39 protein-coding genes, 1 rRNA gene and 1 pseudogene are annotated in these 44,904 nt (G+C 69.2%); 15 read left to right on the top strand and 26 right to left on the bottom strand.

Annotation, left to right across the window (positions count from 1 at the left end; translation table 11 throughout):
* The 5 genes and pseudogenes from FL344_RS26190 to FL344_RS26170 all read right to left on the bottom strand — a co-directional run.
* A pseudogene (locus tag FL344_RS26190) lies at window positions 1-142 on the bottom strand (peptide ABC transporter substrate-binding protein); the annotation flags it as partial.
* On the bottom strand, window positions 139-1,158 hold the full coding sequence (locus FL344_RS26185; RefSeq protein WP_141620434.1) for an ABC transporter ATP-binding protein: 1,020 nt from the start codon (window positions 1,156-1,158) through the stop codon (window positions 139-141). The pseudogene FL344_RS26190 and the gene FL344_RS26185, both read right to left, overlap by 4 nt.
* Window positions 1,155-2,171: a general secretion pathway protein GspE gene (locus FL344_RS26180; RefSeq protein ID WP_141620433.1), complete on the bottom strand. Its 1,017-nt coding sequence runs from the start codon at window positions 2,169-2,171 to the stop codon at window positions 1,155-1,157. Before FL344_RS26180 ends, FL344_RS26185 begins: the two co-directional genes overlap by 4 nt.
* A 6-nt stretch (window positions 2,172-2,177) precedes the next feature.
* The gene (locus tag FL344_RS26175) at window positions 2,178-2,933 is read right to left on the bottom strand and encodes a general secretion pathway protein GspE (protein ID WP_141588746.1); all 756 of its coding nucleotides are present in this window, start codon (window positions 2,931-2,933) and stop codon (window positions 2,178-2,180) included.
* Window positions 2,934-2,994: 61 nt separating this feature from the next.
* Entirely contained in the window at window positions 2,995-3,831 is an 837-nt protein-coding gene (locus tag FL344_RS26170) for a DUF4292 domain-containing protein (RefSeq protein WP_140864272.1), read from the bottom strand.
* A gap of 43 nt (window positions 3,832-3,874) precedes the next feature.
* Here FL344_RS26170 and FL344_RS26165 point away from each other — a divergent pair, with 43 nt between their 5' ends.
* Window positions 3,875-4,597 carry a MotA/TolQ/ExbB proton channel family protein gene (locus FL344_RS26165; RefSeq protein ID WP_141588745.1) on the top strand — a complete coding sequence of 241 codons (723 nt, stop codon included), beginning with the start codon at window positions 3,875-3,877 and terminating at the stop codon, window positions 4,595-4,597.
* An 18-nt stretch (window positions 4,598-4,615) separates the two neighbouring features.
* Window positions 4,616-5,068, top strand: a complete 453-nt coding sequence (locus tag FL344_RS26160) for a biopolymer transporter ExbD (protein WP_011554662.1) — start codon at window positions 4,616-4,618, stop codon at window positions 5,066-5,068.
* A gap of 98 nt (window positions 5,069-5,166) precedes the next feature.
* Here the strand turns inward: FL344_RS26160 and FL344_RS26155 are convergent, their stop codons facing one another.
* The 4 genes from FL344_RS26155 to FL344_RS26140 all read right to left on the bottom strand — a co-directional run bounded on the left by FL344_RS26155 (window position 5,167) and on the right by FL344_RS26140 (window position 9,316).
* Entirely contained in the window at window positions 5,167-7,011 is a 1,845-nt protein-coding gene (locus FL344_RS26155) for an acyl-CoA dehydrogenase (protein ID WP_090494308.1), read from the bottom strand.
* Window positions 7,012-7,179: 168 nt separating this feature from the next.
* Window positions 7,180-7,851, bottom strand: coding sequence for a MaoC family dehydratase (locus FL344_RS26150; RefSeq protein WP_141620432.1), 672 nt, complete (start codon window positions 7,849-7,851; stop codon window positions 7,180-7,182).
* A complete protein-coding gene (locus tag FL344_RS26145; RefSeq protein WP_002636736.1) occupies window positions 7,851-8,300 on the bottom strand; it encodes a MaoC family dehydratase N-terminal domain-containing protein in 450 nt (149 codons plus the stop codon). The genes FL344_RS26150 and FL344_RS26145 overlap by 1 nt, the downstream gene beginning before the upstream one ends.
* Before the next feature lie 14 nt (window positions 8,301-8,314).
* Window positions 8,315-9,316 (bottom strand): dihydrodipicolinate reductase, encoded by a 1,002-nt coding sequence (locus FL344_RS26140; RefSeq protein WP_141588743.1) that lies wholly within the window; start codon window positions 9,314-9,316, stop codon window positions 8,315-8,317.
* A 237-nt stretch (window positions 9,317-9,553) separates the two neighbouring features.
* Here FL344_RS26140 and FL344_RS26135 point away from each other — a divergent pair, with 237 nt between their 5' ends.
* On the top strand, window positions 9,554-10,669 hold the full coding sequence (locus FL344_RS26135; RefSeq protein ID WP_141588742.1) for an HD domain-containing phosphohydrolase: 1,116 nt from the start codon (window positions 9,554-9,556) through the stop codon (window positions 10,667-10,669).
* A 9-nt stretch (window positions 10,670-10,678) separates the two neighbouring features.
* Here the strand turns inward: FL344_RS26135 and FL344_RS26130 are convergent, their stop codons facing one another.
* Window positions 10,679-12,847: a peptidylprolyl isomerase gene (locus FL344_RS26130; RefSeq protein WP_141620431.1), complete on the bottom strand. Its 2,169-nt coding sequence runs from the start codon at window positions 12,845-12,847 to the stop codon at window positions 10,679-10,681.
* Between the two features lie 375 nt (window positions 12,848-13,222).
* Between FL344_RS26130 and FL344_RS38660 the strand changes: the two genes are divergently transcribed.
* The 4 genes from FL344_RS38660 to FL344_RS26110 all read left to right on the top strand — a co-directional run bounded on the left by FL344_RS38660 (window position 13,223) and on the right by FL344_RS26110 (window position 19,146).
* On the top strand, window positions 13,223-13,843 hold the full coding sequence (locus FL344_RS38660) for a hypothetical protein (RefSeq protein WP_194858628.1): 621 nt from the start codon (window positions 13,223-13,225) through the stop codon (window positions 13,841-13,843).
* Between the two features lie 67 nt (window positions 13,844-13,910).
* A complete protein-coding gene (locus FL344_RS26120; RefSeq protein WP_141620430.1) occupies window positions 13,911-14,846 on the top strand; it encodes a MoxR family ATPase in 936 nt (311 codons plus the stop codon).
* Window positions 14,843-16,180 (top strand): DUF58 domain-containing protein, encoded by a 1,338-nt coding sequence (locus FL344_RS26115; protein WP_141620429.1) that lies wholly within the window; start codon window positions 14,843-14,845, stop codon window positions 16,178-16,180. The genes FL344_RS26120 and FL344_RS26115 overlap by 4 nt, the downstream gene beginning before the upstream one ends.
* A gap of 200 nt (window positions 16,181-16,380) precedes the next feature.
* On the top strand, window positions 16,381-19,146 hold the full coding sequence (locus FL344_RS26110; protein ID WP_141593633.1) for an SNF2-related protein: 2,766 nt from the start codon (window positions 16,381-16,383) through the stop codon (window positions 19,144-19,146).
* Here FL344_RS26110 and FL344_RS26105 read toward each other — a convergent pair.
* The 5 genes from FL344_RS26105 to aspS all read right to left on the bottom strand — a co-directional run bounded on the left by FL344_RS26105 (window position 19,128) and on the right by aspS (window position 23,884).
* Window positions 19,128-19,496, bottom strand: a complete 369-nt coding sequence (locus FL344_RS26105) for a Smr/MutS family protein (RefSeq protein WP_140864294.1) — start codon at window positions 19,494-19,496, stop codon at window positions 19,128-19,130. The genes FL344_RS26110 and FL344_RS26105 overlap by 19 nt on opposite strands.
* A complete protein-coding gene (locus tag FL344_RS26100) occupies window positions 19,459-19,710 on the bottom strand; it encodes a hypothetical protein (protein WP_141593632.1) in 252 nt (83 codons plus the stop codon). The genes FL344_RS26105 and FL344_RS26100 overlap by 38 nt, the downstream gene beginning before the upstream one ends.
* A 53-nt stretch (window positions 19,711-19,763) precedes the next feature.
* Complete coding sequence (locus FL344_RS26095) at window positions 19,764-20,816, bottom strand: DUF72 domain-containing protein (RefSeq protein ID WP_141620428.1); 1,053 nt, start codon at window positions 20,814-20,816, stop codon at window positions 19,764-19,766.
* A 169-nt stretch (window positions 20,817-20,985) separates the two neighbouring features.
* Window positions 20,986-21,912 carry a diacylglycerol kinase family protein gene (locus FL344_RS26090; RefSeq protein ID WP_141593630.1) on the bottom strand — a complete coding sequence of 309 codons (927 nt, stop codon included), beginning with the start codon at window positions 21,910-21,912 and terminating at the stop codon, window positions 20,986-20,988.
* 151 nt (window positions 21,913-22,063) lie between these two features.
* Window positions 22,064-23,884, bottom strand: a complete 1,821-nt coding sequence (gene aspS / locus FL344_RS26085; RefSeq protein ID WP_090494329.1) for an aspartate--tRNA ligase — start codon at window positions 23,882-23,884, stop codon at window positions 22,064-22,066.
* Window positions 23,885-24,121: 237 nt separating this feature from the next.
* Between aspS and FL344_RS26080 the strand changes: the two genes are divergently transcribed.
* The 3 genes from FL344_RS26080 (at window position 24,122) to FL344_RS26070 (ending at window position 26,599) form a co-directional block, all read left to right on the top strand.
* On the top strand, window positions 24,122-25,411 hold the full coding sequence (locus tag FL344_RS26080) for a hypothetical protein (RefSeq protein WP_141620427.1): 1,290 nt from the start codon (window positions 24,122-24,124) through the stop codon (window positions 25,409-25,411).
* A 17-nt stretch (window positions 25,412-25,428) separates the two neighbouring features.
* Window positions 25,429-26,187 (top strand): hypothetical protein, encoded by a 759-nt coding sequence (locus FL344_RS26075; RefSeq protein ID WP_141620437.1) that lies wholly within the window; start codon window positions 25,429-25,431, stop codon window positions 26,185-26,187.
* Window positions 26,188-26,371: 184 nt separating this feature from the next.
* Window positions 26,372-26,599, top strand: coding sequence for a YHS domain-containing protein (locus FL344_RS26070; RefSeq protein ID WP_141593627.1), 228 nt, complete (start codon window positions 26,372-26,374; stop codon window positions 26,597-26,599).
* A 12-nt stretch (window positions 26,600-26,611) separates the two neighbouring features.
* Here the strand turns inward: FL344_RS26070 and recJ are convergent, their stop codons facing one another.
* On the bottom strand, window positions 26,612-28,324 hold the full coding sequence (recJ, locus tag FL344_RS26065) for a single-stranded-DNA-specific exonuclease RecJ (RefSeq protein WP_141620426.1): 1,713 nt from the start codon (window positions 28,322-28,324) through the stop codon (window positions 26,612-26,614).
* A 226-nt stretch (window positions 28,325-28,550) separates the two neighbouring features.
* Here recJ and FL344_RS26060 point away from each other — a divergent pair, with 226 nt between their 5' ends.
* Window positions 28,551-29,153 carry a hypothetical protein gene (locus FL344_RS26060; protein ID WP_194863257.1) on the top strand — a complete coding sequence of 201 codons (603 nt, stop codon included), beginning with the start codon at window positions 28,551-28,553 and terminating at the stop codon, window positions 29,151-29,153.
* Between the two features lie 111 nt (window positions 29,154-29,264).
* Here the strand turns inward: FL344_RS26060 and secF are convergent, their stop codons facing one another.
* The 6 genes from secF to FL344_RS26030 all read right to left on the bottom strand — a co-directional run bounded on the left by secF (window position 29,265) and on the right by FL344_RS26030 (window position 36,196).
* Complete coding sequence (secF, locus tag FL344_RS26055; protein ID WP_141593624.1) at window positions 29,265-30,443, bottom strand: protein translocase subunit SecF; 1,179 nt, start codon at window positions 30,441-30,443, stop codon at window positions 29,265-29,267.
* Between the two features lie 23 nt (window positions 30,444-30,466).
* Window positions 30,467-32,239 (bottom strand): protein translocase subunit SecD, encoded by a 1,773-nt coding sequence (gene secD, locus FL344_RS26050; RefSeq protein WP_141593623.1) that lies wholly within the window; start codon window positions 32,237-32,239, stop codon window positions 30,467-30,469.
* Complete coding sequence (gene yajC, locus FL344_RS26045; RefSeq protein ID WP_140864314.1) at window positions 32,239-32,595, bottom strand: preprotein translocase subunit YajC; 357 nt, start codon at window positions 32,593-32,595, stop codon at window positions 32,239-32,241. The genes secD and yajC overlap by 1 nt, the downstream gene beginning before the upstream one ends.
* 142 nt (window positions 32,596-32,737) lie before the next feature.
* Window positions 32,738-33,937, bottom strand: a complete 1,200-nt coding sequence (tgt, locus tag FL344_RS26040) for a tRNA guanosine(34) transglycosylase Tgt (protein WP_090494346.1) — start codon at window positions 33,935-33,937, stop codon at window positions 32,738-32,740.
* Between the two features lie 5 nt (window positions 33,938-33,942).
* Window positions 33,943-35,031, bottom strand: coding sequence for a tRNA preQ1(34) S-adenosylmethionine ribosyltransferase-isomerase QueA (gene queA, locus FL344_RS26035; RefSeq protein WP_194863256.1), 1,089 nt, complete (start codon window positions 35,029-35,031; stop codon window positions 33,943-33,945).
* Between the two features lie 61 nt (window positions 35,032-35,092).
* The gene (locus FL344_RS26030; RefSeq protein WP_141620423.1) at window positions 35,093-36,196 is read right to left on the bottom strand and encodes a SpoIID/LytB domain-containing protein; all 1,104 of its coding nucleotides are present in this window, start codon (window positions 36,194-36,196) and stop codon (window positions 35,093-35,095) included.
* Between the two features lie 72 nt (window positions 36,197-36,268).
* Here FL344_RS26030 and FL344_RS26025 point away from each other — a divergent pair, with 72 nt between their 5' ends.
* From FL344_RS26025 to FL344_RS26015, 3 genes are all read left to right on the top strand, one after another.
* On the top strand, window positions 36,269-36,757 hold the full coding sequence (locus tag FL344_RS26025) for a hypothetical protein (protein ID WP_228565379.1): 489 nt from the start codon (window positions 36,269-36,271) through the stop codon (window positions 36,755-36,757).
* Between the two features lie 122 nt (window positions 36,758-36,879).
* Window positions 36,880-37,203 carry a hypothetical protein gene (locus FL344_RS26020; protein WP_228565378.1) on the top strand — a complete coding sequence of 108 codons (324 nt, stop codon included), beginning with the start codon at window positions 36,880-36,882 and terminating at the stop codon, window positions 37,201-37,203.
* 82 nt (window positions 37,204-37,285) lie between these two features.
* On the top strand, window positions 37,286-37,786 hold the full coding sequence (locus tag FL344_RS26015; protein ID WP_141620421.1) for a hypothetical protein: 501 nt from the start codon (window positions 37,286-37,288) through the stop codon (window positions 37,784-37,786).
* Window positions 37,787-37,838: 52 nt separating this feature from the next.
* Here FL344_RS26015 and FL344_RS26010 read toward each other — a convergent pair whose 3' ends face one another.
* The 3 genes from FL344_RS26010 to FL344_RS26000 form a co-directional block, all read right to left on the bottom strand.
* Window positions 37,839-39,083, bottom strand: a complete 1,245-nt coding sequence (locus FL344_RS26010) for a KamA family radical SAM protein (protein WP_090494357.1) — start codon at window positions 39,081-39,083, stop codon at window positions 37,839-37,841.
* Window positions 39,083-40,453 carry a KamA family radical SAM protein gene (locus FL344_RS26005; protein WP_141593618.1) on the bottom strand — a complete coding sequence of 457 codons (1,371 nt, stop codon included), beginning with the start codon at window positions 40,451-40,453 and terminating at the stop codon, window positions 39,083-39,085. Before FL344_RS26005 ends, FL344_RS26010 begins: the two co-directional genes overlap by 1 nt.
* A 97-nt stretch (window positions 40,454-40,550) precedes the next feature.
* Complete coding sequence (locus FL344_RS26000) at window positions 40,551-43,382, bottom strand: serine/threonine-protein kinase (protein ID WP_141620420.1); 2,832 nt, start codon at window positions 43,380-43,382, stop codon at window positions 40,551-40,553.
* 1,006 nt (window positions 43,383-44,388) lie between these two features.
* On the opposite strand from FL344_RS26000, the gene FL344_RS39360 reads away from it, so the two are divergent.
* Window positions 44,389-44,748 carry a DedA family protein gene (locus FL344_RS39360; protein ID WP_228565377.1) on the top strand — a complete coding sequence of 120 codons (360 nt, stop codon included), beginning with the start codon at window positions 44,389-44,391 and terminating at the stop codon, window positions 44,746-44,748.
* Between the two features lie 76 nt (window positions 44,749-44,824).
* Here FL344_RS39360 and rrf read toward each other — a convergent pair.
* A 5S ribosomal RNA gene (rrf, locus tag FL344_RS25990) occupies window positions 44,825-44,904 on the bottom strand; the annotation flags it as partial.

Here is a 44,904-nt window from a genome sequence, read left to right as displayed (position 1 = left end):
CCCCCAGCGTCTCCCCGCGCCTGACGTCGAACCCCACGCCATCCACGGCCTTCACCACGCCACGCACCCGGCCGAGCGCGCCGCCTCGCACCGGGAAGTGCACCTGGAGGTCGCGGACCTGGAGCAGCGGCGTGGAGTTCATGGCGCGGGCACCGGGTTGTGACAGGCCGCCCACTGCCCTTCTCGCGGCGAGGTCAGCGCGGGCTTCACGTGCGCACAGACGTCCAGCGCGCGCTCACAGCGCTCCCGGAACGCACAGCCGGCAGGCAACTGCCGCAACGGTGGCACCCTTCCGGGAATGGCCCGCAGCCGCGCCCGGGAAGTTCGAGCGCCGCCCACGTCACGCCTGGACGGAATCGAGCGCAGCAGGCCCGCGGTGTACGGGTGCGCGGGCTGGGAAAACAGCGCTCGCACCGGGGCGCGCTCCACCACCCGGCCCGCGTACATCACCACCACCGCGTCGCAGCTCTCCGCCACCACGCCCAGGTCGTGCGTAATCAGCAGCACCGCCATGCCCCGCTCGGCCTGAAGCCGCGCGAGCAGGTCCAGAATCTGCGCCTGGATGGTGACGTCCAGCGCGGTGGTGGGCTCGTCCGCGATGAGCAAGGCCGGGTCACACGCCAGCGCCATCGCCATCATCACCCGCTGCCGCATGCCTCCGGAGAGCTGGTGTGGATACGCGTCCACGCGCTCGGCCGGCGCGGGGATGCCCACCTGCCGCAGCATCTCCACGGCCTTGTCCCGGGCCTGCGCGCGCGAAGCGCCCAGGTGCAGCCGGACGCCCTCGGCAATCTGCTCGCCCACGGTGAACACCGGGTTGAGCGACGTCATCGGCTCCTGGAAGAGCATCGCCGCGTGACGGCCGCGCACCCGGCGCAGCTCGGCCTCCGGCAGCGTCAGCAAGTCCCGGCCCTGGAAGCGAACCTCTCCGCCCACCACGCGCACCGGCGGCTCCGGCGCCAGCCGCAGCAGGGACAGCGCCGTGAGGCTCTTGCCACACCCGCTCTCCCCCACCACGCCCAGCGTTCCACTGGGGGGCAGCGCGAAGGACACGTCGTCCACCGCGCGCACCGGCCCTGCCTCCAGCGCCAGCTCCGTGGTCAGCCCTCGGACGTCGAGCAACAGCTCCTGGCCCACGGGCGTCACGGCGGCGGTCACTTCTGGGCCAGCTCCTCCAGGAACTCCCCTTCCTGGATGACGCCCTTGCGGATGAGCAGGCGAATGAGGCTGGCCACCATGCGGGCCGGCTTCACCTTCTCCGTGTCCAGCGAGGCATCCTCGCCGCGGGAGATGCGCTCGATGTCGTCCAGGATGGCCAGGTCCTCGTCGGAGAACTGAGGCGTGGGCGTGAGCGGCACCGACGGACGCGAGCCCTGCGCCGCCCCTCCGAACATCACCACCGGCACGCGCGGCCGGCCCTCCGCTCCGTCTCCCTCCGCGTCGGGAGGCGGAGGCGGCGGGGGCCGCACCGGGGGCGAGGCCTTCCGGCCCAGCAGGTCATCCAGCGCGTCCGCGCCGGCGTCGCCGTCGGTGGCTTCCGGCGGCGGCGGCGGGGGCGAAGCCGAGCCTCGGAGCGAGGGGGGACGCGCAGCGGGGGGCGGAGACGGCGGTACGGACTTGGGCACGGGCTTCGGAGCCTCCGGGAAATCCCATTCGAGCGGCGCGCCAGCGGCCACGGGCGGAGGCGGCGCACCGTCCTCGTCCTCCAGGGCCACGGCTTCCACGATGTCCAGCGGCTCGCCCCGGGCCCGCGCCAGCGCGGCGTCCAGGTCGTCCGAAGCCGCCACGAAGACGCGCATCTGCTTGCGGAGCTGGAAGCGCAGCTCGTCCACGAGCGTCACGTCCGCCGGGTCATCCACCGCGACGAGGATGCGCTCGCTGCGGCCTTCCACTTCCTTCCGGAACGGCACGATGCGGTGCTCGGACTGGAAGTCCAAGGACACCAGACTCACGACGTTCGCCGGAATCTCCTCCGGCAGCTCCACGAAGGGAAGCGCGTGCTGGGCGGACAGGGCCTGTGCGATGTGGGTGGGCGTGCACAGCCCCTGCGCCACCAGCACCTCACCCAGGCGCTGACTGCCGAAGGCGCCCCGACGTCCCAATGCCGCGCGGACCTGCTCCTCCGTCACGACGCCGGCCTCGACGAGCAGCTCACCAATCTTCTTGCGCATGGGGGACTACCGCTTGACCTTCGCGAGGTACTCCTCGCGGCTGAACACGCCCTTCTCGATGAGCAACTCGACCATCGCCTTGAGGGCGGCGACTTCCTTGCGCTGCACTTCTTCCACGCTGCGAAGCAGCTCCGCCGGGCTGCCGGAGGCCGCCGCGGGACGGGCGGCGGGAGCCTCGGGCGCAGGGGCGGGACGGGCCGAGGCCGGACCGGCGCGCGGCGAGGTCGCCACGGCCGCCGGGTCCAGGTCCTTGAGGTTCTTCACCACCGTGCGGCCCTGGGCGTCCACCACCTTGAAGTTGGTGTCGGCGTCCTCCAGCTCGTGGTTCTGCTCGTAGATGCGCGCGAAGGCCCGGGCAATGGAGGTCCGGCCCGCCACGTTGGGGATGATGCGGCACTTGGTGATGGCGCGCAGTTCGTCCAGCATGCGCACGTTGAGCGGATCCGACATCGCCACCACCAGCGACTTGCCGTCATCCCGCACCTGCAGCGGCAGCACGGAGAAGTCCCGCGCCGTCTGGGCCGGAATCTTCGCCTTCACGTGCGGCTGCACCATCTGCACCGCATCCAGGTTCACCGCCGGCATTCCCAGTTGCTTGGACAGGGCGCGCACCAGGATGTCCTCGGAGACGAGGCTCATCCTGACCAGGATTTCGCCCAGCTTGCCGCCCCACTTCGCCTGTTCGGCGAGCGCGGCCTTCAGCTGGCTCTCCTGAAGCACGTTCGCCTTGATCAGCAATTCGCCAAGCTTGATCTGTGCCATGTCGTGGCGCGCACTCTAGACTGTCTCGGCAGCGTGCGCCCCTTCTTCCGCGCCTGCTCGGTCAGGAACCCGGTGCCAGGGGCGCGGACGACCCGGAGGCGGGCGCCCCGGCGGGCAGCTCCCGGCCGGCCTCATCCACCTCCACCACCCGGGCTCCCTCGGGGGGGACCAACTCGTAGAGTGTGAGGTCCGGTCGCGCGTTGAGTTTGATCTGCTGGTAGCGGACCTGGAGCTTCGTCTTCGCCTGCTTCGCCTCCAGCGACACCCGGCCCGGGAAGATGAGCCCGCCCTGCTCCAGGAAATCCTCGAAGCCCAGGTCGTACCCCGGGATGCCCCGCACCTGACTCTTCATGATGCGCAGGTACTTGGTGTGGACGTCGAGCACCTGCGTCGCCGGGCCCCGGTGGAGCGTCAGCACGTAGACGCCCTTCTTGCGGTCCAGCTCCAGCGTCATCCGCTCCGGGGGGATGAGCGGCACCTGCCCGAGCATGATGGGCACCAGCTCCTCGCCCGGCAGCATGACCGGCAGGAAGCGGGACACGTTGGCGGGGCTGGCGGGGCCCTGGTACCAGGTGTTCGTATCCGCCTGATACAGCCCGAAGCGCTGTCCGTCGGACACCAGGGAGGCGAGCGGCCTGTTGAAGAAGTCGAACGTCTCCAGGTGCAACATGGCCGGCCGGGTGACGGCGATGAACATGCTCAGCGTGCCGCTCTGGTCGGGCAGTTCGGCGCGCAGCTTCGCGTCCCCCTCCAGCGTGACGACGTTCTCCTGGTTCTTCACGACGCGCTGATAGACGGTGTCCGCATCCGTGAGCTCGCCTTCAGGGCCGAACTCGATTCGCTTGGGACAGCCAGAACAGAGCACTACCAGGAAGATTGCGACGGCTGCGCGGTTCATATGTCCTAGTCTGGGCCAAGCCGCCCTGCCCGGTCACCCACCAATGAGCCTGAACGACATCCTCCATTACCTCCGCCTGGGTGGCGTCACCCTCGCCATGCTCATCTTCGCCTCGGTCGCGGCGCTGATTGTCGCCGTCGAGCGCATCATCGCGCTCTGGGGCGTGGGCGAGCGTTCACGCGCCTTGGGTGAGACAGTGAACAAACACCTGCTGCGCGGGGACGTCGCCGCGGCCCGCACCGCCGCCGAGCGCTCCGACGCGGTGGCCGCCGACATCTTCCTGGCCGGGTTCGACCGGATGGAGCGCAGCCGCACCGCCGGGGGCGCTGGCATCGAGGCCGCGGTGGAGCGCGAGCGCGCCCAGGTGGCCCTCAAGCTGCGCCGCTACCTGTGGATCCTGGCCACCATCGGCTCGATTACGCCCTTCGTGGGCCTCTTCGGCACCGTGGCCGGCATCATGCGCTCCTTCAAGGACCTGGGCCTGGACGTGGAAGCGGGCGGCACGGGCGGCAGCGTGGCGGTGATGACGGGTATCTCCGAGGCCCTGGTCGCCACCGCGGTGGGCATCCTGGTCGCCGTGCAGGCGATGGTCTTCTACAACTACTTCCAGGCCCGCCTGTCCCGCGTGCTGGTGGAGCTGCGCCTGATTGGCGATGAGTTCGTCGAGCTGCTCAAGGAGCGGGCCGCCGGCCTGCCGCCGTCCGAGCCCATGCCTCCCGAACCGCAGGCCGCCCCCGCCACGCGCACGGACGCCCAGCCCGCCTAGGCCGGAGGAGAACGCACCATGGGCATGGGAAAGACTCCGGGCAGCGACGACGGCTCCGAGGATGGCGTCTTCGCTGAAATCAACATCACCCCGCTCACCGACATCTTCCTGGTGCTGCTCATCATCTTCATGGTGACCAGCTCCGTCATCGTGCAGCAGGGGCCGGGCGGCGGCGCCAAGGCCGGCCTCAAGGTGAACCTGCCCAAGGGCGGCGCCGCGGACGTCACCGCACGCACCACGGACCTGTCGGTGGCGGTGCTCGCGGACGGGCGCTTCATGCTGGCCGGCAACGTCGTCTCCCAGGACGAGCTGCAGCAGGCCTTCGATGACGCCAGGCAGAAGGACGAAGAGACGGTGGTCATCGTCCAGGCCGACGAGGGCGTGCCCCACGGCACCGTGGTGCAGGTGATGGAGCTGGCCAAGAAGGCCGGGCTCGCGCAGCTGGCCATCGGCGTGCGCGAAGGCGAATAGGCAACACCTTCCCGCTGGAAACACCAAGGCCACCCAGGGCAGCGCGCCCGGGTGGCCTTTGATGCTTCAGGCGCCCCGCATTTCAGCGGGGCGCGGACTCAGACGGACGCGAAGGCGGCGTCCGAGATGTCCATGGGCGAGGTGTCCTCCATGGTGAGCATCTTCGCCGCCTGCTCCACGTTGGGCAGCACGTTCCGCGCGTACCAGAGGGCGCTGTACTTCTTGCCCTCGTAGAAGGCGTGGTCCGGGTGGTCCGCGGACACGGAGGCCTTCGCCTTCTCCGCGATGAGCGCCGCGTCCAGCAGCAGCCAGCCCACGGCGACCTCGGACATCATGTTGAGGAAGCGGTTGGCGGACAGCGGAATCAGCGGGAACTTGCTGCCGTCCTGCGACCAGCCGAACACCACCATGGCGCTGGCCATCAGGGCCTCCTGCGCCGCGGCCAGGGACTTCACGGCCTCGCCGTAGACGGCGTGCTCGCGGTGGGCCTCGATGAAGGAGCCCACGTCGCCCATGAACTGCTGGAAGTGCATGCCGCCCGCCTGGCCCATCTTCCGGCCCACCAGGTCCATGGCCTGGATGTGGGTGGTGCCCTCGTAGATGGAGAAGATCTTCGAGTCGCGGGTGTACTGCTCCACCGGGTAGTCCTGGATGTAGCCGGCGCCGCCGTAGATCTGGATGGCCTGCGCGCACAGGCGGAACGCCTGCTCGGAGCTGTAGGCCTTCACCAGCGGGGTGAGCAGCTCCACCTGGCCCTTGTGGTAGGTGGCCGCGTCGTCGTCCTTGCCGGCCAGCTGGCGCGCCTTGTCCAGGTGCATGGCCAGCTTGATGATCAGCGAGCGGATGCCCTCCACGTGCGCCTTGATGTCCAGCAGCATGCGGCGGACGTCCGGGTGCTCGATGATGGCGGCGCGGGGCGCGGTGGGGTCCTTCCACTTGGTGAAGTGGGAGCCCTGCTTGCGGTCCTTCGCGTAGTCCAGCGCGTTGTAGTACGCGGCGGACGCCAGGCCGATGCCCTGGATGCCCACGGCGATGCGCGCGCCGTTCATCATCTTGAACATCTGGCTCATGCCGACGTGCTCGACGGTGCCCACGAGCTCGCCGACACAGTTGTCGTTCTCACCAAAGTTGATGACACAGGTGGCCGAGCCGTTGATGCCCATCTTGTGCTCGATGGAGCCCACGCCCACGTCGTTGGGCTGGCCCGAGCTGCCGTCCGCGTTGATGCGCAGCTTGGGGACGATGAACAGCGACAGGCCCTTGGTGCCCGGCGACGCACCGTCGATGCGCGCGAGCACGAGGTGGATGATGTTCTCCGCCATGTCGTGGTCGCCGCCGGAGATGAAAATCTTCGTCCCGCGGATGTTGTAGGTGCCGTCGCCGTTGCGGCGGGCCGTCGACTTGGCCGCGCCCACGTCCGAGCCGGCGTGCGGCTCGGTGAGGCACATGGTGCCGCCCCACGTGCCGTTGAGCATGCGCTCCACGAACTGTTTCTGCTGCGCGGGCGTGCCGCACTCCGCGACAACTTCCGCCGCGCCGAAGGCCAGGCCGGGGTACATGTTGAACGCCGAGTTGGCGCCCGACAGCAGCTCCTCCACCGTCACCTGGAGCATCATCGGCGAGCCCTGGCCGCCGTGCTCCGGGCTCACGCCCACCGTCTTGAAGCCCTGCTCGTAGAGCTTCTTCCACGCGTCCTTGAAGCCCGTCGGCGTGAAGACGGCGCCGTTCTCCACCCGGCAGCCCTCCCGGTCACCCACCGAGTTGAGGGGCCCGAGCACCTCGCGCGCGAAGCGATACGTCTCCGACAGCACCGCCTTCGCTTCGTCCGGACCCCAGGCATCGAACGGCGCCTGGCCGGCCACCTGGCCGAAGCCGAACTGCTCGAACAGCGTGAAGAAGATCTCTCGAAGGTCGGTCTTGTAGGTGTTGATCCCGGCGGACATGGCCACTCCTGCGTGACGGCTCGCTGCCCGCCCTCAGTGAAAAAGGATGAGGTCAGCGGCGCGTTGAGACGCAGGAAGTGTGGCGGCGACTGATTTTTGAGTCAACCCCGAATGACACCTCGCGTTGAGGGGCGGTCAGAACCGCCCCTCGAGACGCGGTGCGCCTGCCTACTTCTTCGCCTTCTTGGCGGAGGGAAGCGTGGCTGTCTTGGCCGCCGGCTTTTCCCTGGGAACCGTCTTCTTGGAGGTGACACCCTCGCGGCGCTCGTCCGCCTCGTCGCCCTCCTCGCTGGAAGCGGAGGCGCTGGTGGAGGAGGCGGGCGCGGCGGCGTTGGCGCTGCTCAGGCTCTCCCGAGGCACCTCCACCACGATGGGGGACTGGCCGGAGCGCTGCCGGTTCTCGTCCTCCAGCGAATAGAAGAGCTGGATCTGCGAGGAGCCCTTCATCAGCAGTTCGCCCTTCTGGTTCTCCGCCCAGAGGTCGATTTCGACGAAGTAGCGGCCCCCGGAGCCGTGCCGGTCGCTCACGCGGCCCTTGCAGACGACGGTGTCACCCGGCCACACCATCTTGATGAAGCGCACGTTGTAGCGCCGCATCTGCCCGCCCCGGGCCCAGTCACTGATGAGCTGGCCGAGCATGCCCATGACGAGCATGCCGGGCGCGTAGACGCTCGGCATGCCCACGCTCTTGGCGTAGAGCTCGTCCACGTGGACCGGGTTGAAGTCTCCGGACGCCCCGGCGTAGCGCGACAGCTGGACGCGGTCGACGGGCGCCTTGGCCAACGCGGGCAGTTCGTCCCCGACGCGGATGGCTTCGAAGTACAACTTGCGCGCGGGCATCACGGGGTCTCCTTGGCGGCGCGGACCACCAGCGTCCGGCGGGCGCGGAACACGAGGTTGCCTTCCTCGTCACGGCCTTCGTCCTCGATGACCGCGATGTCCATCTTCCCGGACATGCCCGGCCGCTCGAAGACGTCGGAGACGCGCGTGGAGACGTAGATGCGGTCCCCGGCGAAGATGGGCCGCTCGTAGTCGAAGCCCTGCTCCGCGTGGAGCAGGCTCTTGATGCCCACGCCCAGCAGCTCCCGCAGGTCCGCCGCCGAGTGGAAAGACGCGGGGAACGTGGGGGGCGCGATGATGGTGGGGTAGCCCGACGCCCGGGCGTACTCCTCATCGTAGTAGATGGGGTTGTAGTCCCCGATGGCCTCCGCGAAACGACGGATGGCGCCCTTTTCGACCTCGTTCAGCGTCGGCGGCGAGGCGCGACCGATCGCGTTCTTGTCCAGCATTTCCTCTCCTGACTCTAGCGTCCGGCCGGAAGCTCGAGCACCGTGAGGAGCCCAGCTTCGGCGGCCGTCAAGCGTGGCGCGGCATTCACCAGCGCATTCGCGGTGGCCCGGTCGCCCGCCACTCCCCCCGGGATTTCCAACACCAGCTTCGGGTCAGCGTCGATTTCGATACGGTCCTTGGGGTCATCCGCCCCCACCGCGAGGGTCAACTCCAGCCGCACCCGCTCCTGTCCGTCCTCCAACCCCACCACGGACTGGAACATGCCAGCCACCCTTCCCTTCCTGACGGGAAACGCGCCGCCGGAGATGTCCTCCTCGGCGAACACGGGGGCTACTTCTTCTTCGAAGTCGTCGCAATCCAGCCCCAGGCCGAGGGCCGCGAGCGCCGCGGACTCAACAAGGCCAACGTGGCCCAGTTGCTCACTGTCCACCAGCTCGAAGAACTCCTCCTCCGTCAGCCCCGCGCCCACAATCCGCTGCAAGGCCGGGCGGCGCGTCCGCGCATCCACCACGCGGGTGACGGTGGCACGACGGACCGGACCGCACACCTGTCCGGCAACCGCCACCAGCCGATCCAGCACGAAGCCCGGATTGACGCCGGTCCCCACCACGGCAACGCCCGCCTTCTGCGCCGCCTGGTCCAGTTCGTCCGCCAGCTCCGGGTACTTCAGGTACGGGAAGGCCAGCTCCTCACAGGTGCTGGCCACGGGCAGTCCCAGCTTCACCGCCTCCATCACCTGGTCGAACACCTTGGGCAGCCGCGAGCCGGTGGCATGCAGCACCACCACGCCCTTGCGCTTGCCCACGGCCTGCGCCAGCGAGGCGGAGACCTTCACACGAGGGGCGGGACCTCCCAGGACATCACCCAAGGGGCGGCCCACCAGGCCGGATTGCACGTCCACGGCCCCGATGAGCTCCACCTCAGGTGAAGACATCGCAGCCCGGGCAATTTCCTGACCGATGAACCCCAGCCCCATCACCACCACCGGCACGGGCCCTTCCGGGGCTTTTGCCATCGGAGATTGCTCCACGATTCCAAGGGGTTAGCGATACAGTCCAGCGTTGCAGCGCACCATAAATCACACCTTGGCGACCAGGCAAGCGTGACGTGGTTCTGCCTCTCTTCCTGAATGGCAGAACCTCCAAGGATTTCCATGGCTTAGAAGCCCATCACCGGCCTGGGGGGTCTTTTGGGGGCGCGTAGCGGCGTGTATAAAGCTGTACAAGCACGCTGTCCTGGAGGCACCTCGGGCATGGATCGCATCCTCGTCGTGGACGACGACGTCCTCATCCTGGCCGCCCTGTCACGCATCCTCCAGGCAGAGGGGTACGACGTCGTCACCCACAGCGACCCGGCGGTGGCCGCCCGGGAGGTCGGCTTCCAGGTCGTGCTGACGGACTTCATGATGCCGTACCTCAACGGCATCGAACTGCTCGGCGCCCTTCGGGAGAAGAACCCCAAGGCGGTGCGGCTGATGCTGACGGCGGCAGCGGACTTCCGCACCGCCTCCGAAGCAGTCAACCGCGGCGAGGTCTTCCGGCTGCTGGGCAAGCCCTGGTCACTCAGCGACCTGACGAGCAGCGTCCGGCAGGCCTTCGCGCACTACCGCCTGGTGGACGCCAACGAGCGGCTGTCGCGCGAGGTCGCGGAGAAGAACGCGGAGCTGGTGGCCATCAACCGCGACCTGGAGCGGCGGGTGGTGGAGCGAACCGCGGGGCTGCTCGACGGGCTCATCAGCGCCCTGGACTACCGCGATACGGAGACGCAGTGGCACTCGCGCCGCGTGTCGCTCTACTCCCGCCGGCTGGCCCAGGAGGTGGGGATGACGGGCGGAGCGCTGGACGTGGTGGAGCAAGGCGCGCTGCTGCACGACATCGGGAAGATTGGCGTGCGCGACTCCATCCTGCTCAAGCCCGGTCCGCTCACGCCGGAGGAATGGGTGGAGATGCGCAAGCACCCGGAGTTCGGCTACCGGATGCTGGCGAAGATGCCTTACCTGCACGAAGCCGCGCTCATCGTGCTCCAGCACCAGGAGCGCTGGGACGGCAAGGGCTACCCGCAGAACCTGGCGGGCGAGGACATCGTCCTGGGCGCGCGCATCTTCTGCCTCGCGGACACGGTGGATGCGATTACGTCCGACCGGCCCTACCGCAAGGGCCGGCCCATGAGCGTGGCGCGGGATGAAATCCGCCGCTGCGCGGGCACCCAGTTCGACCCGGCGCTGGCGGAGGCCTTCCTCGGCATTCCGGAGACGGAGTGGCAGCGCATCCGCCAGGAAGTCGAGGCCTTGGAAGCAGCGGAGAACGAGCGCTGGAACAGCGACCCGCTCGGTCCTCCCGCGCCCCTGGCCCGTGCCAGCGGCGCCTGAGTCAACGCTTCAGTGCGCCAGCTCCATCGCGCGCACTTCGCGGATGACGTCCCCTTCCAGGAGGGCGTCGACCACGTCCATGCCGGACACCACCTCGCCAAAGGCCGTGTAGCGGCCATCCAGGTGCGGCTGCGGGGCGTGGGTGAAGAAGAACTGGCTGCCGCCGGTGTCCTTCCCGGCCAGGGCCATGCCCAGGGTGCCCCGGCCATAGGGCCGACGCGTCATCTCGCAGCGGAGGGAGTACCCCGGTCCGCCCTCACCGTCCCCTCGCGGGTCTCCACCCTGCGCGACGAAGTCCGGCACCACGCGGTGGAAGGTGACGCCGTTGAAATAGCCCTTGCGCGCCAGCGCGTGGAGGTTGCCCGACGTAAGGGGTGCCTCGTCCACGTCCAGCCGCACGGTGATGTCCCCCTTGTCGGTGCGCAGCACGAGCCCCGCGCGCGCCGGGGCGGCCACGGGCCGGAAGGTGTTCGCGGACAGCTCCACGCGCGCCGAGCGCACCCGCTGCCCCGTCAACTGCGTGAGGGCCTGCGCCGCCACGCGCCGCACGTTGGCGTGCGGGTGCATCAGCCATTCACGCAGTCGGGGCTCGGCGGCCGGGCCCTGCAGCGCCACCAGCGCGCCCGCCACCGGCTCGGCCAGGTCTCCCGGCGTCTGCGGCACACGTGCCGCCAGCGCCTCCACGGCGGGTAGCGCGGCCGCGTCCTTGAGCACACCCGCGGTCGCCGCCGCCGCGCCCGCCACCACGTCATCCTCGCCTTCGATGAGCTCACGCACCGGCGCCGCCGCCTCGGACACGGGCCGCGCGGACACGGCTTCCAGCGCCGTCAGGCGCACGCGCGCCTCGGGGTGACGCAGGTACTTCACCGCGAAGCCCGCCCCTCCCTGCCCCTTCGACTGAGCCACCTCGCGCAGCCCCAACGCCAACCGGCGCGCCTCGGGCACGCGCCCATAGCCGCAGCCCAGGACTTCCTTCAGTGCTCCCTCCTGCCGGTCCACCGCCGCCGCCAGCCGGCAGTCCAGCCAGGCCAGGTCTGCTCGCGCGACATCCGAGGCCGCGCCCCGCTCCGCGTCCGCCAGCGCGAGCCGCAGCGACTCCAGGACGGGACGCCCGAAGGCGGGCAGGCCCTGCTGCGCCAGCGCCAGCAGTGCGTGTCCCTCCGCCGACCGCGCCAATGTCTCCACCGGCGCCTTCGCGCCCTCCGGCGCAGATGCCCCCGCCGCCGCCGGAGGCGCCATGCCCCGGGCCACGCGTTTGGCTCGCGCCGCCAGGGCCTCCAGCGCATCCACCGCGGTGCACGGTCCACTGCAAGCCGCCGCCAGCTTCGCCAGCGAGCGCGCCGCCTCCGCCGCCACACGCGGAACCGTGTCCTCCAAGAGCCGCCCGAGGACCACGGCATCCTCGGGACCACCCACGTCACCAAAGCCCTTCGCGCACGAGGCCCGCACGTCCGCGTCCACATCCCCCAGGCAGCGGCGCAGCGCGAGCAAGGCCTCGGGCCGCTTCACGGTGGCCAGGAAATGAGCCCCTGCCTGACGCGCCTCCACCGGCCGCTCGGCCGCGAGCAGCGCCTCCGCTGACGCCAGGGGCACCTGGGCAACCACCGCCGCGCCGCGGGTGCGTGCGAGGACACCCAACGCCTGCGTGGCCCAGGCCGCCTCCGCCCCATCCGATTCGCGCATCCGCTCGGACAGCCACGCCACGGCTCCGGGTGTCCCCAGCCGGCCCACGGCCTCCACCACCGCCCGCCGCACGTCCGCGTCGCGCTCCGTCCGCCCGGCTTCCAGCAGCGCCTTCTCCAACGCCGCGAGCTCGGCATCCACCAGGGGCTCCCAGGACAGGGCGAGCACGCCCGCGGCGAAGGCCGCCTCGCCACGTACCGCCGCGTCCTCATCCTTCAGCGCCGCGATGACGGTCTCCAGGGTGGCCGGGTCCTGGATTCGCGCCAGCGCTCGCAGGGCCCGAGCACGCACCCGGGCATCCGGTGCGCTGGCCGCCAGCGACACCAGGGCCCCATGTCCCAGCGAGCGCGCGTCCTCCCACGCCTGGATGCGCTCGAGCGTCTGCGCGTCCACGGGAGGCGGCTTCACCGGCGGCACGGAACGGACGCATCCGGACAGCAGCGAGAAAGCGACGACACATGTCGACAGGGCACGGACGGAGTGCGAGCGGCGCATGGCGCGGGCCTAGGTCAATTCCCCGCGAAAATCCAGGGGTTAGGCCGCGAGGGGTTTGACACGCAAGGCCAGCGCTCCGAAGATGATACGTGGATTCTCTCCGCGGGAGCGTTGGTCCTGAACTGCCCTGGCTGCGGCTCGAAGGTAGCCGCCAACACGTCCATCTGTTCCGTCTGCGATTACATCATCGATGGCTCGTTCCTCTCGGGGGAACCGCCGGCCGAAGAGTCTGAGGAGTCCACGGACGCGGCGGAGGACCCCCGCCGAGCCGCCAGGCCGCCTCCCCCGCGGCGCCCACGTCCGGCCGCAGGCAAGTCCGGAAGTCGGCCCGCCGCCGCGCCGCCGCCCGACTCAGACTCCACCAACATCCGGAGCATGGAGGACATCGCCCGCAGTGCGCCGCAGCAGCGTGCGTCGCGCGCAGCGGCGCCTCGGCCCGCGCCTCGCAAGGCGCCCGCTCCCGAGCCCGCGGCCTCGGTGGACCCGTGGGACCGCGCGGACTCGAACGACCGTGGTAGCAGCGCCGTCACCGACCCGGATGAGCTCATCCGTGACGCGAAGGAGCTGTTCGCTCAGCTCCAGGGTGGCGACAAGGTTGCGTTCTGGGGCGCGGCGGTGGTGCTGATGTCGTGCTTCCTTCCGTGGAAGGAGACGGCGGTGGATGGAGACGTGCTCGGCCTGATGAGCCTGGGCTTCGGCGCCTTCATCATGTCCATCCTCCTGCTGACGGCTGTCACGGTGCGCGTCAAGGGCTCGCTCCCGAACGTGAACCCGGTGGTGCCGTGGATGGGCCAGCTCATCGTCAGCATCGTGTGCCTCATCTGGTGCGTCGTGTTCATCAAGGTGTCGTCCGACACGACGATGGTGCCCACGCCCATCGGCAACTCGGAGATGATGAACTCATCGCCCAGCTTCGGCGTCTACGTGGCCATCCTCGGCGCGGTCGCCACACTGGGCGGCACGCTGCTGGGGCTCAAGGGCCAGTCCTCGCACTGAGCCTCCGCGCCTCGAATGAAAAAGCGCTGCCGCCCTCCGCGGCAGCGGGCTAGCGTCACCGGCCACCATGTCCGACGCCTCTCCCCTCCCCCGTCTCACCGCCGCGCTCGACGCGGCCGTCTTCGGACAGCAGCGCGTGCTGGAGGACCTGGTGACGGCCTTCCTCGCGCGCGGCCACGTGCTGCTGGAGGGCGTGCCCGGCGTGGCCAAGACGCTCACCGCGCGCAGCATGGCCGGCGCGCTGGGGCTGCTCTTCACGCGCATCCAGTTCACCCCGGACCTGATGCCGGCGGACATCCTGGGCACCAACGTCTTCCAGCCCCAGGACCACGCCTTCCGCCTCGTGAAGGGCCCCATCTTCACGGAGGTGGTGGTCGCGGACGAAATCAACCGCACCCCGCCCAAGACGCAGGCCGCGCTCCTGGAGGCCATGGAGGAGCGGCAGGTCACCATCGACGGCGTGTCCCACGCGCTGCCGCCCCACTTCTTCGTCGTGGCCACGCAGAACCCCCTGGAGCTGGAGGGCACCTACCCGCTGCCGGAGGCCCAGTTGGACCGCTTCCTCATGCGCGTGCGCGTGGGCTACCCGGAGGCCTCGGCGGAGACGACGATGCTCCGCGCCTTCCACCAGCGCGAAGGCAAGCCGGCCACCACCCGCCAGGTGCTGGATGCGCCCACGCTGCTGGAGCTGCAGGCGCGCGCCGCCCGCGTGTCGTGTGACGACTCCATCATCCAGTACGTGGTGGCCATCGTCCGGGAGACGCGCACCAACCCACGCGTGCGCCTGGGCGCCAGCCCCCGCTCGGCCCAGGCGCTGCTCGCGGCCTCCAAGGCCCGCGCCGCGCTGATGGGCACGGACTTCGTCACCCCGGATGACGTCAAGGCCGTCACCTTCAGCGTCCTCAACCACCGGCTGCTCCTCAAGGCCGAGGCCGAGGTGGAAGGCATCACCGCGGACGACGTGCTGAAGCAGACGCTCGAGCGGGTCCGAGTGCCCCGGTGAGCGCCGGGCGCCCCGTCCCCACCGGCCTCGCCGTGGCCCTGCTGGCGGCGGGACTCCTCCCGGCGGCGCTCGCGGTGGCCAGCCCCGCGTTCGGCTGGCTCGCGCTGGCGACGGACGTGGCCGTGCTGGCCCTCTGCGCCGTGGACTTCCTCCGGGCCCCCCGCGCCCAGAGCGTCTGCGTCTGGCGGCGCGTGGAGCCCGTCCTCTCCTCCGGCACGCGCAACGCCGTGCACGTGGCGATGGAGCGCCAGGACACCGGCACCGCGCCACTGCACGTGGAGGTCCGCGACGAGCCGCCCGAGGACATGGCCAGCAGCGGGCACCGGCAATCCCTCACCCTGCCCGCGGCACGGACCACGCCCCAGGAGCTCACCTACTTCGTCACGCCGCCTTCGCGGGGTGACGCCCGCTTCGGGGACGTGCACCTGCGGCTGCGAGGCCCCCTGGGCCTGTGCGCGCGACAGGTCCGCGTCCCCGCGACGATGGACGTCAAGGTGTACCCGGACCTCACCGCGCTCACCCGCGAAGCGCTGGCGCTGGCCCACGCCTCGGACGCCCCTTCCGCGCGCACACAGCGGCGGCGCGCCTCGGAGGGCCGGGAGTTCGAGTCGCTGCGCGAGTACCGCCCCGGCGACGACTACCGCCACATCGACTGGAAGGCGTCCGCGCGCCACGCCCACACCCTGGTGCGCACGTGGCAGCCAGAGCAGCACCAGCCGGTGCTCTTGCTGCTCGACTGCGGCCGGCACATGGCGGGCCGCATCCAGGAGCGGCGCAAGCTGGACCATGCGGTGGACGCGGCGCTGCGGCTGGCGCGCGTGGGACTGGAGGCCGGTGACGTAGTCGGCGTGCTGGCGTTCGCCAGCGGCGTGCGGGCCTACCTACCGCCACGCAAGGGCCGCGAGCACCTGCGGCTCATCACCGAATCACTCTACCGCACCGAGGCCGCGCTCGAGGAGAGCGACTACGGCCGCGCCTTCGACTTCGCCTTTGCACGCCAGACGCGGCGCGCCCTGGTGGTGCTGTTCACGGACCTGGTGGACCCGGACGCCTCCGCCAGCCTCCTCACGCGCACGCTGGCGCTGCGCCCCCGGCACCTGCCCGTCGTCGCCTCGCTGCTGGACGAGGACGTCCAGGCGGCGGCCCACGGCGTGCCCGCGCAGACGCAGGATGCCTACGCGCGCCAGGCCGCGGCACGGCTGGAGACGGAGTACCGGCGGACGGCCACCACCCTGCGGGACGCGGGCGCGCTGGTGATCCGAGCCCCCGCGCGCGGCTTCGGCGCGGCCGCGCTCAACGCCTACCTGGACGTGAAGGCGCGCGGACTGCTCTAGGCCTCTACGTCAAGTCCAGCGAAAGTTTTGTACGCAGTGTGCAGTCAACGTGTATCGACGCCGCTCGCAAAGAAGCATGCCAATCGCGCGGAGGCCGATTTTTCGGCCTCGGACACGACCCCCTTTACAGATAGGCGCGCGTCAACAAAATGGCCGGTCCTCGCCCGCCGTGACGGTGGGCGACCTCGAAAACACCACGGATGGAGAAGGTCTTGGCGGAGGTCGCGAGGGGATTCAGGGTGGAGGTTGAGGCGGACGCGGCGGCGGCGGCGGTGGCGGCACGGATGGAGTCCGAGTCGGCGGCGGCCCCCACGGCGTTGACGCCCTTCCATGAGCGGCTGCTGGCAGAGGAACTGCTGGCGCGCAGCGGTGACACGCAGCAACGGCTGGCGGGAGCGCTGTCGGAAGCGAAGGTGGACCTCAACCCGCACCAGGTCGAAGGCGCCATGTTCGCGCTCGACTCGCTGTCGCGCGGCGGCTGCATGCTGGGCGACGAGGTGGGCCTGGGGAAGACCATTGAGGCGGGGCTCGTCATCGCCCAGCTGATGGCCGAGGGGAAGTCGCGCATCCTCATCCTGGCGCCCGCCACGCTGCGCGCGCAGTGGAACAGCGAATTGCGGGAGAAGTTCGACCTGGACAGCGTCCTGGTGGACGGTCGCACCGTGCGCGCCACGGGGAACTGCTTCGACCAGCCCTTCCCCGTCATCTGCTCGCACCCCTTCGCGGCGAACAAAGCGCACCTGACGGCGGAGATTCCCTGGGACCTGGTGGTCATCGACGAGGCCCACCGCCTGCGCAACGCGCACCGGGCCAACAACAAGATGGGCCAGGCCCTGAAGGCGTCCCTGGCCGGCAAGCCCAAGCTGCTGCTCACCGCTACCCCGCTCCAGAATGACTTGATGGAGCTGTTCGGGCTGATGTCCCTGCTGGACGAGCAGATCCTCGGGCCCGAGCACGCCTTCCGCAGCCGTTACCGGACGGACGAGGCCGGTGGCATGCCGGAGGCCGCCGCCATCGAGCTGAAGGAGCGGCTGGCCCCCGTGGTGCAGCGCACCCTGCGCCGGCAGGTGCGCGAATACGTCCGCTACACCAACCGCCGCTCCATCGTGGAGGACTTCACCCCCTCCCCTGAGGAGCACGACCTCTACGAGAAGGTCAGCGAGTACCTCCAGCGCTCCGAGGCCGCGGCGATTGAGCCCGGCAAGAAGACGCTGCTGACGCTCTGCTACCGCAAGCTGCTGGCGTCCTCCACCTACGCCATCGCCCCCACCCTGCGCCGGCTGTCGGACAACCTGGAGAAGCGGCTCCAGGCGGCGAAGCTGGGCCAGCAGGCCCTGGCGATGTTCGAGCCCGAGGAGGCCAAGCAGTTCGTCGAGGAGGGCGAGGAGTGGTCGGACGACCCGGCCAAGGCGCCCAACGTCCGCGCGCTGGAGCAGGAGGTCTGGGAGCTGCGCCAGTACGCGGACCTGGCGGACTCCATCAAGGTCAACGCCAAGGGCGAGGCGCTCAAGCGCGGCCTGGACCGGACCTTCGCCGTGATGAAGTCGCACGGCTGGCCGGAGAAGGCGCTCATCTTCACCGAGTCCAAGCGCACGCAGCAGTACCTCTTCAACCTCCTGTCGGAGAGCGGCTACCAGGGGAAGATCTCCCTGCTGTCCGGAGACGCGGGCACGCCCGAGGACCGGCGCGCGCTGGTGGAGGAGTTCCGCCACCGCACGCAGATCCTCATCTGCACCGAAGCCGGCGCCGAGGGCCTCAACCTCCAGTTCTGCAACCTGGTGGTGAACTACGACCTGCCCTGGAACCCGCAGCGCGTGGAGCAGCGCATCGGCCGCTGCCACCGTTACGGCCAGCAGCGGGACGTGCTGGTCATCAACTTCCTCAACCGGATGAACGCGGCGGACGCCCGCCTCTTCGAACTGCTGGAGAAGAAGCTGAACCTCTTCGACGGCGTGTTCGGCGCGTCCGACGAAATCCTGGGCGCGCTGGAGAGCGGCGTCGACTTCGAGCGGCGCGTCCTGGACATCTACCAGTCCTGCCGGAAGCCCGAGGACATCAACATCGCCTTCGACAAGCTCCGCGAGGAGTTGGAAGGCCGCATCAGCAAGCGCATGACGGAGATGCGCTCGGTGGTGCTGGAGCGCTTCGACGGCGACGTGCGGCGCCGGCTGCGCGGACAGAACGAGCAGACGAAGGAGGCCCTGGCCAAGCGTCAGCAGGAGGCCCGTGCCCTCACCGCGTCCGTTCTGGGCAGCCGCAACTCGGGGCGGCTGGAGGTGGCCAAGGCCGCCTATGCCGTCAAGGAGCGCACCCAGGACGCGGTGAGCTACCTGCAACTGGACGCGGCGGGACTGCCGTCACGGCTGGCGCGGCTCGCGGGCAGCGAGGGCTGGTGGTTCGCGTACAAGTTCGAGACGACCGGCCTCAAGCCCGAGGAGAAGCTGGCCCACCTGGTGCTCGTGCGCGACAGGGACGGCTTCCGCGCCCTGCCCATGGCGGACGGCGCGCACTTCGTGAAGCTGGCGGCGAAGCCGGAGCGGCGGCGTCAGCCCGCGCCGGTGTCCGTGCAACTGATGCAGGAGCAGGCGCTGATGGCGGCGAAGGACGAAATCGTCCGGGCCGCGGAGCGGCGCAACGCCCTGGAGCTGGACAAGGCCAAGGAGCGCGCGGACCGCTACGTCGAGGACTGCCTCATGGAGTCGCGTGAGGCCGTGGAAGCCGCGCGGCAGACGTGGACTGAAGCGCGCAAACAGGTGGGGCTGGCCGAGGACATCGCCGACAAGGCCAAGGCCCGCGCGCACTCCGACCGGATGGAGCGCGAGTACCGCCGCAAGCTGTCCTCGCTCCGCAACGAAGAGGAGAAGCGGTACGCCTCCAAGGACCGGCAGTTGGCGGATCTGGCCAACAAGGCGAAGGTGACGGAGAAGCGCGCCCTCATCGCCTCTGCCTACTTCTGGCTGTCGTAGTCCGCTGGGCGCAGGCGCACCCACGTCGCGCCCCAGCCTCCGTCCCCTTCGCCCGCGGAACGGAACGACTCCACCTCCGGCAGCCTGGGGAGCAGCGACTGCACGGTGCGCCGCAGCGCGCCGGTGCCCTTGCCGTGGATGATGCGCACGTCCAGGACGCCCTTCTGCCGGCACGCCCAGAGGTACTCCACCACCAGGTCCTTCACGTCGCGCGGGTGGAAGAGGTGCAGGTCCAGGTTCCCATCAATGGGAATTTCTACCGCTTCGTCCTCGGAAGGCGGCGGCTCCGGCCCTTCGGGCGGGAGCGGCGGCTCATTCGCGTCGAGGACTGGCAGGCGCCTTCGGCTCACGCTCCCACTCCTGCTTCTCCTTCTCCGCCTGCAAGCGGCGCCGCTCGCGGGCGGCCTTGAAGCGCTCGGACAGCGATGAGACTTCGCCCTTCAGCGCGGAGAGGTTCGTGGAGATGCTGCCCGGGTCGCCTTGCTGGCGGCCGGCTGCCTGCTCGCCCTGGGCGCCTGCGCCCCCTGCGGACATCAGCTGGACCACCAGTGCCGCAACCGTCATGACTGTCATGGCCCCACAGGTAAGCAAGACGCGTGCTCAGTGGCAAGTGACACTCAACGGGGGGTGGCCTGACGCTCGGCCTCTTCCCGCCTGCCCAGGACGACGCGCTCGGCCAGTTTGATAGCGGACAGTGGCGCGCTGCCCTCGGCCTTGTTGTTGATGGTGATGAAGGTGGGCTTGTCCCGGCGCAGCGCCGCCAGGCACACCCGGGCCAGGACATCGCGCGTGGGGACGTCCTCGTCCACCAGTTGGTTGAACGGCGCGTAACGGGCGCGCGCCTCTTCGTAGCCGAGGTCCGGCGGGAGCATCCACCGCACCACCAGCGCGCGGGATTCGAAGGCGCGAGTGAGCTTCGCCTGCCGGCCCACGGGCGGCATGTGCGCCCACACCGCCAGCACCGGACTGACGCCCACGTCCGCCAGCGCCTGGGCCAGCCCCTCCGTGAGCAGCTCCTCGTTGCGCAGCTCCACCGCGTACAACGGCCCCTTCGGCAGCGCGGCGAAGAAGGCGTGCAGCCGCTCCACGAAGCGCGCGGGCCCGCCGAGCGCCTGCGGGTCCTGCGGCGGAAACTGGAAGACGAGCGGCCCCGCCTTCTCTCCCAGCCCCTCCACGAAGGGCATGACGACGGCCTCCGTGGCGTAGGCGGCATGGAGGAAGCGCTCGTTGGTTTGTCCCCGCTGCGCGCCGTAGCGCTCGTGCAGCGGGAAGCGCGCCAGGGTGCAGACCTCATGGGCCTTCACCAGGAAGCGGAAGGTGTCCGGCACCTGGGCGGCGTACTCGGCGAAGGCGCTGGAGGCGATGGGGCCGTAGAAGGTCCGGTCGATGCCCACCGTGCGCAGCACCGGGTGGTGCGCGTAGGCGGCCAGTCCCTCCCGCGCGAGCTGTGAGGCGGAGGCCTCATGGTCATAGACGATGCCGGACCAGCCCGGGAACGTCCACGAGGACGTCCCGAGGAACACCCCCTGCGGCAGCTCCCGCCCCAGCGTGGCCAGCGACTCCGGCACGGCCGCGGGCTCCACGGGCTGCGCGCCCTTGCGGCCCTTGGCGGGCGGCTCCACGGCGCCGGTGAAGAGGTCGAGCTGTGCGGGTCCTCGCTCTTGGGGCATGGCGCGTCTCCTGGGCCAATACAGCAGGCACCGCGGGCACGGTGCCGAGCGTCCAGCGCACCTAACGCCGGACGCCACGGGATGCAGGAGGTTGCCTCAGTCCAGCCCCACGTCCCAAGTGCCATGTCGCTCGACAGGCGACCGGGCGACGAATCGGGACGCGTGAGCGCTACAGCACCTTGAGGCGGATGGCCCCGGGCAGCAGCGTCATGGTGCACGGGAGGCGGCCCGGCGTCTCGCCATCCACGTCCAGGAAGACGTCGCCGCCGTCCACGGGCTCGGCGCGCAGGGTGCGGCAGCGCAGGCGCCGGGTGCCCTTCCAGTTCACGTGCGAGCCGTTGTAGACGCCCTTCGACTTGAGGATGAAGTCGCTCAGGCTGTAGTTGGACCAGATGGTGACGTCGAAGAGGCCGTCGTGGGTGACGGCGTCCGGCGCGACGAACATGCCGCTGCCGAAGTAGCGGCCGTTGGCCACGGCCACGGCGGTGACACTCACCACCTCTTCCGGGCCCCCGTCCACCGACAGCCGCACCTGCCGCTCCGAGTACTTCACCAGCCCCTTCAGCGTGCCCCACATGAAGCTCAGGTGGCCACCCAGGGCCTTGCTGCTCTGGTTGACCTCCTGGGCCACCACCGCGCTCACACCGAACGAGGCGATGTTGGCGAAGTAGCGCGTGGCGGGCTGGCCCGCGTGGTCGATGAACTCCAGCTGGCCCACGTCGAACGGCTCCGTCGTGCCGGAGCGCAGCCGCTCCAACGACGAGGCCAGCTCCAGGTCCCACCCGAAGGTGCGCCGGAAGTCGCCACCCGTGCCCCGGGGAATCAGCCCCAGCGCCGCGTTCGGATTCAGCGCCTTGCCGTCCTCGAAGAAGCCGTTGGTGACTTCGTTGAGCGTGCCGTCGCCCCCCACCGCGACGATGCACTCGTACCCGTCCAGGAGCGCCTGGCGGGTGATGCGCGCCGCGTCCATGCCACCCTGGGTGAAGCCGTGGCCGAAGTCGCCCAGCGCCCTGCCGACCTGCGCGGAAATCTCCGCCCAGCGCTTTCCCGTCTGCCCGTTGGCGCTGCGCGGATTGACCACGAGGAACGTCTTCATCTGGCCCTACCCCTCCCTTGGCCCTCCCTGTTTACGCGGTTGCGCACCGGCACTCCACTCCGTGGCCATGTTCAGGGCACGGCGGGCCCGCCGCCACCCCGCGTCAAAAGGGGTGGCGGGACCGCGCGAGCGAGGGCTCGCGTCTGACGGACTAGGCCTTGGGCGCCACAGGCACCGGCCGCACGTGAATCTCACGCAGCTGCCGGTCATCCACGTCGCCGGGGGCGCCCGTCATCAGGTCGGTGCCCGTCTTCGACTTCGGGAACGGAATCACGTCACGCAGGGACTCGGCGCCCGTGAGCAGCATGGCCAGCCGGTCCATGCCCAGCGCGATGCCGCCGTGCGGCGGAGCACCGAACTTCAGCGCGTCCAGCAGGAAGCCGAACTTGGCGCGCGCGTCCTCGTCGCTGATGCCCAGCGCCTTGAACACCTCCGCCTGCACCTTCGGGTCATGCAGACGGATGGAGCCGCCGCCAATCTCGAAGCCGTTGAGCACCACGTCGTAGCGGTGGCACTTCACCCGGCCTGGGTCCGTGAGCAGGTAGGCCACGTCCTCGTCGTGCGGACGCGTGAAGGCGTGGTGCGCCGCCGCCCAGGTGTTCGTCTCGTCGTCGTACTCGAACAGCGGCGGGTTCACGACCCACAGGAACTTCCACTGGCCTCCGCTGCCGTACTCCGGAATCAGGCCCAGCTTCTTGGCCACGTGCACGCGCAGGTTGGCCATCACCGTGTGGACCAGCGCCTCCTTGCCGAACTGGAACAGGAGGAGGTCGCCCGTCTTCGCGCCCACGGCCTGGTTGATGGCCTGCCGCAGCGCGGGGCTGATCGTCTTGGACAGCGGGGACTGCGTCCACTCGCCCCCCTCCGCCACCTTCGCGCGGGCCAGGCCCTTGGCGCCCGCCTGCTTGGCGAACTCCTCCAGCTTGTCGCTCTCCGCGCGGCTCATCGCCTTCTCCGCGGGGACGACCATCGCCTTGACGATGCCCTTGTTCTGCACCGCCTCCCAAATCATCGGGACGCCGCCGCCCTCGCCGTGCTCGCGAATCAGGTCGGTGAGCACCACGTGCTCCAGCCCGAAGCGCAGGTCCGGCTTGTCGTTGCCGTACTTGGCCATGGACTCGTAGAAGTCCATCCGCATGAAGGGCGTGGGGATGTCGATGCCCAGCACCTCGCCCCACAGCTTCTTCAGCAGGCCCTCAATCATCGTGAAGATGTCGTCCTGGGTGACGAAGCTCATCTCCACGTCGATCTGCGTGAACTCCGGCTGCCGGTCCACGCGCAGGTCCTCGTCACGGAAGCACTTGACGATCTGGAAGTACCGGTCGAAGCCCGCCACCATGAACAGCTGCTTGTAGAGCTGCGGGCTCTCCGCCAGCGCGTAGAACTTGCCCGCGTTGAGACGGCTGGGGACCAGGAAGTTGCGCGCGCCGCCCGGCGTGTACTTGCCCATGAAGGGCGTCTCCAGCTCCAGGAACCCGTTGTCCACCATGTACGAGCGCGTCAGCGCGTTCATCTTCGAGCGCGTCATCAGCGAGTGCTGGAGCGGCGCGCGGCGCAGGTCCAGGAAGCGGTGGGCCAGGCGCTTCTCCTCGGACGTGTCGATGCTGTCCTCGACGGGGAACGGCGTCGGCTCCGAACGGTTGAAGATGGTGAGGTCGCTGGCCCGGACCTCGATTTCACCCGTCTTCATCTTCGGGTTCACGTTCTTCCCGCGCGAGACGACCTTGCCGCGCACGCCCACGCAGTACTCCAGCCGGAGGCTGCCGGCGAGCGCGTGCGCCTCCGCGTGGTCCGGCTCGAACACCACCTGCGTGAGGCCATCCCGATCTCGCAGGTCGATGAACACCGCGCCGCCGTGGTCTCGGCGGTTGTGCACCCAGCCGAAGAGGACGACTTCCTCGCCGACGTTGGTCGCGGTGAGCTGACCGCAAGTGTGGGTACGCTTGACCTCGGAGATGAACGGGACTGCCATGGCACCGCCTGCTGGATTCGAAGGGGGGAGAAGGCGAAGCACCATACGGATCGCGGAAACGACGCGTCAAGGAGTCCGAGCGCCCCGGGTACGCCTCAAACCGTCGGAATCAGTGCGGATTCCGGGTTCCAAAGCCGCCCGCGAGCCCCGGGCGCACCGGCCGGCCGGCCGCCGTGCTCGCGAATGTGACGGCCGGGGGGAATACACGTTCCGGGCGGTCCGGAGTAAAACGGCGGCATGCTCCGAACAGTCATCGCCTCGACCGCCGCGCTCGGACTGGCCGCCGGCTGTGCGCCCGATTCGACCGCGCCCGTCAAGGTCAGTGCCCTGGTGCTCTCCAGCAATGGCCAGTACGTCCCCCAGGAGGTGGAGCTGAAGACCATCTCCGACATCGTCGGCCTCAAGGGCACGGTGGCCGACCTCCAGGGAGGCGCGCGCATCGTCATCGACTCCCAGGACCCGGACCTGAACAACGCCACCACGCCGGAAGGCTACGCCAACGCGCTGCTCAAGAACGCCGGCCGTGACGTCAGCGCCAACTACATCTCCCAGGGCGGCGTCCTCTGGCCGGCGGACTTCCACACCTGGAACATGGTGACGGCGTACTACAGCATGGAGCGCGCCTACGATTACTTCCGTGTCGTGGGCAACATCCCCGCTGCGGACTTCAAGGACCCCGTCACCACGTACTACTTCCCGGAGTTCGTGCTCGCGGACGTGGACAAGGACCCGATGAGCGACAACGCCATGTACTTCTCCGTACTGGAGTCGTTCCTGGTGCTGCCCTTCGACAAGCTCCAGCGCGCCCCGCTGGCCATCAACGCCGGCGTCATCGCCCACGAATACGCGCACCGCGTCTTCAACCTGAAGGCCTACAACGGCCAGCAGTTCCCGGAGGCGCTCACGCTGTGGCAGCAAGCCGGCGCCAGCCCGGGCGCCAACATCCTCAAGTCCTTCGACGAGGGGCTCGCGGACTACCACGCGTACGGCGCCACCTGCCAGACGACCCAGGGCGGCAAGGGCTGTGACTCCCGCTTCTTCTCCACGTCCTTCCACGGCAACCTGTACGGACAAGTCACCGAGGACCGGGACCTGGCCCGCGTGGACCGCTGCATGGACGCGTCCCTGCTGAACCAGCTGTACAACCAGAACCTGAGCGCGTTCAGCGGCAACGAGTACCGGGTGGGCACGCTGCTCGCCAGCGCGCTCTACCAGGCCGGCGAGGCCACCGGTCAGCGCGACGTGCTGCTGCGCGCCATCGTCGCCTCGTACAACGACGAGAGCACGACGACGCCCGGCCTCTACCAGCTGGCGCGCGCCACGCTGGCGGACCAGTCCCGCTTCACCCTGGCCGTGGCCGCCAGCGCCATCATCACCCACATCACCGACCTGCGCCTGAAGGAGGCCGTCTGCAACGAGCTGATGGACCACCTCCAGATTCCGCGCGAGCAGCTCGTCGGCAACGACCCCAACATGTGCCCGCCCAGCACCGCGGGTGGCACCACCTGCCCCCGCCTGGACCTGTGAGCATGAGGACTGCTTCCGTGAAGACGTGGCTCTTGCGTTGCGCCCTGAGCAGCCTCGCCCTGTCCGCTCCCGCCCTGGCCCAGGACGAGGACGACCCCTACGCCTACCCGGACGAGGAGCCCGCCAACGACGCCTCCGACTCCTATGACGGCGTCCGCCCCAAGGTGGACGAGGCGGACGACTTCCGCCGCGTCTCCGAGCAGGAGTACGACGATGGCGAGGACGGCTTCAAACCCCTCTCCGGGCTCGACGACCCGAACCTGGGCGTGGCCATGGAGTTCATCACCGGCGCCCTCTTCCTGGACAGCCCGCGCGGCCGGGCCGCGGAGACGCGCCTGGGCCTGGGCGTGCGCGCCACGTGGGAGTACGGCCGCATCCTCGACAACGAGTCGCTTCGCGAGGCCCTCTGGGCCGACGTGCGCTGGACGTTCGGCGGCACCAGCGACGGCACCGACTTCATCCAGGGCAAGACGCACCTCCACTACTTCACCATTGCCCCGGCCTATGAGCTGAAGCTCGGCAAGTCCGACTTCGGCTTCTTCGCCCAGGCGGGTGGCGGCATCGCGTACACGTCGTCGACCATCACCATCGACACGGTGGAGACGAAGGTCAGCGGCAGCAAGCCGCTGCTTCAGTACGGCGTGGGCTTCCGCGGCCGGCCCCGGCTGACCTCCTCCGGTAACTTCCGCCTCGCCTTCCGGCTGGAGGCCATGGGCTACCGCCGGGGCTACCACAACGACTTCTTCCTGGGCGGCAGCCTCGGCACCGCCTTCTGAAGTCGCCTTCACCGGCCGCTCGCCGCGCTGCATCCGGCGGGCGGCCATGAAGTTTTTTCCACCGCCTCCCCTCTTCGCCCGTACCCCCTCCTTGCGACTTCAAGGAGTTGGGACTGGCACGCCGTGTGCTCCTATTTCCACCGGGATGGGAACCTGGGTTCCCCTGGGGGCTGGGAGGCGAGCGATGAAGAACGCGCAGGGACAGGGACAGCACTTGGACCCCGTATGTGGGAAGGCCTTGGACACACCCGAGGGCCGTCCCACCGCCGAGTACAAGAAGCGCCGTTACTTCTTCTGCTCGGAGCGGTGCCGCCACGCCTTCGAAAGGCAGGCGGAGCGCTTCCGCTTCAACGAGCTGGCCCGCGTCGGCGCGCTGATGACGCCGGGCCGCGTCCGCTGGGGCATTGCCTGAGCGCCACGGCCGCTAGGCGGCCACGCGCAGGTCCTTGAGCCGCAGAGACAGCTTGCGCTGGCCTCGGAACGTGTCGAAGCCGGCCTGAAACGCCAGGTCCACCGGGCCATCCACCAGCGTGGCCCGGTCCGCCATGTTGAAGCCGATGGCGTCCAGCTCCGGTGCGTCCGCCAGGGCCAGCTTGAGATGGCCGCTGCCGGTGCCAGACTTGGGCTGCAGCACGCGCGGGCGAGCCACTTGTCGGCGCAGCACCAGCACGGGCTCCGGATTGCCCTGCCCGAAGGGGCCCAGCCGCTGGAGCGACTCAACGGCGTGAGCGTCCAGTTCGTTGGGATTCACCACCGCGTCCACGCGGCACCGGGGGATGAGGTCCTCCGGCGTGAGGCGCTGGTAGGCAATCTTCTCAAAGGCCTCCCGGAAGGCGGGCAGCCGCTCCGCGTCGATGGTGAGCCCCGCGGCGTGCTTGTGGCCGCCGAAGCGCGTCAGCAGCTCCGCGCAGCCACTGAGCGCGTCATGGAGGTGGAAGGCCTCGATGCTGCGCGCCGAGCCCTTCCCCACGCCGTCCTTCACCCCCACCATGACGGTGGGCCGGTAGAAGCGCTCCACCACGCGCGAGGCGACGATGCCGATGACGCCCGGGTGCCAGCCTTCGTCGTACAGCACCAGGCCGCGCGCCTCCTTCAGCGACTCCGCCTGGGCCAGCGCCTGCGTGAGGATGCTGCTCTCGATGCCCTGGCGCTCCGCGTTGGCGCGATCCAACACCGCAGCCAGTGAGCGCGCCGTCTCCGGGGACTCCGAGCACAGCAGTTGAAGTCCCAGCGAGGCGTCATGCAGCCGGCCCGCCGCGTTGATGCGGGGCCCCAGGCGGAAACCCACCTGCCCCGCGGTGACGGAGGCGTCCGGGTCCATGCCCGCCACTTCCTTCAAGGCCCGCACGCCCGGCCGGCGGCCCGCGCTCAGCTCCTGGAGGCCGTGCGTCACCAGGATGCGGTTGGCGCCGGTGAGCGGCACCACGTCCGCCACCGTGGCCAGCGCCACCAGGTCCATCATGGACCGGAGGTTGGGCTCCTTCCGGGTGGCGAAGAAGCCTTCGTCGCGCAGGCGCTTGCGGATGCCCATGCAGAAGTTGAAGGCCACGCCCGCGGCGCACAGCGCCTTCGTCGGGTACTCACAGCCAGGCTGGTGCGGGTTGAGCACCGCCACCGCGGGCGGCAGCGTGGGCGGCACGGTGTGGTGGTCCACCACCAGCACGTCCAGGCCCAGCTCCTTGGCGCGGGTGATTTCCGCCACCGAGGTGATGCCGCAGTCCAACGTCACCAGCACCCGCGTGCCCTCCGCGGCGATGCGCTCCACCGCGCCGACGTTGAGGCCGTAGCCTTCGTCCAGCCGGTGGGGGATGTACGTCGCGGGCGGCGCGCCCAGCTCCTTCATGAAGAGGTACAGCAGCGACGTGGAGCAGACGCCGTCCACGTCGTAGTCACCGTAGAGCGTCACCTTCTCCCGCGAACGAATCGCCCGGATGATGCGGTCCACCGCCCCCGGCATCCCCTTCATGCGGAACGGGTCCGGCAGGTCCGCCAACCGGTCCGACAGGAACGCCGAGGCGGACTCAGGGGTGCGGTAGCCACGGTGCAGGAGCACCTTCGCCGCGAGCGGGTGCAGTGACAGCTCCCCCGCGAGGGACGCCACTTCCTGCTCGACCACATCTGGAAGCAACCACCGCACGCTCGACGCTCCTCCTCGCCTTCTCCGAGGGGAGTTGGCGGGATGAATTGGCTACGAAAGCGACAGTACCTCAGACGTCTGACCAGGACAGTCCAACCTTGAGCCCGACACTTCCCCTCCTGCACGGGCGTTCAGACAAGCGCACGTGTGGTGGCACGCTGGTTCACGCACGGTCGGTCGCCGGTGAGCAGGTTCAAACGCACACCCGAAAACAGTGAGGTCGAGCATGCATCCAAGAGGTATCCGGGCCGCCACGCTGGCCCTGGCATTCGCCACGCTGGGCACCGCGGGTTCGGCGGCAGCGCAGGAGCGGCGCGACGGCAAACGCGGTGACCTGAATGTGTTCCTCCGCGGCGGCGTGGGCGACTACACCGGAGGCCTGGGCGACCTGACGAGCACGGGCCCGGCCTGGGGTGTGACGCTCAACATCCAGCCCACCACCTTCCTCGGCTTCGAGGTGGGCTACGAGGGCTCACGCAACGGCCTCACCGACAGCCGCCTGCTGGAGCAGCCCTCGCTCGTCCGGCAGGGCGGCAGCGCGCTGGTGAAGGTGTCACCGCCCTTCCTCACCACCGTCCGGCCCTTCGTCGGCGCGGGCCTGGGCGTCTCCCACATGAACGTCCGCGGCCCGGTGGAGGACCTCTACCAGTCGGACACGACGCCGGAGGTACCCCTGGCCGCGGGCGTGGAGTTCAACCGCGGCGCGCTCACGGCGGGCATCCGGACCACGTACCGCGTCCTCCTCAGCGAAGGCTGGGCGGACGGGGCCGTGGAGGACGCCAACGGCGGCCTGCTGGACGCCTCGCTCACGCTGGGCGCGCGCTTCTGACAGGCCCCCTGAAACACCGAGGGCCCTGCTTCCCGTGAAGGAAGAGGGCCCTGTCGGTGTCCATCGCCCGAGGCCTTCCTCAACGGAAGGAAGGCCTCAGGTGCGGATGGCTCACGCAGCGTTCGGCTGCTGGTGGTCCACGTTGCCGCTGGCGCGCAGACGGGCTTCCTTCGCCGCGGCGCGCTCGTCCAGCCAGATGGTCAGCGGGCTGGCGATGTAGATGGTCGAGTACACACCGACCACGATGCCCACCAGCATCGCCATGGCGAAGTCGAAGATTTCGCCCACGCCGAAGATGAGCAGACCGATGAGCGACAGCGCCGTGGTGCCGGAGGTGATGATGGTGCGGCCCAGCGTGTCGTTGATGGCGATGTTGATGACCTCCGCGAAGGGCTTGCCCTTGAACTTGGCCATGTCCTCGCGGATGCGGTCGTAGATGACGATGGTGTCGTTGACGGAGTAGCCGACCACCGTCAGCAGCGCCGCGATGGCCGTCAGGTTGAACTCGCGCCGGCTCACCAGGTAGTAGCCCGCCACCATGATGACGTCATGGACCATGGACAAGAGCGCGCCCGGACCGAACTTGAAGTCGAACCGGAACGCCACGTAGATGAGGATGGCGACCATCGAGTACAGCAGGGCCATGACGCCGCGGTTGCGCAGCTGCTTGCCCACCTGCGGACCGACGTAGTCCACGCGGCGCTGCTCGAAGTCCGGCTTCTCCAGCCCGGCGTTGAGCGCGGCGAACACGCGGTCCGCCATGCCGCTGGCCACCACCTGGTAGTCGTAGCCCGTGCCGCCCTGGGCCTCGCCCAGGTCACGCACTTCCTGCACGCCGATGCCCGCCGACTCCACCGCCTTCTTGACGGTGTCGGAGTCCATGGGCTGCGCCGCGCGGAAGCGGATGATGCCGTTGGGCAGGTCCGAGTAGACGTTGCGCACGCCCCCCAGCGCCTCCAGGGCCTCCTTGCCCTTGGCACCGCTCTCCTCGTTGAGCTGCGTGACGCCGCCCATGCGGAGCAGGAAGGTGTTCTCCTCCGCCGCGCCGATGTTCTGCACGCTGACGTCCGGCAGGCCGCCCTTGTCCGCGCGCTCGCGGACCTCCTCGGCGGTGATGGGGTGGTCGAACTTCACCTCCACCACCGTGCCACCCGCGAAGTCCACGCCGAAGTTGAAGCCGAAGGCGGCGATGCCGACGATGATCGCCAGGTTCAGCAGCGTGGAGAGAAACAGCGCGGGCTTGCGCTTGCTGATGAAGTCGATGTTCGTCTTGTTCTTGAAGATCTGCATGACGGTTCCCGGACTCCGGCCGGTCAGACGGAGACGACCTTCGCGTTACGACCGTGGACGAAGTAGGTCATGATGACTCGCGTCACCGTGATGGACGTGAACAGCGACGCCAGCAGGCCGATGATGAGCGTGGTGGCGAAGCCTCGCACCGGACCGGTTCCCGTGAAGAACAGGATGAAGGCGGAGATGAGCGCCGTCACGTGCGAGTCGAAGATGGTCCAGAAGGCCCGGTCGTAGCCCTGGTCCACCGCCGCCCGGGCCGACTTGCCATGCCCCAGTTCCTCGCGGATGCGCTCGTTGATGAGCACGTTGGCATCCACCGCCACACCCAGCGTCAGCACGAATCCGGCGATGCCCGGCAGCGTCAGCGTGGCGTTGAAGAAGGCCAGTCCCGCCAGGATGAGCAGGCCGTTGAGCAACAGCGCGAGGTCCGCGATGAGGCCGGAGGCCTTGTAGTAGACGGCCATGAAGAGGATGACCAGGCCCAGGCCCAGCACCGCCGCCAGGCCACCCTTCCGGATGAGCTCGTCACCCAGGCTGGCGCCCACCTGACGAATCTCGCCCACCGTCACCGGGGCAGGCAGCGCGCCGGCCTTGAGCACCAGCGCCAGCGTCTGGGCCTCGCCCAGCCACTCCTCGAAGGTGCGGCCACCCATGCGCCCCATGGTGATGCGGGCCGAACCGCCGCTGATCTTCTCGTTGATGTTCGGCGCCGTCTGGACGTTCTCATCCAGCACGATGGCCATGCGGCGGCCCACGCCCTGCTCGGTCAGCCGCTCGAACTCGCGCGCGCCCGCGGGGTCGAAGGAGATGTTCACCTCCGGCTCGTTGAGCTGGCTGATGTTCGCGTCCGCGCTCGCCAGGCTCTCGCCGGTCAGCGGCACGTTCTTGTCCAGCAGGTAGGAGCGGTACGAGGTGCACTCGTTCTTCTTCACCGGGTTGGCGATGCACTCGGTGAGCACCACCCGGTTCTCCGGCACCTTGTCCTTCGTGTACTCGGTGATGGCCTCACGCGTGGGGGCCTGGAGCTGCGGGAAGCCGCCCTCCGTCGTCAGCGTGATGTCGCTGCCAGCCGGCGGCGGGGTGGCCTGGAGCAGCTGCGCGAAGAACTGCGGGTTGGAGTCATCCACCATCCGGAACTCGAGCTGCGCGGTGGTCCCCACCAGCTCCTTCGCCTGCTCCGGGTTGCTGCGGCCCGGCAGCGAAATCTGGATGGAGTCGGCGCCCAGCTTGCGCACATCCACTTCCGCCACGCCCCACTTGTCGATGCGGCGGCGGATGACGAGCATCGCCTGGTCCACCGCTTCCGTCCGGAAGACGTTGGCCTGGCTCTCGTCCTGCACCAGCGTCAGCGAGGCGCCGCCGCGGCTGACTTCCTTGAAGTCAGTGAAGGTGGCCAGGACCTCCTTCTGGATGGCGTCCATGGTCCCCGGGTCCTTCGCCGTCAGGGTGACCTCGAGCTTCTCCGGGTCCGTGTCCGCCGTCACCTCGCCCAGCTTCTTGTCATTGACGTAATTGACAATCTGCTGCGCGCGGCGCTCGGTCCGCTTCTGGAGCGCCGTCTTGGTGTCCACCCGCATCACCATGTGGATGCCGCCCTGGAGGTCCAGCCCCAGGTTCAGGCGGTACTTCGCGGGAGGCGCCCAGCTGGGCATCCGCTCCTCGAGCACGGCCAGGTTGTTGCGCTGGTCCCGGTCGAGAACGACGAGCGAGTAATAGGTCGGAATGAGGAACCAGATGCTGCCCAGCGTCACCGCGACGATGAGTCCGAACTTCCACCACCAGCCGCGGTCCATCACTTCTCCTCCTTCTTCTCTCCGGCCGCCGCCGCGGGGGCCGCGGGCGTGCCTTCCGCCACCGCGCCCTTGGCGCTGATGGCCGTCTTGAGCACGCGGATGCGCACGCCGCTGGAGACCTCCAGCGTCACGGTGCGCTCATCCACGAGGTGGATCTTCCCGAGGATGCCCCCGGAAGTGACGACCTCATCACCCTTCTTCAGCGCGGAGAGGAGCGCACGGTGCTCCTTCAACTGCTTCTGCTGCGGGCGGATCATCACGAAGTACATGATGCCCACCAGGATGACCAGGAAGCCCAGGGTGCCCAGGGGATTGCCACCACCGGCCTGCGCCAGAATCAGAAAGCTCTCAGCCACACACTGCCTCGTCGGTTGAGGAAAGCTTGGGATGGAAGGCCCCCGATTTTGTTCGAGGAAACCATCCGAAAGGGGGCCCTCTTAGCAAGGGGGGCCCATGTGAGCAAGTGAACGCGGGAAGCCGGGCAATCCATCCGCCCGGTCAGCGACCGCGGGTCCGTTCGGCCTCCTGCGCCTTGGCACGGGCACGGAATTCCCGGGCAAAAGTGGCGAACCGGTCCTCTGCCACCGCGCGCCGGACTTCTGCCATCAGTCCCAGGAAGTAGTGGAGGTTGTGAATCGTGTTGAGCCGCATGGCCAACAGTTCCTGGGCGGCGAAGAGGTGCCGGAGATAGGCCCTGCTGAAATTGCGGCAGGTGTAGCAGGAGCACGCGGGGTCCACCGGCCGGTTGTCCCTGGCGTAGGCCGCGTTCCGGATGACGACCTTGCCCTCCGAGGTGAAGAGCAGGCCGTTGCGCGCGCACCGGGTGGGCAGGACGCAGTCGAACATGTCCACCCCGTGCTCCACGCAGGTGACCAGGTCCACGGGCGTGCCCACGCCCATCAGGTAGCGCGGCTTGTCGCGCGGCAGCAGGGGCGCGGAGTAGGCCACGCCGTCATGCATGGCCTCCGGAGCCTCGCCCACGGAGTAGCCGCCCAGCGCGTAGCCGGGCAGGTCCACCGCGCACACCTCCTCGGCGTGGCGCTTGCGCAAATCCTCGTGCAGGCCGCCCTGGACGATGCCGAACAGCGACGAGCGCTCCCGGCTCCAGGCCTTCACGCACCGGTGCAGCCAGCGGGTGGTGCGGGCCAGCGACGCCTCCAGGTAGGCCCTGTTCTCGGTGGAGGGCGGGCACTCGTCGAAGGCCATGATGACGTCGGCGCCCAGCGTCTCCTGGATGTCGATGGAGCGCTCGGGCGTGAGGAAGTGCCGCGCGCCGTCCAGGTGCGACTGGAAGGCGGCGCCCTCCTCGGTGATTTTGCGCTTCTCGGACAGGCTGAAGACCTGGAACCCGCCGCTGTCGGTGAGCATGGGCCGGTTCCACGACACGAAGCGGTGCAGGCCGCCCATCTCCCCCACCAGCGCTTCGCCGGGGCGCAGCATCAGGTGGTAGGTGTTGCCAAGGATGATCTGCGCGTCCAGCGTGAGCAGGTCGTCCGGCCCCACGCCCTTGACGCTGCCCACGGTGCCCACGGGCATGAAGATGGGTGTCTCCACAGGGCCGTGCGGCGTGTGCAGACGCCCCCGGCGGGCCTTCGTTCCCGACGCGTCCTCGTGAAGGAGCTCGAAGCGGACCATCCCCGGCTCCACGCGGGTGTCGCCCTTGCCACCTGACTGCTTCGCTTCCTGCTGCTCGCCCATGGCGTTCACTCCGACACCAGCATGGCGTCGCCGTAACTGAAGAATCGGTAGCCCGCGCGGACCGCCTCCGCGTAGGCCTCCAGCGTGCGCTCCCGTCCGAGCAGCGCGCTCACCAGCACCACCAGCGTCGAACGCGGCAGGTGGAAGTTGGTGAGCAGCAGGTCCACCTGACGGAAGGCGAACCCGGGACGGATGAAGAGGGTCGTCTCGCCGGGGCCCGCGCGCAGCCGCCCCGTCTCCGGGTCGGTGGCGGACTCCAGGGTGCGCACCACGGTGGTCCCCACCGCCACCACGCGCCGGCCTTCCGCGCGCGCCGCGTTGATGGCCTTCGCGGTGGCCTCCGGAACGGTGTAGCGCTCCGGGTGCATGTGGTGCTTGTCCAGGTCGTCCTCACGCACCGGCAGGAAGGTGCCCGGCCCCACGTCCAGCGTCACCAGCGCCCGGTGCACGCCACGCGCCTCCAGGGCGGCCATGGTCTCCTGGGTGAAGTGCAGACCCGCGGTGGGCGCGGCCACGGCTCCGGAGGCGCGCGCGTACACGGTCTGGTAGCGCTCCGCGTCCGCGGCGTCCGGCTCCCGGGTGATGTAGGGCGGCAGCGGCAGGCGGCCCGCCGCGTCCAGCAGCGCGGCCAGCGAGGCGCCCGGGGGCGCGTGGAACCGCACGCGGTACTCCCCTCCTCCCAGCGCCTCCTGGATTTCGGCCTCCAGGCCGCTGGCGAACGTCACGCGCTGCCCGGGCTTGAGCCCCTTGGAGGCCTGCCCCAGACAGACCCAGTCGAGCGATTCGGGGGCCGCCCCGAGCGCCGCCGAGGTCAGCGTGTTCTGGGCGGCCGGGCGCACGACGAGCAGCTCCACGCGGCCACCGGTGCCGGCCTTCTGGCCCAGCAGGCGCGCGGGGATGACGCGGGCGTCGTTGAGGACGAGCAGATCTCCGGGGCGCAGGAGCTCCTGGAGGTCTGCGAACCGGCGGTGAGACCAGGTGCCGCTGGAGCGGCTGATGGTCATCAAGCGCGACGCGTCCCGCTCGGCCAGGGGAGCCTGGGCGATCTGGGATTCGGGCAGCGCGAAGTCGTAATCAGAGAGACGGGACGACACGGGGGTGGCGCTTGTAGCAGCCCCCACGCCGTCGCGGAAAGCGCGCCGGACGCGGGAGGCGTCAGTAGAGCTGCTGCAGCTCGGCCCCGGGGTAGTAGTGGGAGAGGATCTCCCGGTACTCCCGGCCTTTGTCGGCGAGCGCCTTGGCGCCCCACTGACACAGGCCCGCCCCGTGGCCATAACCGCGACCGGTGAACACGTAACCGCGCTCGGTGCGTTCCACCTCGAAGTCCAGGCTCTTGAGCCGGGTGTAGCCAAGCTTGCGGCGCAGCTCCACGCCGTCCATGGAGGCGCCGTCCGCCAGGGTGACGCGCGTCACCCGGCGCGTCCGCGTGCGGGCCGTCACCTTGAGCCCCTGGGCCGGGTGGCGGAGCGCCGCCTTGATGTCCGCGTCGGAGAGCGTCGCCGTCCAGCGGCTGGCGGGGAGCCTTCCGCAGGGGCAATCGACGGGCCGGAGGTACGGCAGGTCGCGCTGCAAGGCATCAAGCCCCGACTCCGTCCGGCCGCCACACGAGGCATGGAAATACGCCTCGATGGGCGCCAGCTCGTACGTGAGCACCTGTCCCCGCGTGGCCTCGACGGCGGCCTTGGTGCGAGGGTCCTCGCGGTTGACGCCGCCATAGACTTGATGGAGCACGCTGCTGCCCAGGTGGAACGCGTTGCTGTAGGCATCCAGCTTCTTCTGGAGCGCATACGTCCGGGCGGCCACCGCCTGGGCCTTGAGGGCCTCCGGGGGAAACGACACGGGCATCTCGCTGCCCAGCACGGCGGCGAGGTAGTCCTCCAAGGGAATGACGTTGATGAGCTGCAGCCCACTGCGGTGCAGGCGCACCACCACATCGCCGCGGACCTGCGCCGCGCCCGCCTTGAGCGGCTCGGTGCCAGGCGCGGCCGATGCCTCCGACATGCCAGCGCGGAAGCGGACGGAGTCGCCCTCCACGGGCGTGCCGTTGACCTCGATGCGGCCCCCCTTGCGGCGGACGTTCGCCTGTCCCGAGGAGATGGGGGCGAACGTGGCCTCCTCGCTGTCGGGACCGGAGGCCAGCCCCCGGCCGCTGATGCGCACCTCGCTGCCCGCGTCCTCGATGGAGATGCGCAGGGTCTCCACGGCGAGCACGCCCGAAGGGACCAGCAGGAGCAGGACGAGTGCAACAGGTCGCAACATGGCCCCGAAGTGTAGAGGCGTGGGTGCTCGCCTCAAGAAAACGTCCGGCGGATGGGAGAGGATGGCTCACCCGTGACGTCACCTCCGCGCCCTGCCTTCGCCACGACCTTCATCACCGCCCTGCGCGAGCTGGAGCCCCGCCCCTCCGCGATGCTCACCCTCCGGTTGGTGGAGGGCCGCTCGCGGGAAGCCTGCGCGACGCACTACGGCATCCCCGCCCAAGCCTTCTCCGTGCTGCTGCTGAGGGCCGCCATCGCCCTGGCCCTGCACCGGGGCGCCCCCGCCCGCGAGCCCGCCAGTGAGGACGAGGAAGCCGCCTGGGCACGGATGCTCGCGGACGCGCTCGAGCGCCAGGACGCGAAGTTCCCCGCCGCGCTGGCTCCGGTGGTGGAGACGTGCCGAGAGCTCCAGACGACGGCGCCCCAGGTCGCCACGGGCTTGGAAACGGCGGAGCGGGAGGCCCGCGCGTCGCCCCAGCGTCGCCGCGAGGAGTGGCTGCGGCGGCTCGCGGTGGCTTTGCTGCTGGCGATGACGGCCTGGCTGTACCTGTCGAAGCCCTGAGGCCCTTCGGCGCCCCGCCAACGTCCACCGGTGCACACTACGCCAGCCCGTCCCTGAAGGAACGACACCGCGGGCCGGCGCCGCTGGACGCCAGGGGCCGCGGACACATAAGGGAGGCGACCATGCGCGCCCTTCCGCGGATGTTGCTGGCCTGCGTGCTGCTCACGGCCTGCGCGAAGCAGGTGGACGCCCGCGTCGCGGGCAACGACGACGCGGCCATCGACTCGCTGTCCCTGCGGCTCGAGGAGCTTCGGACGCGCGACGCCCTGGACGACGCGACGTGCGCGAACCGCTGTTCGGTGGGAACGCAGACTTGCGAGCTGGCGGAGTCGCTGTGCGCGCTCGTGGCGCGCCATCCTGACCGGGACGACCTGACGCCCCGCTGTGCCCAGGGACAGGAGCAATGCGCTACTGCCCGGAATGTCTGCGCGCGGTGCGGGCCCTGAGCGGCACGGCCCGGGTGCACAGAAGCAGGCTCCGTGTTTAGACTGCGACGGTTCCCGCTGTCCTGAACGAGGTCGTCCCGCCATGTCCCCCCGCTCTGCCCTGCTCCTGGTCGCCTCGTGGCTCGTCATTCCAGGGCAGGCCCTCGCCGCCGACAGCACGGAGCTGACTCCGGAGAAGGTGGCGAAAATCCGCCGCGACGAGGCCCAGGCCCTGGCCGAGGTCAACGCGGAGTACGGCAACCGCAAGTCGTCGGAGATGAGCACCGCGGAGCGCCGGGAGGCCATCGACAAGCAGAAGGCCGCCTCGGCGTCGGTGCTGGAGATGCACGGCGTGTCGGGCAAGGACTTCGCGCGTTACGAGGCGCGCATGTCGCCGGAGGACAACGCCCGCGCGAAGGCGGAGGACCAGCGGCTGGAGGAGGCCGCCAAGGCCGCGAAGAAGCCCGCGGCCGCGGCAGCCCCGGAAGAGGTCCACGTCCAGCAGGGCTTCAGCGACCAGGATCCGGTGGAGTTGGAGGCCATGGAGGGTGCGGAGCCGTCCATCGACGTCGGCGTACCGAAGGACGCCGAACTGCCGCAGTAGGCCTCTTCTGAACGACAGGCGCGCGGTGGCGAACCCCCACCGCGCACGCTGCTCAGCCCTTGCGGTAGCCGTAGCGCGGGGCCCGCTCCTGCCACACGCCGTCATACGGGCAGGTGCAGTCCGTCTCCTCGGGTTCCGGGTACGTGAAGCGCTCGCCCTTGTAGTTGCGGAACACCGTCTCCTGCGCACCGTACTCGACGGCGTAATCGGGCTGGAGCGTCACCTTCCCACCGCCTCCCGGCAGGTCCACCGCGAGGTGCGGCACGGCGAGGCCGGTGGTGTAGCCCCGGAGCTGCTGGATGATTTCCAGCCCCTTGGCGATGGGCGTGCGCAGGTGCTCACAGCCCTCGGCGACGTCCATCTGGTGCAGGTAGTACGGCCGCACGCGGCTGCGCAGCAGCAGGTGCGACAGCTCCTTGATGATGCGCGCGTCGGAGTTGAGCTGCCGCATCAACACGGCCTGGTTCTCCACGGGCACGCCATGGTCCACCAGCCGCTCGCAGGCCTCGCGAGCCTCGGGCGTCACTTCCTTCGGATGATTGAAGTGCGTGACGACGAAGACGGGCGCGTAGCGCCGGAGCGTCTTCGCCAGGGCGTCGGTGACGCGCATGGGCAGACACACGGGGACGCGCGTGCCGATGCGAATCATCTCGACGTGGGGAATCTCGCTGAGCGGCGCGAGCAACTCCTCCAGCCGGGAGTCGCTGAGCATGAACGGGTCCCCGCCGGAGATGAGGACGTCGCGCACCTCGGGATGGCGCCGGACATAGTCCACACCCCGGCGGAGCTGTTCCTTGGAGAGCTCCGCCACCCCGCCCTGCGTGATGCGCCGTCGCGTGCAGTGACGGCAATAGACGGAGCACGTATCCAGCGCGAGGAAGAGCACCCGGTCCGGATACTTGTGGACGATGCACTCCTCCGGGCGCGTCTTGTCCTCACCCAGCGGATCCGCGAGCTCGCCCGGACGGACGCGCGCCTCGGCCCTCACCGGGATGGACTGCATGCGCACCGGGCAGAACGGATGCTCCGGGTCAATGAGGGACAGGTAGTACGGACTGATGCCGATGCGGAACAGCGCGGACGTTTCCTGCACGCCCGCGCGCTCGTTGGAGGTCAGCGGGACGTACCGCTCCAGCTGCTCCAGGCCTCGCACCGCATGCCGCTGCTGCCAACGCCAGTCCGCCCACTCCGCGTCCGTGGCGTTGGGAAACAGCCGTTTGCGCCCTTCGGCGCTGAGCGACGCGCGAGCGGCCGCCGGCTCCGGCGGGAGACCCGCCGGAAGCACTGAGGTATCCATTACGCCGCCTTCTGCTGCTCCCGCCACCAGGCCTGACCCGCCTCGGACAGCTGGTCGATGGGGTCGAAGTATTCGTACTTCCGGCTGAGCGCGTCCGCATCGTTCAGTTCGATGCCGGTCCGGTAGTTCTTGGTCCAGTACGAGATGCCGCGCTCGCGGTCATACTCCGCCACCTGGTGGACCCAGCGCTTCCCGACGAAGGGCACGTCACAGACGATGCGCGGCGTGGCGAAGCCCGGCATGTAGCCCATGATGTCGTGCTGCAGCTGCTGCGCCTGAGCCACCGACAGCCGCCAATGCTCGCTGTTGGGGATCATGTCGCACATGTAGAAGTAGTACGGCAGGATCTTCGCGTGGTCGAGCAGCGTGAAGCACAGGTCCAGCAGCGCCTGCGGGCTGTCATTCACACCGCGCAGCAGCACGCCCTGGTTGCGCACGTCACGGAAGCCCATGTCCAGCAGCTTGCGCACGGCCTTGCCCACCAGCGGGGTGAGCTGCTGCGCGTGATTGACGTGCGTGTGCAGCGCCAGGTCCACGCCGCGCTCGACGGCCTTCTTCGCCAGCCGGTCCAGCCCCTGGAGGACGGAGTCCTGGAGGAAGTGCTGCGGGATGGCCATCAGCCCCTTGCTGGCCAGGCGGATATCCCGGATGTTCGGGATGTCCATCAGCGAGCTGACGAACGGCTCGAGCTGCTGGATGGGCAGGTTCGCGATGTCGCCACCCGACACCACCACGTCGCGCACCGTCGGCGTGCGACGCAGATAGTCGAGCATCTGCGCGTAGCGGTCCTTGGGCCCGATGCCAAACTTGTGTTTGCTGACCTGCGGCACGTCATTGCCCACCAGGTCCATGCGCGTGCAGTGCCCACAGTACTGCGGGCAGGTCGGCAGCATCTCCGCCAGCACCTTGGTGGGATACCGGTGCGTCAAGCCCTCCACCACCCACATGTCCTGCTCGTGAAGACTGTCACGGCTGGCCTTGGGATGGTTGGTCCACTCCGTGAGTCGGTCCGCGTAGGCCGGGAGCATGTAACGACGCACCGGGTCACGCCACAGGTCCTCAAGGTTCATGGTGTTGAGCATCTGCGGAGGCACGAGCAGCGACATGGTCGCCCGCTCGCGCTGGTCGCGCTCCATGCTCTCAGCCAGGTCATCCGGGAGCAGAGCCCCCAGCGTTGCCTTGAGTTCCTTGAGGTTCTTGATGGTGTGCTTGCGCTGCCAGACGGAGTTCTCCCAGTCGGCGGCGGACACGTCCTTGAAGCCAGGAATCCGCCGCCAATCGGGCTCGATGAACTCCCGGCGGTGGGGATACGTAAAAGGCTGTTCAGCGGGGCCAGCCTCAGGCTTGGCCCGGATGGGCGTCGTTTGCATGGCGCATCACCTCTAAATTGCTCGCGGGCGAGGCGTCATAACGCGCCCATGCCCCACTTCGGTCAACAATCGAAGGGGGCATCGGATGCCCGCCTTCTCACTCGATGGGAACATTGACCAGCTTGGCTACATTGTCTTCCGTGATGTCGACCACCACGGGCTTGGTCGTCTTACCGTTGAGCTTGAACGAAATCTTCCGCTTGCCCACCGGTAGCATCAACGGACTGCCAAGTGTCACCGGTGTCTGGCGATTCGTCTTCTTCCCATCGACGTAGATGTCCGCGCCCGCCGGCTTTGTGCTGCAGGCGAACTTGCCCATCACCTTGGGGGCCCTCGGCGGCTTGGGGGCAGGTGGAGGCTTGGGCGCAGCCTGGGGCGGCGGCCGCACGTTGGCCACGGTGGGCTCGGGCTGCGGCTCCTTCGTCATCTCGAACGCGACCGTGACCTGCTGGCTGCTGCCGTCGGCCTTGAACTCACCGGAGTACGGCTTGTAGCCCGCGAGCTTCGCGGTGAACGCGTAGGTCTTCCCCACCTCCAGGTTCGCCATGCGCGCGTCTGGAATCCGCCCCAGGCGCTCGCCATTCACGGCGATCTCCGCGCCGTCATCACCCTTGAAGACAGCTGCGACCTGGACGGGCGCGGGAGCCGGATCCGTGGCGGGAGGCGGCGTCTGCCCATTGTCGACAGGCGCGTTCTCAGGTGCCTCGTCGCCGCCCGGAGCCTCCGCGGGAGCGGCGGGCTCGGTGGTCCCCGCGGCAATGACGACGCCCGGGTTCGTCGGCGGTGCCACCGGCGGCTTGTTCTCGGGCGGCGGGGCCGCCTGCGGATCAGCTTCCAGCGGAAGCGAAACGACGATTCTGCTTCCAGCGACGACATCCACCGTCTTGGCCGCGCTCTGCTGCCCCGGAGCGCTCGCGGTGACCCGGTACTGCCCTGCCGGGAGTGCCAGCAGCGTGTTGAGCTGGACCTCCTGGCCATTCAGCTGGATGCGCGCGGAAGGGTTGGACGGGGACACCATGAAGGTGACCTCGCCCGTGGACGGCCTGGTGGCCATCACCACGCCGACGACGAGCAACAGCACGATGGCCGCGGCGGCGGCGAACAGCACCGGCTTCGGCAGCGTCTTGAGGTTGAGCGCGGGCTTCGCCTTGGCGGGGACCTTCGTCTTCGCCTTCGCCTTCGCCTTCGCGGGCACAGCGGCCTTCGCGGGTGGAGGCGCCTCCTCCGGAGGGAGGGGAACCGAGCCCGTCACCTCTTCCTCGGGCTCGTTCAGGTCGTCGTGCGGGTGCCCCTCGTCACCGTAGTCGTCCTGAGCGTCGTAGCCGGCGCCACTGTCGTCCTCGGGCGGCTGCTCGTAGTCAGACGGATCCTCCTCGGGCTCGGGAGCGCGCTTTCCGCCCCGGCCGCGGCCCGCCACGGGGACTGGCCTGCTGCCCGTCTCTTCGTCCAACGAGGGAGACGAGCCGCGCGAGCGCGTCGGCGGCGCGGACGGCGCGGGGCCAATCATCGTGGCGCCGGAGTAGGCCTCGCCTTCCTCGTTGCTGATGACGACCTGCGCCTTGGGGCCACTCTTGCCCTTGCGTGAGGACGTATCGGGCGCGGGGGCGCGCAAGGAGTTGTAGGAACCGGACGTCCCATGGTCCTGGATGGGGTTCTCCGTCCGGCCCGTGATGCTGTCGTCCACCACGACGCTGCTGTCGGCAACGCGGGTTTCGGGAGACATGAACGCATGCGACGAGTCGACAATCTGCGTCTTGTCGCCCGCGCCGACGCCCATATCCTCGAGCTCCTCGGCGGTGGGAGGCGGGATGTAGTCCTGGACAGGCTGCGCCGGCGAGGTGGAGGCACGGCCCGCGGGCGTTCCCGTCACCACCACGGCTGGAGGGGGCGCACGCCGCGCCGCCTGCCGGTTGAACCCGGGAGCCACCGTGATGCCCGAGGCCTCGATCTGGTCGGGGCGCTCGATACCGGCATAGCGCTCCATCTTCTCCGCCTCGCGGAGCATGTCCTCGGCGAACGCCTCCTTCATGTAACTGGAGAGGTGCTTGGCCGAGTAGATGGCGTCACCGGCCAGGAGGAACCGCATCAGGTCCTCGGCCATGTCGGACGCCCACTGGTAGCGGTCCTCGGGTTCGCGCGTGAGCGCCTTGAGGACCACCTTCTCCAGGCCCTGCGGGATGCTCGGGTTGAACTCGCTGGGGAGCGGAACCTCCGCGTTGCGCACCTTCTCCAGGGTGGAGAAGTCCGACTCGCCGACGAAGAGCTTCTCGCCCGTGAGCATCTCGTACAGCAGCACGCCCACGGCGAAGATGTCGCTGCGCCGGTCGATGGGCATACCCCGGACCTGCTCCGGGCTCATGTACCCGAACTTGCCCTTGAGGATGCCCGCCTGTGTCTTCTGCGAACGGTTCGCCGCCTTGGCGATACCGAAGTCGATGACCTTGACCTCACCCTCATAGGAAATGAGGATGTTCTGGGGCGACACGTCGCGGTGGATGATGTGGAGGTCCTGCCCGCGGGCGTCCTTCTTCCGGTGCGCGTAGTCCAGGCCGTCGCAGATCTTGGAGGCGATGAACACCGCTTGGGCGGTGGGCATGATCTCCTTGCGACGCCGGTAGCGCTCCAACATGGTCCGGACGTCTCGTCCGGCGACGTACTCCATGGCGATGAAGTAGGTGTCGTCGTACTTCCCGAGTTCGTTGATGTGCACGACGTTGGCGTGGTTCAGCTGAACGCTGATCCGCGCCTCGTCGATGAACATCGTGATGAACTCTTCGTCCTCCGCCATCGTGGGGAGGATCTTCTTGATGGCCAGGATGCGCTCGAAGCCCTCGACGCCGAAGGCCTTCGCGATGAACACCTCCGCCATGCCGCCGACGTTGATGCGCTCGAGGAGCAGGTACTTCCCAAAGAGGGTCGGCTTCTTCATCTCGTGGAGCGGCCCGGCACCGGGAGGCGCGCACCGCGACAGGCGGTGCGCAGACCGGGCGGAAACCTGGACTCTAGTCGCAGCGCGGACGGCGAGTCAAACACGCACAGCAGCCTGAAACCCCAACGAATCCGGTAGCTTGAGCCCTCCGAGCACCATCCGGACCTCGCCACGGAAATGTCATGCTCCACAACGCGCGGCGGCAGGCGCGCAGAGGGGGGCTCAGAGGTCTGTTGGAGCGCTGTCGCGGGTAGGCGCATGTCGCCTGTATTAGCAGGTCGGAGCGCCCCCTGCCTGGGGCCCCCAAGCGGAGTGATCCATGATCCGGCGGCAGCGGGACCGGGCGTACCTGCCACCTGGCGTCGCCGAACTCGAAGCTCTACCGACTGGGTTTTCACCGGGCCTACGTGGCGCCTCCATTTCCCGCGCACGGACAGCCCGGCCGCTGGCGACGCACCCGCCACCACCGCTGGCGCATTTGCCATCGAGGCCTCTGGAACCAGAGCCAAGGCGAAGGAGTGCATACGGGCCTCGCACTCCAAGCCACCCAACGCAGGGGCGGCGAATAGAGGACCGTCGACACCTCAGCGCCCCCAAACGCCCTCCCGAGAAGCGCCGCACCTTCCTGTGCAGCCCTCGGCATTGGGCAGAGGGTGTGGCTGAGACTCACCAGGCGCCCCCGGGCGCCACATGCCCTGGACCGAAGGGGGCACGGCTACTTCAACTGGCGGCGGCCCCCGATGCAAACGAGCGGGAGTGCAAACCAGAGCGTCTGCCCGCTAGCGAAACTGCCGCGAATGTCGCCAAACATCGGCGCGCGCCCAGCATGCCCGCCCCTGGCCTTGGCGCTCGCAGGCGCGATCGCCGGAGTGCTCCGCGGACGCACAAGACGTTTGCTCACCGCCCGAAAATTGGGGCTCGCGCAGCCCGAACAGCCACGGAGGAAGAAGCGCCTGATTCCCTCAACGACCGAAGGTTGGAACCAGCGCTGTACGAGCATCCACGGATGAAGAAGCTCCTGCCGCTGGAACGCCGCGAGCGACTGGCCCAGCTCTCCGCGCGCCACGGCGGGCGCTGCATCTTCGTGGGACGTTTTCTCTCGGTGCTGCGCGGGGCGGTGTTCATCATGGCCGCAGTGCATGGCATGTGGCTGCGCGACTTCCTGCTGTGGGACGGATTGGCGCTGTGCCTCAGCGCCCCGGTGGTGGTGGCGCTGGGGTACGCCTTCTCGCACAGCGTGGACGCAGTGGCGAAAGGGGCGGCGCGAGCCGAGCACCTGCTGGTGCTGGCCACGACGGCGGCCCTGCTGGCGGTGGGGGGCCTGCGCCGGCTGCGCACGCGGCGCCTGGCCCAGCGCCCGCGGTGACGCGCGGAAACCCCACGCGCCCCAAAACGGAAAACCCCCGGTGTCCACGAGGGACACCGGGGGTTTCTCAAAAAGAATCCGGCAGCGACCTACTCTCCCGCGCGGTTTCCCGCGAAGTACCATCGGCTCTGGAGGGCTTAACTTCCGTGTTCGGGA

This window comes from Myxococcus sp. AB036A, assembly GCF_006547355.1.
Lineage (GTDB): Bacteria > Myxococcota > Myxococcia > Myxococcales > Myxococcaceae > Myxococcus > Myxococcus virescens.
Note: the sequence above shows the minus strand (reverse complement) of the source record. Positions and strands in the feature narration are given on the sequence as shown.

What these genes read in the sequence shown, in the direction of transcription:
- FL344_RS26100 (WP_141593632.1), bottom strand. Translation starts at nt 19,710, where the DNA reads ATGACGGTTGCGGCACTGGTGGTCCAGCTGATGTCCGCAGGGGGCGCA.
- FL344_RS26120 (WP_141620430.1), top strand. Translation starts at nt 13,911, where the DNA reads ATGTCCGACGCCTCTCCCCTCCCCCGTCTCACCGCCGCGCTCGACGCG.
- secF (WP_141593624.1), bottom strand. Translation starts at nt 30,443, where the DNA reads ATGCAGATCTTCAAGAACAAGACGAACATCGACTTCATCAGCAAGCGC.
- FL344_RS26165 (WP_141588745.1), top strand. Translation starts at nt 3,875, where the DNA reads ATGAGCCTGAACGACATCCTCCATTACCTCCGCCTGGGTGGCGTCACC.
- FL344_RS26135 (WP_141588742.1), top strand. Translation starts at nt 9,554, where the DNA reads ATGGATCGCATCCTCGTCGTGGACGACGACGTCCTCATCCTGGCCGCC.
- FL344_RS26030 (WP_141620423.1), bottom strand. Translation starts at nt 36,196, where the DNA reads ATGTTGCGACCTGTTGCACTCGTCCTGCTCCTGCTGGTCCCTTCGGGC.
- FL344_RS26145 (WP_002636736.1), bottom strand. Translation starts at nt 8,300, where the DNA reads ATGCTGGACAAGAACGCGATCGGTCGCGCCTCGCCGCCGACGCTGAAC.
- aspS (WP_090494329.1), bottom strand. Translation starts at nt 23,884, where the DNA reads ATGGCAGTCCCGTTCATCTCCGAGGTCAAGCGTACCCACACTTGCGGT.
- FL344_RS26060 (WP_194863257.1), top strand. Translation starts at nt 28,551, where the DNA reads ATGCATCCAAGAGGTATCCGGGCCGCCACGCTGGCCCTGGCATTCGCC.
- FL344_RS26095 (WP_141620428.1), bottom strand. Translation starts at nt 20,816, where the DNA reads ATGCCCCAAGAGCGAGGACCCGCACAGCTCGACCTCTTCACCGGCGCC.
- FL344_RS38660 (WP_194858628.1), top strand. Translation starts at nt 13,223, where the DNA reads ATGGAGGACATCGCCCGCAGTGCGCCGCAGCAGCGTGCGTCGCGCGCA.
- FL344_RS26170 (WP_140864272.1), bottom strand. Translation starts at nt 3,831, where the DNA reads ATGAACCGCGCAGCCGTCGCAATCTTCCTGGTAGTGCTCTGTTCTGGC.
- FL344_RS26150 (WP_141620432.1), bottom strand. Translation starts at nt 7,851, where the DNA reads ATGCCCGCGCGCAAGTTGTACTTCGAAGCCATCCGCGTCGGGGACGAA.
- FL344_RS26160 (WP_011554662.1), top strand. Translation starts at nt 4,616, where the DNA reads ATGGGCATGGGAAAGACTCCGGGCAGCGACGACGGCTCCGAGGATGGC.
- FL344_RS26155 (WP_090494308.1), bottom strand. Translation starts at nt 7,011, where the DNA reads ATGTCCGCCGGGATCAACACCTACAAGACCGACCTTCGAGAGATCTTC.
- secD (WP_141593623.1), bottom strand. Translation starts at nt 32,239, where the DNA reads ATGGACCGCGGCTGGTGGTGGAAGTTCGGACTCATCGTCGCGGTGACG.
- FL344_RS26175 (WP_141588746.1), bottom strand. Translation starts at nt 2,933, where the DNA reads ATGGCACAGATCAAGCTTGGCGAATTGCTGATCAAGGCGAACGTGCTT.
- FL344_RS26005 (WP_141593618.1), bottom strand. Translation starts at nt 40,453, where the DNA reads ATGCAAACGACGCCCATCCGGGCCAAGCCTGAGGCTGGCCCCGCTGAA.
- FL344_RS26180 (WP_141620433.1), bottom strand. Translation starts at nt 2,171, where the DNA reads ATGCGCAAGAAGATTGGTGAGCTGCTCGTCGAGGCCGGCGTCGTGACG.
- FL344_RS26080 (WP_141620427.1), top strand. Translation starts at nt 24,122, where the DNA reads ATGCTCCGAACAGTCATCGCCTCGACCGCCGCGCTCGGACTGGCCGCC.
- FL344_RS26110 (WP_141593633.1), top strand. Translation starts at nt 16,381, where the DNA reads ATGGAGAAGGTCTTGGCGGAGGTCGCGAGGGGATTCAGGGTGGAGGTT.
- FL344_RS26070 (WP_141593627.1), top strand. Translation starts at nt 26,372, where the DNA reads ATGAAGAACGCGCAGGGACAGGGACAGCACTTGGACCCCGTATGTGGG.
- FL344_RS26130 (WP_141620431.1), bottom strand. Translation starts at nt 12,847, where the DNA reads ATGCGCCGCTCGCACTCCGTCCGTGCCCTGTCGACATGTGTCGTCGCT.
- FL344_RS26000 (WP_141620420.1), bottom strand. Translation starts at nt 43,382, where the DNA reads ATGAAGAAGCCGACCCTCTTTGGGAAGTACCTGCTCCTCGAGCGCATC.
- FL344_RS26090 (WP_141593630.1), bottom strand. Translation starts at nt 21,912, where the DNA reads ATGAAGACGTTCCTCGTGGTCAATCCGCGCAGCGCCAACGGGCAGACG.
- tgt (WP_090494346.1), bottom strand. Translation starts at nt 33,937, where the DNA reads ATGGGCGAGCAGCAGGAAGCGAAGCAGTCAGGTGGCAAGGGCGACACC.
- FL344_RS26020 (WP_228565378.1), top strand. Translation starts at nt 36,880, where the DNA reads ATGCGCGCCCTTCCGCGGATGTTGCTGGCCTGCGTGCTGCTCACGGCC.
- FL344_RS26015 (WP_141620421.1), top strand. Translation starts at nt 37,286, where the DNA reads ATGTCCCCCCGCTCTGCCCTGCTCCTGGTCGCCTCGTGGCTCGTCATT.
- FL344_RS26010 (WP_090494357.1), bottom strand. Translation starts at nt 39,083, where the DNA reads ATGGATACCTCAGTGCTTCCGGCGGGTCTCCCGCCGGAGCCGGCGGCC.
- FL344_RS39360 (WP_228565377.1), top strand. Translation starts at nt 44,389, where the DNA reads ATGAAGAAGCTCCTGCCGCTGGAACGCCGCGAGCGACTGGCCCAGCTC.
- FL344_RS26140 (WP_141588743.1), bottom strand. Translation starts at nt 9,316, where the DNA reads ATGGCAAAAGCCCCGGAAGGGCCCGTGCCGGTGGTGGTGATGGGGCTG.